This window comes from Rhodococcus sp. NPDC056506 (assembly GCF_042794945.1).
Lineage (GTDB): Bacteria > Actinomycetota > Actinomycetes > Mycobacteriales > Mycobacteriaceae > Rhodococcus_F.
In genome coordinates this window covers 111,814-169,484 of sequence record NZ_JBHTSW010000008.1, presented here as the reverse complement: position 1 = coordinate 169,484, position 57,671 = coordinate 111,814, and the positions used below count along the sequence as shown (strand labels likewise).

Here is a 57,671-nt window from a genome sequence, read left to right as displayed (position 1 = left end):
GAAGCAGGGCATGGGTCAGGCGCACGACGTGATCGAAATTGATGTTGCCCGCCTCGGACCAGAAACCCGGATCGGTTCCGGTGAACGCTGTCGGCGGATTCAGGAAATGCCCCACATTGTTCACCAGGACATCTGGCGCGAATTCGGTCAACGCGACGGGGACTTCCCGCGCCCGCACGTCGTACTCGAGATGGTTGATCGAACCACCTGCAGCGGAGTCGAATTCGCTCTCGTTCAGCGGAGCCACGTCGACAACCAGAACTGACGCGCCATGCGATGCGAATGACCGAGCTATCGCTGCTCCGATTCCCTGGGAGCCACCTGTGACCACTGCCTTCTTACCCACCAACATCGGCCCTGGGGAGTACGCCGATCCGACCTCCACGAAGACACCCTTCTGCAGTTCGATGTGAATCACTTCGGCGTACCGTCACACATCGATTCGCAAAACGGGCACTACGTTCTCACTCAGTGGTAGCCGCTGCACCCCGCCTGCTGGAACCGCCGAGTCGCCGATTCAAGTAGTCCGGAATTTCGGCTGCCCGTATCGGCACTCCCTCCAGGTACCCCTGGATCACTTCGCATCCACACTCGATCACTATCGCGCGCTGCCGCTCCGTCTCGACACCCTCGGCGACGGTGTCGAGCCCGAGAGATTTGGCAATCGCGATGACGGCTCGCAGGACAGCGAACCTCGAATTCGAGGGATCCGCGTCCAGTGGTGCGACGAACGCCCGGTCAATCTTCAACCGATCGAGTGGCAGGCGGGCCAAGCTGGCAACCGAGGAGAACCCTGTGCCGAAGTCGTCCATCGCAATGGCGATTCCGAGCGCCGACAGCTGTACCAATACGTCTCGGTCCGCGTCGTCGATGACCAGCGATTCGGTCACCTCGATCTCGAGTCGGCTGGGATCGAGGTTCACCTCGTTCAGTGTCCGGCGTACCGATTCGACGTATCGACTCGAACGCAGTTGAACCTGAGAGACATTGACGGCAACCCGAATGTCCTCCGGCCACGTTGTCGCCGCCGTGCAGGCAGCCCGCAAAACGCCCGCACCAATTGGCACGATCAAGCCAGTTTCCTCGGCGACCGAAATGAAGTCTCCCGGCGAGACGAGACCTGAAGTCGGATGGTTCCACCGCAGCAGAGCCTCGAACCCGACGACAACTCCCGTCGCGGCTGAAACCTGCGGTTGATAGACCAACTCGAACTCTTCGTCGATCAGCGCACGACGAAGATCCAGCAGTGCCCTGGCCCTACCGGTCGCACGATCGCGCAAACTCGCATCGAAGGCGCGGATCTGGTTCCGACCGCTCTCCTTTGCGTGGTACAGCGCGAGGTCGGCAACAATCACCAGGTCTTCGAGGCTGTCGGCGTCGTCGGGCGTAGAGCCGTAGCCCAGGCTCGCGCGAATGCGAATCTGATTGCCGACCAGTGAAAATGGTCGTTCGAATGCGTCGAGAATTGTTTGGAATCGCTCCTGCACCTCGTCTGCATTCCCGATGTCGTCGAAGGCGATGTCGTCGAAGGCGATGGCAAACTCGTCACCCCCCAGTCGTCCACAGATCTCGTTCGATCGCAGAACGCTGCGCAGTCTGCTCGCTACATCACGAAGCACGTCGTCTCCGACGTGATGGCCCAACCGGTCGTTGATCGACTTGAAGTTGTCCAGATCCAAGATCGCCAACCACACTCTGCGCCCGTCCCGAAGCCGCGACGACAGTTGAGCGTTGAAGCTGTACCGATTTCTGAGCCCGGTCAGCGAATCGACCTCCGCCAGTCGCAAGATGTTCTGACGCTGGTGATAGGAGTGAGTGATATCGGATCCGATTCCGCGCCATCCGTAGTCCAACCGCTCGCCGCTGCCGGGGTGCCCTGACATCGACCACCAGCGAGTGTCGCCCCGTACGACGACCTGCAGTGTGAGGTCCCGAAATGCCGTCCCCGCTTCGAAATTCGCAGCGAGGAGAGCTAGGGACTCCCTGCCCGCGCCTGTTCGGGATGCGCCGATCCCGATCAGAATCTCGTGCATGGTGCGGCCCCGGATCTGCGCTGCCGGTAAACCGACCTGCTCGGCGAATCGATACGACACGGTACTGGCGACGCCGCGCGAATCGGTCTCCCAAAGCCAATCCTGCGCGCCGTCCTCGAGGTCGTTGAGCAGCAACTCGACGAGATCTCGTTCGTCCTCCGCCACGAGCTCGGCGTATAGCCGTTTATCGAAAAGATTAGCCAATAGCAATGTTCCGCTGTAAAGCGAAACGAGATAGATCGCCAGCACCCCAATCAGCACGTAGCGCGAGGGGGCCGGTTCGGTCCACAATCCCCCCGCCAACCCGAGACCGACAAGTCCGATCCAAATCAGGGTAAATCCACGGAACATCAACGTCGGAAAAACACCGACTGCGATGCCTCCCATCAGTGTCGAGATCAACACTAATTCGCTGCCGGGATCGAGGATAGGAAACAGCACCAGCGCTAGGCACGCAAGCAAACCTCCCCACACGATGACCTGAATTGTGAGTACCACCAATTCAGTGGTCTGCGACTCCGAAACCCCGAACTGCGAACGCCACAGCCAATAGAGGCTGAACGCGACGCTCGACACGGCCACGACACTCGGCCACACCCAGCGAAACACCCCGGTATCCGCCGGCAGAAGCACCACGATCGTCGACAATGCGAGAGCGGCAATCAAGAACGCCCATGGCAGTATTCGCGCCGTGAACCACAGACGTCGGTTGAGAAGGCGGTGGCGATCGTAGTCTGACAAGTGTTCGTCAGAACCGCGTCGACCGAGTCGGCGCACCGAGGTCTCGAACCGACGTCGACGTACCACCGCCGGGTCATCCACGTCGGCCTGCTACCGCCTGCGTCACGGCGTGCACAGACATGACTCCGCCGGCAACGTGCCCCTGCACAGTCCGCACACCCGCGGTCGCGACGACCTTCAGCTGCTCCTCACTGTCCACTCCCGAGACGACGACCTCCATTCCCAGCGCGTCGACCAGATCCACGACAGCTTCGAGAATTGGCCGCCCGCTGGGCGCCGCACTGGAGATGGAGCGTTCGATCCGAACTCGGGTGAACGGAAGGCCGGACAATGATGCCAGGGAGGAGAATCCGGCGCCGAACTCGTCCACCGTCAGCGATACCCCCATTTCCGCGATGGCGTGCAACGCTGCTCGAGACTCGTCGGTAATGGCAGAGGACTCGTCGAGTTGGAGTTCGAGCTGATGTGCACTGGCGTCCGATCGGCGAAGCGAGTCACCGATCGCTTCGACAAAAAAATCCGATTCGAGCTGACGCGTCGACACGGCGACGGCCACCCGCACATGATCGGGAAGGTGCGACGCCGCCGCGCAGGCCAGCTCGAAAACCGTTGTCCCGAGTGAATACGCCAAACCGGTGTCGTCGGCGACGCTCATGAATTCGGCGGACGTCACAGCCCCGAGCCGGGCGTTGTGCCAGATCACACGAACCTCCACAGCTACGATCTCGCGGGAGACGACGTCGATCCGGGGAAGCAACTCGAGTTCGAGGTCCTTGTCGGACACGGTGTTCCCCAGATCCTCGAGAAGGCGGGCACGCCGATCTGCCACTGACTTCATCGAATCTCGATATTCGCGTACAGCGCCACGCCCTGATTCCTTCGCGGCGAACAACGCCAAGTCCGCTGCGCCCATCAACTCGTCGGCGGAGGCCGGGAGAGCCTCGGGGCGGTAGTACCCGATGCTGCACCCGATCTCCAACCGCGTGCCTGCCACTGTAATCGGCTCATGGAGTGCTTCGATGTAGCGGCCGAGCAGAGTTCGCACGTGCGAACTGTCACCCACATCGGTGAAGAGAATCGCGAACTCGTCTCCGCCCAATCGTGCGAACAGCTGTGACGCGGCGCCGGCTTCGGAAAGGCGATCTGCGACCTCGCGCAGAACCGCGTCGCCAACGGTGTGTCCCAGTGTGTCGTTCACCGATTTGAAGTTGTCGAGGTCGAGCATGGCCAGCGCGAGACGACCTTCAATTGTGTTCGGCTCGCGCAGCAATCGCTCGAGCTCAGTCCAGAAACTGTGCCGGTTCGGCATTCCCGTCAGTGCGTCCACCCGGCCCATCCGCACGATTTCGTCGCTCTGCAGTTTCACTTCGGTGACGTCGGAACCGACTCCTCGCCAGACGAACTCGTCGGGTGTGCGGCCAGGGCGCGGCCGCCCGGACACCTGCCACCATCGAATTTCGGCGTGAACTCGGACAGGAATGAGGACATCTACGAATGCGGACTTCGTGTGACGGGCTTGCTGCAACTCCATGAGCGCGTCGATTCCGCCAGGGATCCGTAGAGTGCCCAACTCCATGAACAGGTCCTGCCAAGCAATTCCTTGCAACTCGGTGGAGTCCAGCCCCGCTTCGGACGCGAGCCGCGTCGGAATTCGGTTGAATTTCCCCTTCTGATCGGTCTCCCAGACGAAGTCCCCGGCATTGCCTTCGAAGTCTTCGAGAAGCATCTGCACGACCGATCGTTCCGACGCTGCGCTCAGCTCAGCTCGATAACGCGATTCCAGATTTGCCGAAACCACTATCGTTCCGCCGATCAGCGCCGCTCCGTACACGATCAATCCGATGAGAATACGTTCGAACTCGGGTCCTGGTTGGAGCCAGAACGCCACGCCCAAGATTACGAGATTCGACAGCACCCAGGTCAGTCCGACGATGCGCAACATGGCGGTAGCCACGGCTCCTGCGCCGGTGATGGATGCAGTCGCTGCCGTGAGGATCAGGTCGCCGGAATCGTCCAGAATCGGGTAGAGGACCAGTGCAAGCGAGGAATACAGGATCCCGACGACGGCGAATTCGACGATGAGAAACACGTACGACATCCGGTACGTCGGTGCGATCAGATCGAAGCGGATAGCGAGTCCGACGCACATACCCACCAACCCGATCACCGCGGAAAGGATCGGCCACAGGCGCGGCAACAGCCCGCTATCCGGTGGAATCACAAACAGCGCCAACCCGAGTGTGACGACGAGGTGGACAGCTGCGGCCCATGGCAGCACGCCGAAGGTGACGGCCATCTGTTCACGCGTTACGTCATCGCGTTGCGCAGGTGTCAGTCTTTCTCTCGGGTGCGGTTGCAGACGAGAGAGGACCGACATCACCTACCCTCCCTCTGCCACTCGAAAATTGAGTCGGACGTCCGACTGAGCAATTCTCCCGTAAATGGACACTGTCGTGTCAACCAGTACGTCCGACCTGTTTCGGAGCGAGGTCCGCCCATAGACACAGTAATCAGCAAACTGCTGGTCTGCCCGGTGGTTGGCGCAGCGAGTTGCGTGTCCTCGGGTTGAAATTCGGATATGAGGGACAATGGCTCGAGATCGCCGATCACGTCGGTGGAGATTCCTCGACGGGTAACACGATCGGACTCATTCGAGTTCAGACAAGGACTATCACGATGGCAATCGACTACACCCGACGTTCCGGCGAGTCCACACCGTCGCAGGCACCGGTCAGCCTGAGCAAGATCACGCTGACCAAATCAGCGCCGACGGTCAACCTCGCGAAGGCGGGTGAACGACAAGGCAATATGCGCGTGAACCTCAACTGGTCACAGGGAGCGCCACCGAAGAAGACCGGTTTCCTCGCCAAGCTCGCCGGCGCAGGCTCCGGCGCGGTCGACCTGGATCTCGGATGCCTCTACGAACTCGCCGACGGGTCCAAAGGAGTAGTCCAGGCCTTGGGCAACAGTTTCGGCTCGCTGACTTCCCCGCCGTACATTTCGCTCGACGGTGACGACCGCAGTGGCGCGAACACCGGCGGCGAGAACATGCACGTCAATCTTGGTGACCCCAGCGCTTTCCGGCGAATCCTCATCTTCGCGATGATCTACGACGGGGCCCCCAACTGGGCGGCCGTGGACGGCGTCGTCACCCTGTATCCCACCAACGGACCTGAGGTGGAAGTGCGACTCGACTCCGCCAGTAACCAGGAGCGACTGTGCGCGATCGCGCTCATCCAAAGTTCAGGTCAGGGCGTGACGGTGACCCGCGAGGTGCGGTACATCAACGGTAGTCAGTCCGATCTCGATCGGGCATACAACTGGGGAATGAAATGGGCAGCCGGACGAAAGTAGGTGTCGCGGCCGGGGCGTCCCCCATCCGATGGACAAAGTCCGAATCGTCCCCAATGTCGCAAATTACTGGATAGTGTCGAGAAGTGGGGTCGGACATGAGGGGTCACGCTCGACACCGATAGTGGGTCGGTGACGCTATGTGCTTGGCGACGCCGACGTTCGACCGGAAAGGCCCTCGATTTCCCCCGAGATCGAGGGTCTTTTCGTATCTTGCGTCACTGTTCGCCGCGCTCATACTAGTTGATTGTTAAATTAAACGTTCACCACTGCACTGATGGAGAACGTGAATGTCCACGAATTCAGATCGCCGCCCTCGCCTGCCCGTGAGAATCGCCTACCTCGCCGCGGGGATTCTTTTCGTCGCCGCAATGCTCTTACTGGCGAGCGTCGTCAACCCTGACCGGGACCGCGACTTCTCCATGAACCACGTCCCCGCGGGGACGTCGGCGACGTCCATCGTCGCCGCCGCTGACCTCGGCTAACGAAGGTACTGGTACGTAAGTGGCGCGCATCACGAAGTGTGGGTACCTTCAACGCCAATGGTTTGCCGTAGGTCGGTATTGAGAGGGACGGCCAACCACTGCCCTGCCTGGTTGCCCCACCCAAGCAGGCAGGGCACCCCTTCAACTCCATCGACTTTTCTGCGGATCCACGCCGACACACTCCGGCGTCCGGACAGTTTCACCACATCGCCTGCAGTAATGCGTCCTGTGTCCGCCATTCTCCGTCGAGGCACACCCGCAGACCTCCCAGCCGACAAGGCACGTATTCGCCGTGAGTCGATGTCCATTCGGGCAGCGGTCCGGGGATCGCTCGGTCAACCGCATCTCCACATTTTCGCACACATGTTCGATAACCTGGTACTGCAAACGGCACATTCGACTACACCGGCAGCTTCCGGTCGGCCCGAGCGCAACTATCCCTTCCGTCACTTCGGTCTGCTTTAATACGAAGGCTTTGTCGGGGGTTTACCAATGTCCGAAGTTGTCGAGTTTCTGCGAGTACACGCAGGCGAACACGGGGTATGAACTATGGGTTTCTTCAAGAAAGCGGCTGTGACTGCTCTGGCGGTCGCTGCAGTCGGAGCATCAACAGGGATCGCATCGGCTGATCCGTCTACCGACGTGAACTACGAAGCGAAGGTCGTCGACAAGTCGATCGTCACCACCATCGACGCCGGGCTGTTCAAGGTCTCCGGCGACGGCAAGTCCGTTGTCTTGCAGGACAGCAAGGGAGCCGACCTGGTTTCCCTGCCTCTCGCATACAACCTCGGAGATCTGCAGTTTCCCTTCGATCGTGCGATCAGCGAAGACGGTAAGACCCTCACGCTGACACCGATCACCGATTCGGCGAAGGCCACCCCTCGGCCCGAGAGTGCGCCTGCGGCAAAGGAATGGACGCCCGTCGCCTCGCCCGAGGAAAATGATCGAGCAATCGCACACTTCCAGAGCCAGCTCGGTCTCGGCACTCAGGTTGGCAGTCTGCTTGGCACCATCGTCGGCGCCGGAATCGGGTGCGCTGTCGGCGCTCCGCTGGGCTTGACCATCGTCGGTCTCCCCGTCGCTGCGGCACTGTGCTTGGGTGGTCTCGCGACAGGAGCCGGCATCGGCGGTGTCGCCGGAACGATCCTCGGCGGCGGCGGCGCGGCAGTCGTGGCCGGTATCGATCTCGTCAACACGCTGAATGCTCCTGCAGGGACGACCGTCTGGGCTCAGTAGCCCCGACAACCAGTCGTTGCTCCACGAAAAACCCCGCCCGTCCGCATGAGGACGAGCGGGGTTTTTCGATTCGTTGTGCAGGCGGATTACTTGGTGCCCCCAGTCGGACTCGAACCGACACTTGACGGATTTTAAGTCCGTTGCCTCTGCCAATTGGGCTATGGGGGCCTTGACGCACCCGACTGGTCGGGTGCGGCAGGGATCAGACTATCGGGTCGGTCTGGGCTATCGACATCGCGATGCCGTCGAGGATGTCGTGTTCGCTGACAATCAGTTCGGTGATCCCGGCTTTGGCCTCGAAGGTCTGAGCCAGCACCGTGGTGATGATCGCTCCGCCGCCGATGACGTCCACCCGCCCCGGATGCATCGGACCGAAGGCAGCACGATCAACCCGCGGCATGGCAATGAGACGCTCACACACGTCGAACAGTTGCTTGAACGGAATCCTCGACAGGTGCACCTTCTCGGCGTCGTACTCCGGAAGATCCTGCGCGATTGCGGCCAGAGTCGTCATGGTTCCAGCGACACCCACCCACGTGTGCGCCTTCTCGACGGGTACGGCCTCGAACGCCTCGGACAATTTCGCGGTCGCAAAAGCCGTCGCCTCGGAAACCTGCTCTGCCGTAGGCGGATCCGACGGTAAGCACCGCTCCGTGACGCGCACACAGCCGATGTCGGTGGAGTACGCAGCCTGGACGCCAGAGGCATCACCGAGGACAACTTCAGTGGATCCGCCGCCGAGATCGACCACCACGAACGGCCCCTCGGATGGATCGAGTTCTCCCACAGCACCGCTGAACGAGAGACGTGCCTCTTCGTCGCCGGTGATCACCTCGGCTCCGGATCCGGGAATCACCGCACCGAGCACGTCACGCGTCATCGTGAAGAAGTCTTCTCGATTCGCAGCGTCGCGAGTAGCCGAGGTGGCGACCATACGAACGGCGGTTGCTCCGGCGTCGGCGATCATCGACGCGTACTCGACCAGCGCGACCCTGGTGCGTTCGATAGCTTCGGCCGCGAATGTCCCTGTTGCATCAACGCCTTGACCGAGTCGGACGACGCGCATCTCACGTCGGACATCCACCAGACGACCGTCGGCGCCGACGTCGGCGATCAGCAGTCGAATGGAGTTGGTACCGCAATCAACTGCGGCAACACGGCGAGTCACTGGTCGGTGTTGTCGGCATCGTCGATGCCAGGCCAGTCCGCGGGAATTGCAGTGCCGCGAAGCTTTCCGTGACCAGCCAACGCCACGGACTCGTCACCGAGCGGGTTCACGCCGGGCCCCTTGGCAAGCGAATGCGCCATCAACACGTGCAGGCACTTGACGCGATCCGGCATCCCACCACCTGCAAAGTCGGTTCCGAGAGATTCGATTGCGTCACGCTCGGCGAGGTACGACTCGTACGCCTGGCGGTAAGCCGCGGCAAGTTCGGGATCCTGCGTCAGACGTTCGGTCATCTCACGCATGACGCCGGCGGATTCCTGACGGCTCGCTTCGGCCGTCAGTCGCGGGTCGGTGAGGTAGTACAACGTCGGGAACGGTGTTCCGTCCGGAAGTTTGGGGGCAGTCTTGACGACGCCCGGCTGACCGTCCGGGCTGCGGTACGCGATCTCGATCACTCCGCGTGGCTCACGGCCCAATTGAGCGGCAACGGCGTCGAGGTCCGCCTGTGAAACCTGTGGGGAATTTTCGGACGTGTTGCTCACCCGGTGGGTACTCCTTGTTCTTCTGGCTCTATCGGCGCCAACGGCATCGGGGCCGGTGTCGTCGTCTCGGGAACCACTGGCGGTTCCGAAATCGTTTGCCACAGATCGCGATACCACGGACCTGTCAGCGGTGTTTCCTTTTCCTGCTTCTTCTCCGGCTCCTTGTAGTCACCGGGAAGCTGAACCTGAAACGGGGTCTCGCCCGGTTTGACGTACCGAAGGCGTTCTCGTGCAAGAGCTTCGATGTACGCAGGGTCGTCGAAGCGTGCGTTCTGCCCTTGCAGCTTTCGCAGTTCTTCCTCGAGCACCTGACGTTCGGCCGCCACCTGCGCGGCGTCCGATCGCTGGCTGATGTAAGTACGCAGCGGCACAGCCAGTGTCAGCGCCAACATGAGTACAACCATCGCGAGCACCACGGCCCGGCTGGTGGACAACCCGAAAATGGTGTTGTCCGACTTGGGAAGCCGAGACCAGAACTTGTTGGTTCCGCTCTTCCCTCGAGCCGACTTCGACCCGCGTGCCGACGCCTTCTCTGTCGAGGCACCCGACTGCGCGGGGTCTGTCACAGCGGAATCAACGGCTGCCGGATCTACCGAAGGTTCCGACGCCCGTGGGCGTCGGGCGCTGTCGCGACGCGCACGAGACGGTGTGTCTCCACGACGGGAACCACGACCCCCCGGACTTCCGCCGGGGGATCGTGGCTTACCGCGCTGTGCAGACACTACTGAATCTTAGATTTCCGTCAGGCCTCGAAAGCGAAGCGCGGGAACGCAACCTCGCCGGCGTAACGTGCTGCATCGCCGAGGTTCTCCTCGATACGCAGCAGCTGGTTGTACTTGGCAACGCGCTCGCTGCGGGCCGGAGCACCGGTCTTGATCTGGCCGCTGCCGACGGCAACTGCGAGGTCGGCGATGGTGGTGTCCTCGGTCTCGCCGGACCGGTGGCTCATCATCGTCTTGTAGCCGTTGCGGTGAGCGAGATCGACGGCGTCGAGGGTCTCGGTCAGGGTGCCGATCTGGTTGACCTTCACCAGGAGTGCGTTGGCCGCGCCCTTGACGATGCCTTCTTCGAGACGCTCGGGGTTGGTGACGAAAAGGTCGTCGCCGACGAGCTGGATCTTGTTGCCGATCTGATCGGTGAGCGTAACCCAGCCGTCCCAGTCGTCTTCGTCGAGCGGATCCTCGATGGACACGAGCGGGTATGCGTCGATGAGGTCGGCGTAGAACGCCGCCATCTCGGCCGCCGTGCGGTTCTTGCCCTCGAACTTGTAGCCGGTGCCGTCGGTGTAGAACTCAGTGGCGGCGACGTCGAGAGCGAGCGCGACGTCGGTACCCAGCTTGAGGCCGGTCTTGTTCACGGCGATCGTGATGAGGTCGAGTGCTTCCTTGGTGCCCGCGACGTCCGGCGCGAATCCGCCTTCGTCACCGAGACCGGTGGAGAGGCCCTTCTCCTTGAGAACCGACTTCAGGGAGTGGTATACCTCGGTGCCCCAGCGCAGCGATTCCTTGAAGCTCGGTGCGCCGATGGGAGCAACCATGAATTCCTGGACGTCGACACCGGTGTCGGCGTGTGCGCCACCGTTGAGGATGTTCATCATCGGGACGGGGAGTACGTGAGCGTTGGGGCCACCGACGTAACGGAACAGCTCCAGGCCCGAGGACTCGGCAGCGGCGCGAGCGACGGCAAGCGAGGCACCGAGCAAAGCGTTTGCGCCGAGGCGGGACTTGTCCGGGGTGCCGTCTGCGTCGAGCAGCGCCTGGTCGACCGTGCGCTGCTCGGTCGCGTCGATGCCGATGATGGCAGGAGCGATCTCGCCGAGCACAGCCTCTACGGCCTTCTCGACGCCCTTGCCGCCGTAGCGCGCGCCACCGTCGCGCAGTTCGACGGCTTCGTGCTCACCGGTCGAAGCGCCGGACGGCACCGCAGCCCTGGCGAAACTTCCGTCTTCGAGCAGAACCTCGACCTCAACCGTGGGGTTGCCACGGGAATCAAGGATCTCGCGAGCTCCGACCTGCTCAATACTGGCCACTGTGTGGTTCTCCTTCGAATGGGCTTCGCATTGGGGCACGCACTGCGTGCTTGACACTTGGGCTCCGACCCCTCCGGTCGAAAGAGGACCACGATCGCGGCTGGGCCTCTGCAGTGCCAGCACCTCTGTAGTGCCAGCACACAGCCTAACCGCACCGGCCGAAGGCTTCTTTATCGACGCGCGGTCATGGCCCCGACCTGCGGTCGATCACCGTCAGTCCGGCCGAACCCCGACTGAATATGCCGACGCACGATCACGGACCAGCGCGAGATAGTCGCCCGAGAGGTTGTACGCCATCAGCGCCTGCTGCCAGCCGGCTGCGGTAGTGAGGTCGCCCCCGCGTGCGCACAGGTAGCGGGCAGCGGTGAGGGCGGCGTCGTCGATGTTGTCCGGGTCCACCCGGCCGTCGCCGTTGGCGTCGACGCCCCATTTGAGCCACGTCTCAGGGATGAACTGCATGGGCCCCATGGCACGGTCGTGAATGGGATCGCCGTCCATCGCACCTCCGTCGGTGTCGGGGATCTCGGCAACTCCCGGGCCACCGTCGAGAGGGATTCCCCGAATGATCGGGGCCACCTGGCCCAACGCGTCGACAGACGAACCGTCGTAGGTCCCGTGTCGGCTCTCGACGCTGCCGATGCCGGCCAGAGTTGTCCATCCGATTCCGCAGCCGGGAAGCGTCTCGGTCATGACCGCAGCGGCATACCCGTATGCCTCGAGCGCAGTCGTACCGATCCCGATGTCGTCGGACAATCCCGCCGCCCAATCGGCAAGTTGATCGGCACTGCGACCGGGAGCATTGATGTCGATCGGCGGCGTCGGAGAGCCGCTACCTGGGGGTATGCCCTCGGGAATGGCCACTTTCGGTTCGTTCGATCCACACGCCACGGCGCCAGCGCCCAGCAAAGCTGTTCCGACAGCTACTGCGGCGACGGCTCGCGAGAGGCGCCGGGGACTTCTGCGGGCAGCGGAGGTTCGGTACACCCTTCCATCATCCACATGCGAGCGAACTACTCCCGATTCCATTGGTAAAGAACAGCAAAAGTACAGGTGAGAGCATGGTTCGCCGTCGATGATGGAGTATCTTCTTCTGAGTTAAGGCTGGCCTAGCCTCATGCGTTCGTCAGAAGCTGTTGCACTCACTCAGTCAGGAGTCGCCCGTGCCCGTGTCGGTACTCGCTGCCGCGAGCACACCGTCAGTTGCCACTCAGCTATTCGGCAGTGGCCTGATCGGTCTGCGTGAAGGCCTCGAAGCAGGCATCGTGGTGATGATTCTCGCTGCCTACCTTGTGAAAGCTCAGCGCAAGGACGCACTCAAATGGGTGTGGCTCGGCGTCGCGATCGCCGTCGCGATGGTGGCGATCATCTTCTTCGCGATTCACTACGGAACGTCGACGGTCAACGGCTTGACCGCGGAGATCATCGCAGGCGTTGCCTCCCTGATCGCCGTCGTCATCGTCACGATCATGGTCCTGTGGATGCGCACGGCAGCGAAGAACATTTCCGGGGATCTGAAAGCCGGAATGGAAAAGGCGCTGATCGCCGGCCCCGTCGCCATTTTGTCGCTGTCGTTCTTCGCGGTTGGTCGTGAAGGCGTCGAGACGGCGTTGCTCATGGTCGGATACGCCGAGAACACCGCAGGCAGCTCCTGGCCGCTGGTCGGACTGCTCCTCGGAATTCTGTTGGCCGCAGCCTTGACCGTGGCCATGTACTTCGGCGCCCTCCGCCTCAACTTGACGACGTTCTTCCGGTACACGGCGATCTTCCTCATAGTCGTTGCCGCCGGAATCCTCTCGTACGGTGTTCGTGCTCTACAGACCGGAAACGTCCTGCCGGGCGGATCCTCTCTCGCGTTCAACCTGACGCCCGGCTACGACCCGTCGACCTGGTACGGCACCGTCCTTGCCGGAATCTTCAATTTCCGGCCGGATCCGACTGTCCTGCAAGCCACCGCGTGGGTTGTGTACCTCGTCGTCGTTCTCGCGCTCTTCCTTCGTCCGCTTCCGTCGAAGCCGTCCGAGCCGACGGCCCCGCCTGCGCACGACACACATGTTCCCGAAAAATCCTGAGAGGCATTGCCGACATGCGTAAATCCACCCTCGTACTGGCCACGGCCGCGGTACTTCCCTTCTCCCTCGCCGCATGCACCGAGAAGACGACGGCGAGCGACGGCGACATCGTCGTCACCGCCACCGACGACTCGTGCGAAGTCAGCGCCACGACGGGGACGACCGGCACGTCGACCTTCCAGGTGACGAACAACGGCTCCAAGGTCACCGAGTTCTACGTCTTCGCCGAGGGTGATCGAGCGATGGGCGAGGTCGAGAACATCGGTCCCGGCCTGACCCGTCAGCTGATCGTCTCCCTCCCCGAGGCCGCGACGTATCAGCTCGCGTGCAAGCCGGGCATGGTCGGAACCGGAATTCGTCAGGACTTCGTCGTCACCGGTGATTCGCAGGCGGCTACCGACGAGAGCGGCCAGCTCGCCGAGGCCGCCGACGGTTACCGTCGGTATATCCGCAGCCAGATCGTCGCGTTGCAGGACACCGCAGCGCAGTTCGTCGCCGCCGTCCAGTCCGGCAACGTCGATCAGGCAAAGGCACTCTTCCCGATTGCACGTACCTACTACGAGCGCATCGAGCCCGAGGCCGAGAGCTTCGGCGAACTCGATCCCAAGCTGGACCTTCGCGAAGCGGATCTCGAGCCCGGTCAGGTCTGGACCGGATTCCACCGACTCGAGAAGGATCTGTGGGTCACCGGGCTGCAGCCGGACACCAACGCAGTCGCAGATCAGCTACTCGAAGACATCCAGTACCTTGCCGACCAGGTGAACGCAGACGATTACACGATCGATCCCACCAAGATCGCCGGCGATGCCCAAGGACTGCTCGACGAGATCTCGACTTCCAAGATCAGCGGCGAGGAAGACATCTTCTCGCACACCGACCTGTGGGATTTCCAGGCCAACGTCGACGGCTCACAAGCTGCGATCGCGGCACTGAATCCGATTCTGCAGGAACGTAATCCCGAGCTCGCCCAGCGCATCGCCGACCGATTCGCCGACCTCGACGCCGCGCTGGCACAATTCCGCGTCGGCGACGGATTCGTGTACTACGACACCGTTACCGAGGCGCAGCGTCAGGAACTCTCGCGTAAAATCGATGCCCTGTCCGCCGAGGTCAGCCAGGTCCAGGAAGTAGTTGCGGGACAGTAGATGACAGATTCACCAGAAGGCACACCCGCCGCGGAAAACGCAGCACCGCATGCAGTTTCACGACGCCGACTGTTCGGCGCCGTGGGTGCCGGCGCTGTCTTGGCCGGTGCCGGCGCCGTCATCGGACGGGTAACCGCCGACGACAATTCCGGCGCAAATCACGCAGATGTGGTGGCCTTCCGCGGTGAACATCAGGCAGGCATCACGACGCCGGCCCAGGATCGCATGCACTTCGTCGCTTTCGACGTGACGACGCAATCACGTGACGAACTGATCTCGTTGCTGCAGACGTGGACGGCGATGGCCGAACGAATGACTGCGGGTCAGGAAGCAACCGAGGACGGCGCGACCGGCGACGGTCCGTACGCGCCACCGAGTGATACCGGCGAGGCACTCGATCTGGCGCCGTCGCAACTCACCCTGACCATCGGATTCGGACCGTCCCTTTTCGACGACCGTTTCGGGCTCGCTGACAAGAAACCTGCTGCCCTACTGGATCTCCCCCACTTCCGTGCTGACAACCTCGATGCGAATCGCAGCGGGGGTGACATCGCCATCCAGGCGTGCGCCAACGATCCCCAGGTTGCCGTGCATGCGATCCGCAACCTCGCACGAGTCGCTTTCGGGACCGCGTCGGTCAAGTGGTCACAACTCGGGTTCGGACGAACGTCCTCGACTTCGACCACGCAGGCGACACCACGAAATCTGTTCGGGTTCAAGGACGGAACCGCCAATATCAAGGCAGAGGATCCAGACGCACTCGCCCAGCACGTCTGGGTCGACCCCAACGACGATCAGGCCTGGATGGCAGGCGGATCGTTCCTCGTCGCCAGACGCATTCGGATGCTGATCGAGCAGTGGGATCGCGCAGTTCTCAAGGAGCAGGAAGCCGTCATCGGCCGATCCAAACGCAGCGGAGCGCCGCTCGGTGGCAAGGACGAGTTCGACGAACTCGACCTCGATTCCAAAATGGGGCACGACTTCGTCATCCCGGAGGATTCACACGTGCGCCTGGCCTCGGCCGAGGAACTCGGTGGGATTCAGATCCTGCGCCGCGGATACAACTTCACAGACGGCTCCGACGGCTTCGGCCACCTGGACGCGGGACTGTTCTTCGTCGCATATTGCCGCAATCCAGTCGAGCAGTTTGTTCCGATGCAGCAAAACCTTTCACGACACGATGCGTTGAACGAATACATCCAGCACGTCGGTTCTGCAGTCTTCGCCTGCCCCGGAGGTCTCGCCGACGGACACTATTGGGGCGCAACACTGTTCGACCCCAAATAGTCGATCATTCGGTCCGCTACCACACTTACTACCAAACTTCGAGTTAATTTATATATCGAAGTGATAACAATTCTGGAATCTATGGTCTCAAAGGTGACAACTCGCCCATACGATCTGCGCATGAGAACTTCAGCACTTCTTCGAATTGCCCTTCTTTCAACGACTCTGGCGACGGCGGCGATTACCTTGCCCCCTCTTATATCGCCAGCACGCGCAGCAGATCGTTTCAGTGTCTATGCGTACGACGAGTTCAACGGACCTGCCAATTCAGCCCCCAACCCAGCCATCTGGCGCTACGAAACCGGCGGAGGTTGGGGGAACAACGAAAAGCAGGTGTACACCGACTCACGGTCCAACTCGAGACTGGATGGGCAAGGAAATCTACTCATTCAGGCCCAAAAAGTAGGCAGCACAATCACTTCCGCACGACTTGGAACTTTCGGTAAGGTCGACTTCACCTACGGATTGGTCGAGGCGCGAATAAAACTGCCAGCAGGAAAGGGCATGCATCCGGCATTCTGGACGCTCGGCACGAACCTATATACCGCGGGTTGGCCCGGCTGTGGCGAAATCGACGCAATCGAAACCATCAACGATGCGAAAACATACACGAGTGCCGTGCACGGTCCTACCAAATCCGGAACCCGAGTGACCGGCGTTTGGGACCGCAGTGTCGGCGGCGCCCGACCCGGCACCGATTTCACTGCATTCCACACCTACGGGATACTCAAGCGACCCGGACGAATCGAGACCTACATCGACGGCGTTCGAATGCTATACCTCGATCGGTCACAGGTATCCGGAGCGGAAGCATGGGTGTTCGACGCTCCTGCATACACCTTACTGAATATCGCCGTTGGTGGAACCTGGCCAGGCTTAACCGATTCCACCACACCTTGGCCATCCACGATGACTATCGACTACGTACGTTGGTTCCACGAGAACTGATACGCGGAGTTACCGACATTCATCCAGCAGTGCGATGGGATCGCAAGCGACCGTTCGAAGCACCCTCCTGATCGTTTCGGTATCGAATACGTTGCCGTGGAAGGTGACTGAGAGGTGACGTTGCCCATCGATCTCTGCACCGAGGAACGCGATACCTTCCGCTCCGTATGGATCGGTAGCCGCCACACACAGCTGATCGCCTGTCCATCTGATTTCATCCGAATGGGGAACGCGACCGATGTCTGAGTATGAAACCAAGGCGTGAGGCTTGATACTCACACTCGCCTCGGCGACCGTGGTGTGAGACCTCCCGAGAACCGAAGCGACAGTCGCCTTCACACTGATCGCTGAAAGGGTCAGCAACGGGTGACCCGAGGCGAGTGCCCCCGCGATACCCCGACTGACCTCCGACAGAGTCACGGATTCAGCCACCGGAACATATTGCCCCACAGCAAAATTACCGTTGATCACGGTCGACGGATGCGCATATCTGCGCGCGTCCATCAACACGAGCGCATTGGATGCGGTTTCCACTCCATGACTTCGCAAGGCAGCAAGAAAAACAAACAGTGTTATCGCGCGCAACGACGCCGACGGTGCGTGCTCGTCGCGCCAGCAAACTAGTCGATGCGCAACGTGCGGATCCATCGGGAGCGAAAGACTGACCGGATTGGGCCGCCACAGCATTCGGCGAGTCGCCGGAACTGGCTCGATCTCTGTTCCACGCACGTGCGAATGCCATCGAACGGCCGCTCCGAGCCGCCGAGGATCGCTTCCAAACGCACGAATAATTGTGCGCGACAAAGGAAATCTCGACTCCGCCGAATGCAGAGCTGCGGGTAGTTGCCCTGATTGAGCGGTGCTGACAAGGGCGGCCCACAATCGCGAACCACCGATCCCGTCGGAGATGCCGTGCGAACCCAAACATGCAACATACTCCCCCGACACAACGATCCGAATCGACGAGTGAGTCAAATCCGAATTGAATACGGTGGTCGCAAATCTCGAAATGTCAGCCGCGTCGGTGGGCGGAACTTCTTCGACTGCCGCGCCAACGGCATCCGGATCGAACAGCCAACGACGGCGAGAGGAATCCGCGCGCAATCCGAACCTCGCCTGCGGGCCGATCCGAGCAATCTCGATCAGCGCACTACGCAGGTCACTCGGCGAGATGACACCAACGGGTCCGCCGATGACGAGCGCACGATCACGAACCCGCATCTGATCAACTGCAGAAACCTTGTAACTAGACATTGATCACTCTCAAGGCGTGAATCGAATCCAGTCGACGGTCAAGGTCGACACATCCGGGGTGGTTGCATCCGTTGGCCCGGGCCATTCCCCGCCCACTGCTATGTTCATCACGACATAGAACGGCTTGTCGAAAACCCATTTCGAGCCGTCCGGCGCCTCGCTGCGCAAGTACTCGCCCACCATTACACCGTCGATGAAGATCGAGATGGAGTCAGACCTTCTCGTCACCTCGTAAACATGGAAGGTAGTCGAGGCATCACCGCCGAGATAACCATCCGACGACATCTTCCACTTGCCGTCCGTGTGTGCAGAAGGATCGGACCACGGACCGTGTATTGCGTTGTGATACTCGGTGGCGTTGTGCACCAACTCCATTACATCGATCTCGCCGCTCTCCGGATAGCCCACCGTTGCCAGATCCTCGCCTAGTAACCAAAATGCCGGATGGATTCCCTGCGCCATCGGGAACTTTATCCGGGCAGAAATCGTGCCCTCGGTGAACGAAAACTTGTCCCTCGTCACGATCCTCGCCGACGTGAATCCTCCCGGGATGCGACGAGCCTCGAGCACGAGGTTACCGTTTCCATCCAAACGCGCGTTCTCGGCGTTGTCTGTGTAGATCTGCTTCTCCTGATTTCCCCAACCGCCGCCCCCGACATCGAATCCCCACATAGCCGGGTCAGGAGAATCCCCTGCAACACCATCGAATTCGTCTGTGCCGAAATCGCTCGAGACCATTCGCATCACTGGACTCCGGGGTTCACCGGTGGTGCACGAAGTAGCCAATAGTAGTGAGGCCATCGAAAAAATCATCCCGGCCCGAACCACGGCACGCGTACTCCCACTCATTTCACAACCCTTCGATAGACGTCAATCAGTCGATCAGCTCGCACCGACACCTCGTGGTTCTCCATTACCGACCTGCGTGCACGGGCCACCAACCGAGTACGAAGCTGGCTGCCATCCAGGAGAGACAGAATTCTCCCGGCCACGTCTGCCGGATCGCCCGGGACGGACAGCAGTCCGTTCTCCCCATCGACGACGTAATCGAGGAAACCGTCGGTCCGACTGGCCACCACCGGGGTACCAACTGACATCGCTTCGATCGCTATGAGCCCGAATGGTTCCCGCACGGAGGGAACGCACAGGATGTCAACCGATCGCAGAACCGACGCAACATCAGACCTGTGCCCGACAAACCTGATTGCGCCCGGAGCCAGCTCGGCAGCTTTTCTGCGAAGGTTCTCGCCATATTGTTCGTTCCCCGGACTCGGCCTACCAACGATCACCAGATGTAAATCTCGACCGCGCGCACGTATTTGGGACACTGCTTCGATCAAGGTGTCGATTCCTTTGACAGGGTCGACGCGTCCGATGACTGCGACCAAAGCCGAGTCAGGAGCGTCCGTCAGCTCAGCTCGCACAGTTGCTGGTCCGGGCGCAAAGGCCACCGCATCGACGGCCTGAGGCACTACGGTCGTCTTGCCCTGAGCAGAATTCGAAAGTTGCTGCAGTGCAGCATTACTCACTGCGATCGAGGCCGAAGCTCCACGAACAGCTGCACTCAGCAGACTACGACCTCGCCCCGGGTCGAGTATGTCGTGAATTTCGAGTACGACAGGCGTTCGTGCCAGCCTGCCAGCCACAACGCAATCCAGATGCGACAACAGCGAATTCGAATGAACGACATCGGCACGCCGAGCATGTCCGAGCAACCTCGAAATCCACGTGACGGACCGCGGGATCTGAGACAACAACGCCGACGGAGACTGGGAAACACCCGAGGCATCGCGCAGACCCACACGCAGTCCATCTGGCATCGGTATGAATTCGAGTCCCATCTCGTTCCACACCTGTTCAAGCTCACCACCAGAGGGCGCGGCCATGACCATATTCACGCCCTGCTCGCGAAGACGAGGGAGCAACCTGATAACGCTGTGCTCGATGCCCGTGACATCACGAGTCAGCGTCGATGCAAGAACTCGCAACCTGCGATCAGCCATCGTTCCCACCCTCATCCTGACCGGCCGCACGTTCAAAGACTACGAATCCATTACCTTCGAGGAAGACTTTCCACATCGGGTCCAACCTCATTCGGGCCTCCAGATTCGGCAGCGCGTCCCGTGGGGAAAGCCCGAAGTACCAGTTGTAGAAGATCATCTGATCGGAGATTGCGAAGTACGTCGTCCGGCGATCAGCAACAAAGTATTCATTGAACGTCTCATACTCATCGTCAGATGCGAAGTCTGCACCGTAGAAGAGAGTCGCAGCCTCCGGCTGCACGTCAAATTTAGGATCGAGACCGGCCAATCGCAGATACGCCTGGGTGGGTCGATCGGGCCATGCGGGCGACGGAAGCCTCAGTACGCCATAAGGATCGGCCGACTCCAGCACCTCGGAAGCGGCCTTGACCACTGCGGGTTTGGTCAAGTAAGCGAACCACGCGCCGAAGTACGCTTCCGATGAAGACAGCGTGACACCGACAAGCACGATACTCGCGATGAATAGCTTTACCCTCGCGGCATTGGACGCACGGAGCACTGCGGTGACCGGAAATGCAAGAAGCAAGGAACAACCTACCAAGGAGTAAAGATACACACGAAAGATCGCTTCACCGCCGTAGCCTTGCCCTGCCAGAATGGCAAGCGGCGCAAATGCGACGATCACGAGAGCGAAGACGGGCATCTTCCTGCGCCACATAACAAATGCCGTGACTGCGGAGGAAACCAACAGCCCGACAGTTAGGAAACGCATCGTCTTACTTGCAAATGCCTGCCCCGCAGTCGGCGTGAGATTCGCCCCGGCGAGGTTGGACTTCGCGTTCGACGTAACGTCGAACGAAAATTTCGCAAAATCGCCTGCGCTATCCCAGTTGTAGACTAGAAAACCTATCGCGATCGCGGCGAATACGAATGTCAACCACCACGGCCGGAACATTCGGAAGACCATGAGGGTCACCACTATTAATCCCATCCAGTACGGAGTGAGTTGGTGCGTGACTACTATCGCGCTGAAGACAACGATCATGACGATGACAAGGTTGGGTCGATCTCGCGAGGATCCAACGAGAGTTAAGAACGCCAGAACAAGGATCAGAGCCAACGCCTGAGGTGCGTAGTAATCCTGCGCCACCCAATTGAGCACTTCGAAGAGAAACGTCGCGGAAATCGCGGTCGGGACATCCAGACGCCAAGCTCTGGCCATGCAGTAGAACAGAATCACCATGAGTAGATGCGCAGCTGTCGCGAACCAGTTCGCAACCGTCACGTCTGGCACCCCCGTAACGCGAGAGAACCAAGCCGTTGCCGTGAATAGGCCAGGCCACCCGTTATACACGTCGACACCTCGCGCCAGGAAATGGCTTCGTTGGATCAGATCCGTGACCCCAAGATGCTTGTATGTCCAGGTATAGAGCGGCACATCCGACGCAATCAGTGTTGCAGTCCTCTGCACGAGCGCAACTGATATCACCGCAAAGAACGCTGCACGGTTGTTTCGTCGCGACATTGCCACTGCGAAGCCAATCACTGACAAAATGATTGCACCGGCAAAGAAGGGCGATGCCGCGAACAACAGCCCGAAATCCGACGCCTCCGCAGTGGACAGCGAGGGCACAGCGATCCACCAACTCGCAAGAGCTGCAACGAGAATCCCCCACGAAACCCAATCTCGCCTCGTCTTCTCGGCTACCGCAACAATCGTCAGCCGGTCCGTCGGAGCATCAGAGGGCTTCGCCGCCGAACGGTCGATACGCTCTTTCAGACTCGTCATGATCGCCGGAACCCCGACAGGACAGATCCGATACGACGTACGACGTTTCCACGGCCGAAACCATCCGGGCGATGTTCGAGGGTGAAGAGTCGAACTAGAGATGCTCCAACCGTAGCGATACTGGGTATCACGAGCTGCGAAAACGGATAGTACTCCTCGACGGTGGTCATCAGAAATGTCATCAGCACGACGGTCGAAATCCCCAAAGCCGGAACAGCTGCAACCCGTACGTACCCTGGCTGATCTGGCATGTACGACATGATTGCCGCACCCGGGCCTATCGCAACGAAAATTGCCACGGCGATGCCAGTGAGAGTGCCGATCGCGCCCAGGCCGGCACCAATAAGTCCACAGACTCCGCCGACCAAACCCAAGACTGCGAGCCTGTGCTCGCCGGTCGGCCATCGCGCATCAACCGTCGCGATCGCCCGACGAATCGGCCTCGCACCGGGAAATTCAACTGCCACCTGACGGCGCGCCGGGCGCGTTCCCCTCGGGAGCAGTGGTCGCCCTCTCAACCCCCCCATACGCGAGCGCAACAACGCTGCGGGACCCCACAACAAAGCTCGACGCTCTATCCAAGGCAATTTGTCAAGATCGGATGGAAGTCGGACTTGACCTTCTTCAGGTTGCGAGACGCTCCCGAAGTGCGAAAGTCCTTTGACCACACGGGTACCCAGCATGATCGCTATTCGTGGATCCATAGCGAGTTTCGTCAACCAGGCTCCCAAGCCAAGGCCGTAGTCGGCCATCTGTTTGTTCAATCCGGCCGGATCGATGCGATGGCGGTGCCAGACTCGCGCAGCAGGTGCGTAGACCAGTGCACCCCCGTCGAGAATGACCCTAACGAACATGTCGATGTCTTCACCGCCACCTGATGGCGATCCGACCCCAAGCCCTTCATCGAATCCACCGAGTTCGAGCATCTTGGATCGTCTTACCGCGAAGTTGGCGCCCGTCCCGAAATCGCCCACACGGAAAGGAAACAGAGCGTCGTGCTCAGGGGGATCTGACAAGCGGTACGTTGTTCTTTTCAGATTCTTCGACCAACTCACGCGACGATCGAAAAACGCTTGAGCAGGAGTCGATACCTCACCTGTCGGTACGAGGCCTGTGACGAGGTGGACGTCGTCCGCGACTGCGAATCCACCGACCAGCTCACGGAGCCAGTTCTTGTCAATCACGACATCGTCGTCGGTAAATGCCACGAATTCATTTGTAGCCGTTAGTAATCCGACATTTCGCGCCTTGGACAATCCAGGCTCTGGAGCGTCGACGATCCCAACTCCGGCGAAAGCGCCCACTATCGGCGGTGTCAAACCAGACGAAGGATCATTGTCCACCACGAGCACATCGTAGTTTCGGTAGTCGAGAGCGGAGAGCGAGGTCAAGACTTCACGGAGCATGTCAGGGCGATTCTTCGTGCAAATGATCAATGTGACAGACACTTCGGGAATCGACAAGGGAAGCACCGGATCGGAATCCGGCAAGTAGGCGAGCAATTCTTTGGATCTGATCATTCCATTCGCGACTTGAGCTTCCACGAAGGCAAAGGATCCGTTGAGTCGGGAGACTAGCAGGCGAGCCTGTGAGTAGGCAGTTCCGCCGGCCAATTCGATGACACTCGCCGAAAGTAGCTCCCACTCGTCGACCTGACCGATCCAAATGGCCCCTGCCCACAGTTCGATTCCGGCAGTCGGCGTCATCACCGGATCGAGACTGGGAAGTCCATCGCGCCGGATATTCTGTGTGGCCGGCCGATCGGAGCCTTGATTCTCATCATGTTCTTCAAACCTCATACTGAAACACCCGCCTTCTTATTGCATCTCGACGCCGAGCTATCCCGAAGACTGCGGCGATGCTTGCCGCCGTCTGCGCCACACCGACAGCAATCGCCGCACCCACTGCTCCCCAGAGAGAGCATGCGAAGGGCAAGACCACCATGAGAAGTCCAGCGAACAGACCGTTGATGACCACCAACGGTCCGATTTCGCGCCTCGCTCGCTGCAACGCAGACCAAACCACGAACATCGTTCTCATCAAAGACCCGATCGCGAGGATGATCACGACAAGCTCAGCATTCAAATCCAGGTACTCCGGATCGAGTATTCCGAAAACAATCGGTGCGCCCAACGAGATCAGCACACCGCCCACAGCGACCAGAAGAGAAACGCGCACAAACAGCACCAATGCCATCTTCGAACCCTCCCTGGGGTTCTTCGACGCGTGAACCACAAGGGAAGTCCCCATGGCGGAGCCGACGAATTCGAGAGTTTGTGCGATGCTCATCGAAAGCGAGAAAACCGCGCCCTGAACTGGACCGGAATAGGCGGTAACGAGAAAAGGCATCAGAAGGATCACTCCGACGCCCATGGCTTGAGTCGGGACAGCCTGCCTGCACATTCTCACGACCTCTGCCGACGCACTGTCTTCAGTCCACAGGCCACGCGGAGACGTGGACGAACGCCGTTCGACGATGCGGCTGATCATCAACCGCATGAACACAACCGAAACTCCGCCTACTACGACCGTCGACATGACCACCGGTTGCCAATTTGCCAACCACACCAACGCGAGAAGAACTCCAATACGGCCAGCACTGACGAGCCCGTTGATCAAAGGCAGTTTCCGCGACTCGTCCAGGCTGGTCAAGGTGCTGTTCTGCAGGATGAACATGCCCCAGACGACAACGCCCGCAAACACCAGGCAGGCAACCGGAGTCGAGCCTCGTACTCCCGGAATGAATGAAACCGCAGAGACTGCTGCAATGACGCCCACAGGAATTGACAATATGTAGAACACACGAAGACCTCGCCGGTATACGGCGCCGAGGCTTGCACCTGCTGCGGGCATCATCGAATTGAAAACATCACCGACACCCGTACCGATTACCATCGCCGGCGCAGTGACGAGCGCAAGCAGCGCCGTCATGACGCCTAGCTCGGCCGGCGGCAGAACTACAGCCGCAACTGCCCAAAAACCCATGCCGAGTGCGGCATTGATGACCTGAGACGAAGCCATTGATGCTGCATCTGCGTAGATCCGCGCCCCTTTGTTCGTCATCGCGACCCTACAAATTGCCCACGCTTGCACACAATGGCGGACAGGGCGCCCATACCTGCCGAGACGATGCCGGCCACTACAGTCGCGGCCTTGGACAGGGAGACGCTGTCACCGAACACATATCTCCGAAGCCCACTGGTGAGAACACTACGCACGTACTCGCGCTCGTCGTCGAGTTCCTCGGAGCCGTTCCGGTCGTTCCGTAGTTCGATCTTTCCTTTTCCTTCGGAATAGCAGCGCGCTAGAAAGAATTGAAATGTGCTGCGTTCGAATGGAATATCGTGATCGATCACCGAGGCCGGCACATACACCCAATGAAAGTCGTCACCGAGTTCCGCCATTCGAATACACAGGTCAGTGTCCTCGGGTTGCGACCTCTCCCCGCTCTTGCCGAACCCGACTCGAAATCCTCCGACTGCGCGGAACGCCGCCGTTCGAACGGCCATGTTGCCGCTCCAGACGTTGCGAACACGGGAGGTCTCGATCGGCATGCCTTGAAACGATTCTCCGACAACCCAACCGAATTCTTCTGGAAACCAACTGGGCTTTGGCGATCGCCATACTGCCCTGTACCGTCCGCCAGTTCCGACGACCCGATCGTCCGCGAAAGGATGGATGAGCTCGGACAACCAATAACTGTCCGCAATCTCGTCGTCATCGATGAAGGCAGTGTAGGGCGTCGAGACGACCGCAACTCCGGCGTTGCGAGCGCCGGACGCGCCCCGTGGCCCGTCCTCGTAGGAGATCACACAGATGCCCGGCATTTCGCGGCGCAAGGTGTTCGCGAGCGCACGATTGTGGTCGACCGCAACGATGATCTCCGCAGGCTGCAAGGTTTGCGCGGCAATCGAATCAACAGCAGCAACGATCCCCTGCAGCCTCTCCATCGAATAGCAAGCCATCACGACGCTTACCGCATCGCTCTTCGAATTGAGGCCATGTCGTGTGAGCATGATCACGTCTCCAATCATTGCGCTGGCCGGATTCCTGTCCCGCCCGCCTCCAGACCACCCCCTAGACACACGGCACCCAAGCTACTTGGTCGCCATAAAAGCCCAGATCGACAGACTTTCAGTCTGTTTATCGGCCAGTTAACTGACGGTTCACCCGCCAACTGTCGTGAGCCAATGTACCCCAGTAACGTCTCAGCGATCATTTCGCCGATACGGTACAACCGAGGTTGTGACGTTTCTGAAATGGGCATGTTGGGCCACGCTCGTCGTGAGCGCAGGGCTTCTCATCCTTCGATACTTGCCGCTACGCAGTCCTGCGTTGCTCTCACTGGTGATCGCGGTGCCATACCTACCGCTCGTAATGGTGCCTGCAACAGTGACATTGCTCGCCACTCGCGAGTGGGTTGGGTCGACCACCGGACTGGCGATGATCATGCTGGCGATCAGCACACAGATTGCGCTCCCTGCCACACCGTCTCGAACGGGCGAGGCCATGCGAATTATGTCGATCAACGTCGCAAAGGGGGCGGCCGACGTAGATGCGGTCGTCGAAGCAGCGAGACTACACAAAGTCGACGCTGTCGCAGTGCAGGAATTGACCCCCGCATTCGCCGCCGCACTGGAAGCCGCGGGGATGCCCGATATTTTCCCGTTCAACGTCATCCGGCCGGACCACGACGCACGAGGAACCGGACTATGGAGCCGGCTCCCGATCAGCGAACCCCGACAATTGAACGGGTTCGGGTTCGCCTGTGTCGCCGGCACCATCGAATTCAAAAATGCCAAATACGACGTGGTTGCGACACATATCACTGCTCCGATCCAAGACCACGACTCTACAAGCTGGATCACCGACCTCGCACGGGTACGTGCACTTCTCGATACGAATCCCAACCCAGTCATTGTCGCCGGCGACTTCAATGCAACCATCGATCACAGACAATTTCGAGATTTGCTACACGATGGAACACAGGACGCCGCGAGGCAGGCTGGCCGGTCCTACAAAGGCACATTCCCCGCGAACTGGTCATGGCCGCCATTCGCCGCTCTCGACCATATCCTCGTCCCGCCTGAACTGACGACAACGGCGTTCGAAACCGTCGAAATCACTCACTCCGACCACCTCGCTATCGTGAGCACACTAGTAGAGCGCTGACAGGATTCGACTTCTCGCAACTATGTGGCAATTCTCAAAACAGACCTGTATCTTGTTTTTGGGCAGATTAAGTGTCCCGAGGTATGTTCTCGTTTGAGAGCATCCCTTCAGTCCACTCGGATGCATAAGGATTCAGATGCAGTTAGCACGCGGCCACACCGAGCTGGCGAGTTCGACATGCCATATCGGGTCGTCACCGAACGCTGCTGGAAACATGACCAACACCGACATCAGCGCACTCACTTCACATGCTGTCAGCGATGGTGGAAAGTTCACAACTTGGTTCGGTAAAGAGTCGTCGCCATTGTTCGGCACACTGCACGTACCGTCCGGGGGCACAGCACGCGGAGGGGTCGTGCTGTGCCCGCCGATCGGAAAGGAACACGTCGACTCCTATCGCGGCCTCATGCTCCTGGCCCAAAAGCTTTGCTCAGAGGGCATGTTGGTCCTTCGGTTCGACTACCGAGGCACAGGCGACTCGTCGGGAGAACAGACCCGAGAAGACGCTGTAGAAATGTGGGAGTCGTCGGTCTCGGAAGCTGCTGAGTTTCTCCGCTCTTGCGGAGTCAACGAGATCATTTTGATCGGTCTCCGGGTGGGCGCATTGGTCGCAACTTCCGCGGCGTCGCGGATACAAGCGGTAACCACGCTGGTTCTTTGGGACCCGGTCATCCGTGGGCGCGCTTTCGTACAGCAGCAGAAGGCTTTGAATCGGCTCACGGCCATCGCTGATCCAGACGATCCACTCGTCCCGCTCGTCGGCATGTCGATTCACCCATCGGCTGCACAACGTCTTTCAGGCATGAATCTCGCTGGGCTACCAATCGACCCTTCAATAAGGGTCCTGGTTGCTTCCCGGCCAGAGCACGCCGAAACCGCGCAAGTAGTAGAACTCGTGGAATCGCTGTCAGCCGAACACGTGGTCGTCGACGGCCAAATCCCCTTCATCGAGCCAGTCGACTTCGCAATCCAAATACCATGGCGTACAGTGTCTTCCCTGGCGAAATGGGTTGACAATTCGACACACTCGCGAAGGACAAGTGTCACTGCAAATTTCCGTCATTCCGCGACGATGTTGGACAGCCGGTTCAAGATCCCGATCACCGAATACATCTCCCATGTCGGCTCGAACAATATGCTGACTGTCCACACAGCACCCATCACAGGTGCCCCAGGCGGCCCGACATTGGTTCTGTACGGCACCGCATCCGAGCACCGGATCGGTCCCAGTCGCCTATGGGTCGAGTTGGCACGGGAGTTGGCTGTCTACGGGATCACGACCATCCGCTTCGACCGAACTTCAACTGGTGAGACGACCGTGGCGCAGGATCAGGAAATAAGCACCATCTACACACCCGAGCAGCGCGCCGATGCAGTAGACGTAGCCAGAAACGTCTGCGTACGCCCAGAAAATCTGGTTGTTGCGGGTCTGTGCTCCGGATCATGGAGCGCTGCGATCGCTGCCGCAGATCTCGGAGCAAATCGAGCAATACTCATCAATCCGCTTCGGTGGACTACCCGACAACTCGAGTTCACGCGAAGCCAGTCCCTCGAGCATGCAGAAAGCGCAAAGGCAAACGTCGCGCTCCGAGTACACAACTGGGCTGTCAAGTCCAAGGACAAGATTCGTGACCGATTGCCATATCGGGTCTGGCTCGCCTTGGGACAAATCGGTCTCGTGCAAGTACCAGAGGTGCTCCTCGCGCCGTTGGCTGAAGCAGGCGTCGCAACTACAGTGCTTGTGTCACCGACCGACGAAGAATGGTTTAACGAGAATCGCGGTCCCAGCGGGGTCCAACGCCTACGGAATGCGTCCGGCAGTATTGAGATTGGACAGCTCGCGCAGGGCGATCACGCTCTTATCGGTCCGAGGATTCGCGCCTCTGTACGCGAGGAAATGACGCATTCGATTTTGTCCACATTTGGAATACCTCATTCGCGAGCTTACGACTACCTCAACGCCGCAGCAAGCGGTGAGTGACTCGACTCAGGAGACTACTGCTGCGCCGATATCGCCTGCATTCGCACAACCCGCAATCGCTCCCCGGACGCAGGTGATGGTGGGCGTCATTTGCGTGTCCGCAGCGACACTGCAGATCGGAACCGGTGGGACGAGATGTAGACATTCAACAATGTTGACACATCCGGATCGTCTCGTAGGACGATTGGACGTGTGAAGGCCCTCCCGCCTCGCAGACGGAAGGGCCTTCGTAGGTGCCGACTACTTTGCGCGAGCTGTCTCTCTCAGCGGGACCCGACGCTCGCTCCGGATGGTCCTCAGTACTCGAAATCCGTCACGTACTGCATTGAGATTGCTCTCGCCAAAGATGCGGTCACGCTCGTAGCTCGGTACTTCGGATATTTTCAATCCCGCGTTGGCTACCCGAACATTGATCAGAGTTTCGATCTCGAACCCGTCTCCCCACTGCGCCTCGGCAGTACCCGTCTCTGGCAGGTTCATTACGGGGATGTGGCGGCGCCAGAATGCGTTGTAGCCGTAGCAAAGGTCGCTGAATGACGCACGGAACTTGATGTTTACGATTCCATTCAACGCTTTGTTTCCGAGTTTGCGAGAGAAAGTGATGTCATCGCTTCCCCCTCCTTGCGCAAACCGTGTCCCCTTGGCGAAGTCGGCTCCCCGCACCAGCGCCTCGACGAACAATGGAATTTCCGCAGGATCCGTCGAACCGTCGGCATCGATCATGACGACAATGTCACTCGTTGCCGCCCGAAATCCGCATGCAAGTGCGTTTCCCTTGCCTCGTCTCGTCTGGGTTACGATCGTCGCCTGCGGCCACAATCGCCTGGCAACATCTACCGAATCGTCGACCGAATGACCGTCGACGAAAACGATCTCATCGATTCCGTCAGGCATCCGTTCTGCGACGTATGGCAGGTTTTTCGCCTCATTCATCGCTGGCACGACAACCGTCACAGAGGGTCGCTCTGAAGCCGGTGCGTGCTCCTGCTCGGATATCTGGATGCGGTCAGTTGTGTCCACGCTCATTGGTCCTCTGTCTCCCCGGTTGCGTCCCCCGCCAGATCTCAACAACGGCGAACGATAGCTTCAAGCAAATAGTTGGCGAATCGCCGAACGCCCCGTCGTCCGACAGTGACTGGCTCGCCACTCGCTCGACTTGTACCGAACCAACGGTTGGTACTCCTAACCGCACCCTCAGAGCAGTACGGTTCGCTTGTCTGGAGATAAACATACCTTGAGTTTGTTTATTTCGCAGCCTCAAGAGCAGGTGATGTTCCCCTCAGCTACAAAATGGCAATCGGCTCAATTGAATCGTCGAGATCGCCATGCGTCAGCCCACCCTGCAGTCGAGCGAGCCGAAGACTCCTCGCCCCGCACTTTCACCGGTTCACTCGCCGCCGCCCGCAACATCGACTCAGCAGCGCGGAAGTGTTCAGCGAAGCGCTGAGCCTCGCGGCGAAGAGCCTCGTCAGCCTCGAGTGACCGAGCAACCGCTTCCGACAACTCAACTGGAACCAAGTCCTCAGGAAACCCGCCACGAACAGCCCTCTTCACATACTGTTCAGCCAACATCACTGCGGGCTGACTCTGCGCGATGCCGTCGAGTTCGGAGGCACGCAACTTTTCCTCTGCCTTTCGCTGATCCCAGGCGCGCTCCTGCGCTGCAATGTCGACCGACTCCGAAGGTTCGCCGGACAGGTGTGGACTCCGGTGGCAAAGTTTGGCCACCAGTGCTCTGGCAATTGTGTCAATGTCAACTGTCCCTGCAGTTGGCCCGCACTCCGCTATCCGAGCATGGAACAACACCTGCAGCAGGAGATCCCCAAGCTCTTCGTTCAATGCCTCACTGTCGCCGGCCAGAATCGCATCGAGCACCTCGTACGTCTCTTCCAGAAGATATCTGGACAAGCTCTCATGAGTCTGAGCAACCTCCCAGCCTCCAAAGCTCCACATCCGATCCATCAACGCAGTCGCTGCGACAAGTGCGTCGCCCTTGACTGGTTCGCTGGTAATCAAACGGGCACCAAGTTGGAGCCTGGTGCGCGCCGCCTCACATTCGAGGTCGGTCGTCACCAACACCCGCGCACCCGAGAACGAGTCGGTAAATCGGATCCGAATGTGCGCCGGCACATCTTCGGCAATCTCGACCGGACCGCTGAGAGCAGTCAAAGCCTCGATTGGAACGGACATAGGACGGAACGGATCGAGCACGACCACGATCGCACGTTCGTCGTCATCTGATGTTGCCTTCATCATGCCCTCACGCCTCGACAAGGACTGCACCCGCGGCTCGGCCGTCTATCGCAAGGATGAAGTCCGCGATGTACTGCAGCAGTTCGACGTCGCGGAGGCGATCAGAGCCGACTCCGCCGGTACGTGGCAGCGGGAGTTGCACGAGCCCGGTCGTTGCCCGGTACTGCGCGCTCGGATAGATCCGCTTGAGCCTGATCTGTTTGGAATCAGGCAGTGCCATGGGCGAGATCTTGAGCTGAGTTCCGGTGACGGCGACTTCCTCCAGCTGGTACTCGCGACAGAGCAGTCGAAGTTTGGCCACCGAGATCAGCCGTCGAACCTCTTCCGGCAGTGGGCCGTAACGATCGACCAGTTCTTCGACGACGGCAGCGATACCGTCGGAATCCGTCGCGGCCGCGAGCTTGCGGTACCCCTCCAACCTGAGTCTGTCGCTGGTGACGTAATCGGGCGGGATGTGTGCGTCCACAGGCAGGTCGATCCGGACCTCCTTCGTGCCCTCGTCCATCGTGATCGGTTTGCCGTCGGCTGCCGCCCGGAAGGCTTCGACTGCCTCTCCCACGAGCCTGACGTACAGATCGAACCCGACGCCCGCCACGTGGCCGGACTGCTCGGCGCCGAGGACATTTCCGGCTCCACGAATTTCGAGGTCCTTCATCGCGACTGCCATACCTGCGCCGAGGTCGGAGTTCTGCGAGATCGTTGCCAGTCGGTCGTACGCCGTTTCCGTCAAAGGCTTTTCGGCCGGGTACAGGAAATAGGCATATCCACGTTCGCGACTACGCCCGACTCGGCCGCGCAGCTGATGCAACTGCGAAAGCCCCAGTGAATCCGCACGTTCGACGATCAGCGTGTTCGCGTTCGAGATGTCGAGGCCGGTTTCGATGATCGTGGTACAGACCAACACGTCGAAGTCGCGTTCCCAGAATCCCTGCACGGTCTTTTCGAGAGTGTCCTCGTTCATCTGACCGTGTGCGACGACGACGCGAGCCTCCGGAACGAGTTCGCGGATCTTCTTGGCTGCCTTGTCGATCGAGCTGACGCGATTGTGCACGTAGAAGACTTGGCCGTCGCGCAGAAGTTCACGCCGAATGGCCGCGGCTACCTGCTTGTCCGCATACGCACCGACGTAGGTGAGGATCGGGTGACGCTCTTCCGGCGGCGTGAGGATCGTGGACATCTCGCGGATCCCGGCCATGCTCATCTCGAGAGTACGAGGAATCGGGGTAGCCGACATCGTCAGGACGTCGACGTGGGTGCGTAGCGCCTTGATGTGTTCCTTGTGCTCGACTCCGAATCGCTGTTCCTCGTCGACGATCACAAGCCCGAGGTCCTTCCAACGGATTCCGGTCTGCAGCAACCGGTGAGTGCCGACGACGATGTCGATCTCACCTTCCGCCATGCCGGCGATGATTTCCTTCGAGTCCTTGGCATCGGTGAAACGCGACAGCCCTCGCACCTTCACCGGGAAGGACGCCATTCGCTCCGTGAAGGTCTGAAGATGTTGCTGTGCAAGCAGAGTCGTGGGCACCAGCACCGCCACCTGCTTGCCGTCCTGCACTGCCTTGAACGCGGCGCGAACGGCGATCTCTGTCTTGCCGTAACCGACGTCACCGATCACCACCCGGTCCATCGGAACCGGCTTCTCCATGTCGGCTTTGACCTCACTGATAACGGTCAACTGGTCGATGGTCTCGGTGAATGCGAATGCGTCTTCGAGTTCCTTCTGCCACGGCGTGTCCGGGCCGAACGCATGCCCGGGGGCTGCCTGACGCGCGGCGTAGAGCTGAACCAACTCACCCGCGATCTCGCGAACGGCCTTGCGGGCCTTGCGCTTGGTGTTTGCCCAGTCGGATCCACCGAGCTTGCTCAGCGCCGGCAACTCTCCGCCGACGTACCGGGAGAGTTGATCGAGCGATTCCATCGGGACGAACAGACGATCACCCGGGTGACCACGCTTGCTCGGCGCGTACTCGATGACCAGGTATTCACGACGCGCCCCACCGATGGTTCGTTCGACCATCTCGACGAACCGGCCGATACCGTGCTGATCGTGCACGACCATGTCCCCCGCTGACAGCGCGAGGGGGTCGACCTGATTGCGGCGCTTGGCCGGCAAGCGCTTACCGTCGCCGACCGCGGCAACACGGTTGCCCGTCAGATCTGACTCGGTGACGATCACCATCCCGGGCGTCGAGTCGTCGCCGGCGAGTACCAAGCCGTCATGCAGTGATCCGCGGAGCACCGCGACCTGTCCGCGGGCGGGGGTAGCGCCGGCGTCGAGCATCTTGGCGGGCACTTCGGCTTCACCGAGTCGCTCCACTACGCGGCTTGCCGTTCCGGCACCTGCCACCACGATCGCCGCGCGACCGCCCGTGCTCACGTGTGCCCGGAGGCTGACGAACAGTTCGGCCAACAGGTCGTCGGAACCACGCACCTGCGGTGCCGCCTGAACCGGGAGTTCGAGTTCTTCACCGTTTCCCGACGCCAGCGGGCTGACCGTCCACCAGGGTCGGCCGGCAGCTTCGGCAGATTCGCGAACATGGCGAAGCGACCGGTACGCGGAGGCGCCGAGATCGACTCCTCCGCCGTTGAGGATCGACGTGTCGAGCGGTGCGGCGCCGCCGATCGACGCCGCCGTCCACGACGCTTCCAAGAACTCCTGGCCGGTGCGCACCAGGTCGGTGGCGCGGGTGCGCACCTTCTCCGGATCGCACAGAAGGATGTGCGCCCCTTCGGGAATAACATCGGAAAGTAATTGCAGTTCACCGGGTTTGAGAACCGGGAGCAGAGCTTCCATGCCTTCGACGGGGATGCCTGCCGAGATCTTGTCCAGCATCTCGACCAACGACGCGTCAGCCTGGTTCTCAGCAGCGAGTGCCGCAGCTCGATCGCGAACATCAGCTGTCAGAATCAGCTCACGACACGGCGGCGCAATCACGGAATCGACGTCGACGTCCGGTAGCGAACGCTGATCGGCAACCGAGAAGTAGCGAAGCTCCGATACCTCGTCACCCCAGAATTCGATTCGCACCGGATGATCCGCCGTCGGCGAGAACAGGTCGAGAATGCCGCCGCGGACCGCGAACTCACCACGCTTTCCCACCATGTCGACGCGGCTGTACGCCATCTCCACCAGACGTACGAGAACGGAATCGAAATCGATCTCGGTGCCGATGCGCAACGTTATCGGCTCGATCTCGCCCAGACCTGGTGCCATCGGCTGAACGAGAGAGCGCACCGTGGTGACGATCACCCGAAGAGGCGAACCGTACGAGGCATCGTCTGGTCTGGCGAGTCTGCGCAGTACCTCCACCCGTCGCCCGACGGTGTCCGCGCTCGGCGACAGTCGCTCGTGCGGCAATGTTTCCCACGACGGGAACTGCGCGACACCTCCGCCGAGCATCTCGGTGAGTTCTGACGTCAGGTCGTCGGCTTCGCGACCGGTGGCGGTCACCAGCAGCACTGGCGTCCGAGCGGCAAGAGCAGCAGCGATGAATGGCCGAGCCGGCTGCGGCGCCACGATGTCCAAAGCGGCCGCGCCGATGGCGTCGATCACCGAAGTGAATGCGGCGTCTGCGAGGGCGACCTCGGCGAGTCCAGCGAGCGCAGTCTGGGCAGAGGACAAGGAAGTCAACGAACGCGCTCCTGAACAGTGATGACGGGTTGCGGACGCACAGCCCGAGCGCAAGATCCCCACCGAGGCAGAGTTGTGCGCCGGTTCGATTCTATCGGTGCGCGATCTCGAAGCGCAGTCCGATCCGTTCAGTTTCCCCTAGCACTCGTCTTCTTCGACGTCCGCTTAGCCGGAGAGGATTGCGTGGCCGGTGCACTCGGCGGCGTCACGGCCACGCTGGTGTGAGAGTTGAGCGCCCGAACCCGGCCGATCACCTTCGTTGCCTTGCCGGTTCTCCGTAGACGTACGGTCCTGCGACCGTTCGGCGCGAGGTGAAACCAGGAGTCTTCGGGCTCGAAGCCCTGCAGTTCGAGGGCTACGTATTGGGCGGCAGCATCCGTCGTGACGTCGACGACCCACTCTTCGTCCCCGAGGCCTCGAGGCCGGCCGACGCTACGAGCAGTAGCGACAAGCCCGACCGACCGCTCGAGGGGCCGCGCCGGACCCCCCAGGAGATGCACCACTTCGTCCACCAAACCGCCGTCCTCGTCTTCGAGTGTGACGGTGACGGCGTCGTACGTCCGCGCCCCGAACCGAAAGACGTGGGTGAGGTCGGTGAAACGGCCGACAAGACTGTCCACGGACCAGGTCAGACTTGAATGCGCTTCCACCTTGACCGGTAACGCGACGTCGACCGGGACGACACCTGACCGACTGTGTGCTCGAAACCTGATCTCGCCGACGACAGGATTGGCGGTCTCGTTGATCGCGTCGAGCCTCAATCCATCCATACCGTCGTCCGTGACAAGAAGCGCGATCGGTTTGGCGCTCCGACGGAGCACGAACCACGGAGCCTTGGGACTGCCGCTCCAATCGAGGACCCCCCATCCCGGTCCGGGCTCCAGGTCTCGCAGTGCGAGTGTCAAGGCGCCGTCGCACCGAGAGTCCGGGCGACGCCAGTAGCCGAGCGTCGATGCGAAGGCCTCACATACAGCTGCGCGTCCCAGGTCGAGATAGCGTTCCGGGTCTGACCACCTGAGTTCACGAGGGTCTTCGCCGAAAAGGGTGTGGACGTAGTGGTCCCGAACATCCTCGAAATCCCACGACGATCCGTTGTCCCGCGGCACCGCGGCTTTCCATGCCGGGTGGTGCCCTGCGACGGCGATCGAACCGAATTCGTTCTCGATCACCGCATTCGACGGTGGAATCGAAAATGCCAGTGATTCGGTCGCAAAACGAACTCGCGCGCTGAGCACGTCGGCCAGTGGACGACGATAGGCACCCACCCCGAAGTAGTGAGCGACCCCGCTTCCGACGTGCGTAGCCAATTGCTCCCCCCCGGGAGGCGCCGAGGGCGACGACGTCACGTACTCGAGTTCAGGTGCCAGCGTCGAGATCAGCTCCGGCAGTCTCGAATGAATAAGCGGAATGTGTTGATCGACCAAGCCCAACATGGTGGGCTGTTGTTCGGTCTCGCTGCCCCCGCAGAAGACTGCCAATGCTGGATTTCCACGCACCCTGCGCAGGAACGCAGTGACCTCGGCGGCAACAAGTTCGAAGAATTCGTCGGTGTCAGGCGGGTCAAGCGTCGCCAACATCATGTCCTGCCACACGAGAATGCCCAGACGCGCGCATTCGTCCCAGAAGTGGTCGCTCTCGTAGACCATCGTTCCCGGAATTCGAATCATGTTCAGACCGGCCTCGGCCAGCCGTTCCAATACAAGTGTGGTGTCGCCGTCGCCTTGAAGCGAGATCGGGTCGGTCGGCACCCACACCGAACCACGGCAGTACGCCCGGATGCCGTTGACATACAAACGGAATCCACCATCGGATCTGTCGACTTCCACCGTCCTGAAGCCAACCGAACCGAGGTGCTCGGCGACTCCGTCCGTTTCTATCGTGACCGGATAAGTACGCGGGGGGCCATGAGTGTGCGGCCACCACAACTGCGCGTCCGGCACTTCGACGATGCCGGACACCTCGAGGTATCCGTCCGGCCCGGTAGCCGTAGCGAATTGTTGCGAGTGTTCGCCGACACGCACGGTGACGTACTCCAGCGAGACCGGCAAGCCGGCGAGCCGAGCACTGACGGCAACGCGACCGGTTGTGCCGTGGACACTCGCCTGCTTGACGGCAGAGACGACGGTGGCGACTCCCCTGTCCAACAGCCGGATACCTCGCCACGGACCCACTGGTACCGGCGCACCACTGAATACGGGAGCCATACCTAGCATCGTGGTTCGGATCCACCGAAGACCCTGTTCGCGGACCATCGACGAGCGCCAACGACCTCGTGGGCGCCTCGATCTCAAAGTCGCGGAGAGAGAATGAAAATGAACAGCCACCTGGACACGTTTGCCTACGCCGTCTCCGCCCGGAATGCTCACTTCCCCAGGCGTGAACATGGATTCGGTGGACGCGACGAGGACACCGTCGATCCAGAAGTCGGCAAACGCCGTCACACCGTCGAACTGGAGCAGCCACGGCCCCTCACCGGTCGTAACCACGGTAGTCACGAACCACCAGTCGGACGACGCTGTAACAGACTTTGCCTGTCTGGCATCGGATTGCGCCTCACGCAACGCGCCGGCGACTGTTCCCGGCACGGGCGCTGTCATCCACTCGGTCACGGTTTCGAGGGCAGCCGGATCGGTCACGGAACCGGGTTCGGTTGCAGCGCATCGCCATATCGCGCCGGCCAGCAGGTCTGCTGACGAGCGAGTCACTGCTAGACCAACCTCAGGTGTCGATGCGAGTCGACGCCGACTGTGTCGGCAACGACTTCCATCGCCCTCTTCCACGACACGGCCATCTCGTCGAGTTGCTCACGTGGGTCGACCGCGCGGCCCCTGGCGGCACGCGCCATCTGGAACTGCACGCTCTTGGCCCCGGACGCCACTTTGCGGAAATCCGGCGCAGCCTCGACCATCCCGGAGAAACCTGCAGTGTCCAGGAACTCACTGGCGTCCGCCGCCAGCTCCGCGCTGGCACCGCATTGACGAAGAAGCCCGAAGGACCAGAGGTGAAAGGCATCCATGCCAGCCCCCTGCACCCACTCCAGGTCGTCGATCACCCTGCGGCCCAGCTCTCGCACGGGATTACCTGCCGCTCGAACCGCCACGTTCCGTCGAGCCACTTCAGCGATGTTTCCGGCATTGGTCGCGTGAACCGGATTGAGCCGGATCTGCTCGACGTAGGGTACGAACGAAGGAAGTGAGGAACGATCGAGATCGAAAACGCCGGAAAAGTCTTCACCACGCAACATGTAGTACCCGCTGTTGTGGAAGTACTCGAGTTCGCCGGCAACGCGATCGATCCGATTGGGCACGATCGTGGTCTTGGTGTGCCCCTCGTGATAGCTCGTTCCGAGAGTGTCGGGAAGCCAGTATCCGTCCACCTCGACCGTCGACAGCATCCCGACCGCGAGGTTGTCCTCGACATGGATCAGCGGTGCCCGCCAAACGTTCATCTCGGCGACTTCGATTCCGTACAACGCGTAGATGTCCTCCGCCTTGAGCTTGAGGAACGTCCACTGAGTCCCGTCGAACCGCGACGAGAAGGCACATGCCAATGCCGGGACGGGGTCCAATCCCAGCGAATGCAACACTTCGATCCACAGATCCGTGTAGCAGTTGGTCTGCGCCCACACCCGGTCGTCCTGATGCAACGCGTGTGGCCGGTAGCGATCAGGTGAAATATCGACGAGACGTGACATCAGATGCCCATTCGTTCACGAACGGAAGTTGGCCACGCAGCCACATCAAGACCATGAGTCCGCAACAGGGACAACGCGATTCGCTCCATCCCGAACCCGACGCACGAGCTGTGCGCCACCTCCCCCTCGGCCGTTCGGATGTCAAAGTTGACCCCGAAATGGTCGAGATGGTTGTTCGAGGACACGATGGCCGTGCCCTCGTCGAGATCTCCGTAGAGCCGAACTGTCAGTTCTGTCTTGAGATTCTCTTCACGCTGGTTGGCTGCAAGCATCTTTCCGGCGCGCCCGAAGAAAGGATCATTGGCGATCACTGGGGTGGCATCCAGCTCGAGTAGGCCGAGCACCTCGAGTCCCCGCTCGATCCAGTGCTCTCGATGCGCTCGCGCTGCTGCGGCGTCACCGATCGTCACGAACTCGTGCATCCGAAACGCTTGCATACGAGCCGGATCGATCGCCGGTTCGTGCCGGAAGCAAAAACCGTAGATGTCCAGCAATACCCCACCTTCGGGGAGAACTCCGGTGTACCGCGCATAGGCGGGATGGCACGCTGCGGACACGAGCATGGTCTCGGTCGGTTCGAGATGGCGATCCCACGATTGCCCATCGGCGCGATCGGCCAGCAGTCGCGCGTGATCGCGATTGGAACCGGCGAAGGTGTTGATGGCGCCGGTGAGGTTGGGAAACGAAGCGATGTAGTCGGTGCGCTCGAAACTGCTCCGCGGGAACACCGGCGGGAACCGCAGGCGGGTCGCAGCTGCGCCTGGCCCCGCTGCAACCACCACTCGATCGATGCCGTCGACGATGTCCTCGAACACCCCGGAACGCCCGTACAGTCCCGGTACTTCCGTCTCTACGAGAAGTCCTTCGACAAGCAGTTCGCGTTGAAATGCAGCTCGGGCCCGATCCAAATCGGTTTCGGTTGTCGCGGTTTCGGTTGTCACAATCTCGGTTGTCATAGCGTTCCCCGGTATCCAATAGCCATGTGAGCTGAACCTGCCATGATTCGATCGTTGTTCACCATCACCGCTGCGCCGTGCGCATCACGAAGGTGGCGGCCGAGCGAGAATTCGGTGTCCTCGCGATATCCGGAGATTCCGCAGATCAACATTGTCTGCCCCACGATTTCCACCACCGCAGTGGAGGCTGTGACTTTCAGGTTGTTCATCGCGAGCGAAAAGCCCACCGCGCCCGTCGCCTCGAAATCGGCAGCGCCTTCCTCAGCGCGGACTGCGCGGTCGTACCTACGCGCAGAAGCGTCGACGAGATCGGCGAATTGTTGTGCCGAAGCAGCAACTTCGGCGAGACGCAGCGCTCCGGGGGACGTGACTCCGGGCTGCTTGCGGGCGGCGGCACGCACGTACTTCCGCGCCTTCTCGACTGCCGCGTCGGCGATTCCCAACCACACCGAACTCCACACGACGTGCGAGACCGGGAGCATCGTGTGGGTGGAGATATCGGAATACGGTACGTCGGCGACCATCTCGGGCGTCGAGGTGGCCCGAAGGATGTAACCGAGACTGCAAGTTCCCCTCAGCCCCAGCGTGTTCCACTCGGTGGTGCGTTCGAGCGTCAGGTCTGGGGTACGGCACACCACGAGAACCTGATCGTTGGGCTGACTCTCGGGTGTTCGCCGAGCCGTCACGACTATCGCGTCGGAATGCTCACCGTACGAAATGACGGGCGCATTCTTGATCAGTAGTAGATGGCCGCCCAAATCTTCTACAGCGCAGTAACTCCGGCTGACATCGCCACCGATTCCCAGCTCGGTAGTCGCCGATGCCAACAGCAGTTGCTTGTCGACAGTTTCTTCGACGAACTCGCGGAGCGCTTCGGTATTGCCATGCTTGACCAGCGAGTAGATCTGCGTCTGATGCATCGCAAAAATCATTCCACTTGCGGCACAGCGCGTTCCGATCACGCGGGCGATCTGCGACACCTCCTGCAGCGAGAGACCTTCGCCGCCGAGTTCCCTCGGTACCGCGACGGACAGCAGCCTTTCGCTTCGCATAGCGTCGACGGCTTCACGCGGAAACCTCGCCTCTGTATCAACTTCGTCGGCCCACACCGCTGCAACTTCGTCGGCTAACCGTACGGCCCGCTCGAGAGCCGTCCCGGTGGAGCACTGCGCTTGCGGAGCGTTCATGCAGCACCCAACTCTGCCAACGCGCCCTCTATCGCCTTGACACTCGCGAAGGTGCTCTTCCGCAACAACTCGTCCGGAAACTCGATGTCGAACGAGTCCTCCAGCGCCAACATGACATTCACGCTCGCGTGCGATGTCAAACCCAACTCGTAAAGATCGGCCTCGCCGTCGATCGTGCTCACGTCGACTGCTAGCCGACCGTGCTCGACGAGCACTTTCCGAATTGCCTGATCAATCATCAGCGATGTCGTCCTTCTTTTCGATGCGAGCGCCCGAGCGTGTTGCGATCACCATTGCGATGGCCACGTCTGCTTCGTGCGAGATAGATACTTGAAAGTCGTTCAGATCCTGAGCCCACGCGAGTTCCGCGGCATTGCCGGACAGAGTCACCCCACAACCACCCCACTCGGCCCGAGTGATTTCTATGGAGTTCCACGGAACGGGAACGTCACCCGGCCTGAGCACCTTCACAACGGCCTCTTTGGCAGCAAAACGCGCAGCCAGTCGTTGATCCCGGGCCGGCCCGGCGCACGTCTGCAATTCATGAGGAGTGAAGGTCCGATCGAGATACCTTCGCCCGAAGAGGTCGATACTTCGAGTGACATCCACGACGTTCACGACGTCACAGCCGATCCGCGGACCGATGTCGAGCATCGGCGTCGGTGCAGTGTCACCCATTTTCTGACTCCCCCTTTTGGGGTCGTACACGCCGGGCAGCCCCCTATGCTGCCCGGTGCGTCGACGCCGTCACCCTGCCCTGACAAACCTGCAAACTCAGCAATTCTTCAGCTACCGGTAGAACATACCGCAATCCGAAGATTGTCGGCAAGATCGGACCTCCAGATTCCCATCAACACTATAAACATACTCTCAGTTTGTTTCGAATGCAGAACAAAGAGAACAATCTCCCTACCAGGACATTTGCAACAAATTCACCAATGAGCTGCGCGGAGATCCAGGGCTTTCAGTGATCGCTGGCGAGACGCCTAGCTGCGAATTGTCTGAAATACTCCACTTTGGATTCCGGGACCACGATCGGAAGTATCAGGTTCCACGATGCCTTCATGGAGTCCGAAAGCTCACGAACAGTCCCGGTCGCCGCTGCCATCAGCCGAACTCCGGACGCCACTTCCAACAGGAAGCGCGCGATATCGGCAGAATCCGCGTCCGAACGCAGATCACCTTCGTCGGCCGCACGGCTGGCAAGTTCGCGGTAAATGTCGAGCCAGACATCCAGCGTTGCCGGCCCGGATCCCCGATAGTCCCCGATCTCGACCAACAAGCGGAAAGTCGCACGAACCATGGCGTCGTGCGCACCGATGTCGACGATGACGGACGAAATACCGATCAACGACTCGAGTGCGGGAGTGCGACGGTCCAACCAGAGTTCGCATTTCGCGTCGAAACGTGCCGAACCCTCGTCGATCACCGCCCGCGCGAGTTCTTCCTTGGACCCGAAATGGAAGTACAGGGCGCCTTTGGTCACCTGTGATTCGGCGATGATCTCGCTCAAGCTGGCATTGGCATAGCCCAGGCGCAAGAACACCCCCGCTGCTCCGCGCAGCACCGAATCACGGGTGGCTTCTGCCCGCTCTTGCCTCACCATCGATCCGGCCTCCAATCACCACACATCGAACGAATCCTTGGTCTTACCCGTTCACAGCGTCAAAATGGAAGGCACGGTTCGGCATTCAACCCACCCTGCAAACAAATGAGACATTTGCCCATCAAACGATCGTGATACAGCGAACACAGCTTAGACCGCGATCCATCTCTGCGTGGCAGGCGCGCCTGGTTAACCCTCCAATTGTGGGTCGGCTTCCAGATTCGTGAGGCCATTCCAACACAAATTCACGAGGTGAGCGGCGACAACTTCTTTGGACGGAGTCCGTTCGTCGAGCCACCACGTAGCCGTCGTGGACACCATGCCGACAAGCGCCTGGGCGTACATCGTTGCTAGTCCGGGGTCGAAACCGCGTCTGGAGAAGTCGCCAGCGAGCAGGTAGCCCACCTGACTGATCGCGTCGTTGAGCAAGCTCGAATACGTCCCACTCGGAGCGACAACGGACGAATCACGCACGAGGATCCGAAATCCGTCAGTATGCTCTTCCACGTAAGTGAGCAAAGCCAACGCAACCCGCTCGACTCGAACTCTCGAGCGATTCTGTGAGAGCGAAGACGTGATCATTTCGAGAAGCCGCGACATCTCCCGGTCCACTACGACGGCGTAGAGCCCCTCCTTGCCGCCGAAGTGCTCGTACACGACCGGCTTGGACACGTTCGCTCGCTGAGCGATCTCCTCGATCGAGGTCGCCTCGTATCCCCGTTCGGCGAACAGTGCCCGCCCTATCTCGATCAGTTGTTGCCGACGTTGGGTACCGGTCATCCGGATCCGTGTCGCTCGTTCGGGAACTGGATCCCCGCCACCCGAACCGGACACCGTCGCCATTGTCTTCCTCTCGCCGACACACAAATTACTGCTGTGGACGCTCAGCCTATCGGGACTTCGGGGGCCGAATCGGAGGAGCGGTTCGACCTACGGCGGGTCGGCATGCGATTATTCTTTCGCGCGTTCGGCCGCAAGGCTCGGCAATGCGTGGCAATCCGCCGTGGTGTAATGGCAGCACCTCTGATTTTGGTTCAGATAGTTCAGGTTCGAGTCCTGGCGGCGGAGCCGGTGAACAGCATGGGTTTTCCGAGCGGAAATGCATGTCGTGATCGACAGCTTGATCGACAGCTTGATCGACAGAGGGAGCTCAAACCAGTGCAGACCGCCGTGATCGTTCTCGCAGCGGGTGCCGGTACACGAATGAAGTCGAAGACTCCCAAGGTCCTCCACACTCTCGCCGGACGCAGCATGCTGGCACATTCGCTTCACGCGGCAACCTCACTGAACCCCACGCACCTGGTGACCGTCGTCGGTCACGATCGTGAGCGTGTCACCGAAGCGGTCAGCGCAGTCGCGGGTGAACTGGGCCGCCCCGTCACCGTCGCCGTTCAGGACGAGCAGAAGGGCACCGGGCACGCCGTCAGCTGCGGACTCGAGGGACTGCCTGCCGACTTCGCCGGAACCGTACTCGTCACAGCCGCCGACGTACCGCTGCTCGACGGCAAGACAATCGCAGACCTCCTCGCTCAGCACACTGCCGCTCCCGCGGCTGCAGTAACGGTGCTGACGTCGACGGCGCTCGACCCCACCGGCTACGGACGGATCCTTCGTACGACGGACGGCGAAGTCAACGCCATCGTCGAGGAGAAGGAAGCCACCGATTCGCAGCGCTCGATCACCGAGGTCAATTCAGGTGTCTACGCCTTCGACTTCGAGACTCTGCGCGACGCTCTGGCGTCTCTCGACTCCAACAATGCACAGCACGAGTTCTATCTCACCGATGTGATCATGATCGCCCGCCGCGCAGGCAAGCGTGTTCGTGCGCAGCACATCGCGGATTCGGTTCTCGTCGCGGGCGCCAACGACCGCGTGCAGCTCTCGACACTTGCCCGCGAGATGAACCGTCGGATCCTCGAGACGTGGATGCGTGCCGGCGTCACCGTCGTCGATCCCGCGAGCACGTGGATCGATTGCGGCGTGCGAATCGCACAGGACGTGACGCTCCTGCCCGGAGTTCAGTTGACCGGCACGACGTCTGTGGGCGAAGACGCCGTGATCGGCCCTGACACCACCTTGGACAACGTCAGCGTCGGGGAGCGTGCGACTGTCGTCCGCTCGCACGGGACCGACTCCGTGATCGGCGCGGACGCAACCGTCGGTCCGTTCGCCTACCTCCGGCCGAATACTCGCCTCGGCGAACACGGCAAGATCGGCGCCTACGTGGAAACCAAGAACGCCGACATCGGCGAGCATTCGAAGATTCCGCATCTTACCTACGTCGGCGACGCCACCATCGGCCATCACAGCAATATCGGAGCTTCGAGCGTCTTCGTCAATTACGACGGGGTGAACAAGAGCCGTACTGTGGTGGGGTCGCACGTCCGAACAGGCTCCGACACCATGTTCGTCGCCCCTCTCGTCGTGGGAGACGGCGCTTACACGGGTGCGGGCACGGTCTTGAAGAACGACGTACCGCCTGGGGCGCTTGCCGTCTCGGGTGGAGCGCAGCGCAACATCGAGGGTTGGGTCCAGAAAAATCGACCCGGAACTCCTGCAGCCGACGCCGCTGCAGCGGCTGCACAACCTGACAGCACAGATCACCACCAGATCGACCGGCAAGTACAAAAGGATGGCATGAACCAGTGACTGCGAATTGGATCGACAACCAGAAGAACCTGATGTTGTTCTCGGGTCGCGCACATCCCGAGTTGGCGGAGCAGGTGGCGAAGGAACTCGACATCCGCGTCACCCCGCAGACCGCGCGCGACTTCGCGAACGGTGAGATCTTCGTTCGATTCGAAGAGTCGGTTCGCGGCTCCGACGCGTTTGTCCTGCAGAGTCATCCGGCGCCGCTGAACACGTGGGTGATGGAGCAGCTCATCATGATCGACGCGCTCAAGCGTGGATCGGCGAAGCGCATCACTGCCGTTCTTCCGTTCTACCCGTACGCCCGCCAGGACAAGAAGCACCGCGGACGCGAGCCGATCTCCGCTCGCCTGATCGCGGACCTGCTCAAGACCGCCGGCGCCGATCGCATCATCACGGTCGACCTGCATACCGACCAGATCCAGGGCTTTTTCGACGGTCCCGTCGATCACATGCACGCACACAGCCAGTTGGCCAACCACATTCGCGCGGGATACAACCTCGAGAACATCACGGTGGTCTCCCCCGACTCGGGCCGCGTTCGTGTCGCCGAGAAGTGGGCCGACTCGCTCGGCGGAGCACCGCTGGCGTTCATTCACAAGACGCGCGATCCGTTGGTGCCCAACCAGGTCAAGTCCAACCGCGTCGTGGGTGAGGTCGAAGGTCGCACCTGCATCCTGATCGACGACATGATCGACACCGGCGGAACCATCGCCGGCGCGGTCAAGGTGCTCAAGGAGGCCGGTGCGGGTGACGTCGTCATCGCCGCAACCCACGGCGTCCTCTCCGACCCTGCGGCCGAGCGTTTGTCGACGTGTGGCGCGAAGGAAGTTGTTGTCACCAATACACTTCCGATCGACGAGTCGAAGAAGTTCCCGACGCTGACGGTGCTGTCCATCGCACCGCTGCTGGCTCGCACCATCAAGGAAGTTTTCGAGAACGGTTCTGTGACTTCGCTGTTCAACGGCAGCGCCTAGTCTTCCGCTGCACTACGGGCGCGTACCTGTGACTTCACGGTCACCGGTACGCGCCCGTAGTCGTCTTCGCGAACCCACGAAAACAGACCACCCGGTCATCATGAAACCACCTGTGCGACACACGAATACCAGCAAATGCGGTGAACAGCATGATCTTGATCACGCCCGCGTCGAGAAACCCAGGTCGATGTTGGGGTGGTGTTCACCGCGCCGCAATCTTCGCCTAGTGTGGCTCGTCGTGATCGACGCGCAAACCCTGGAATCCCGGCCCGAATCTCATTCCCTGAATTCATCAGTTCCGACGATCCGGCGGTGGCGCCCAGGATCTTGTGTCTGGTGCGGAGACGACAACTCCGTGGACATGTTCCGCAACGAACCTCGCTGTGGAAAATGCCGTGAAAACGAAGGCATCATCGACGACGCCAAGCGCTTCCTCGGGATGTACGGTCTGCGCCCGCTCGGCGGCACGCTGCAGTCCGACGACGACGAAGAGCGCGAGTACCGCGTCAACGCACGCGAGGCACGCCGAGTCCTGAACGAGATCCGCATGGACGTCCTTCCCGATGCGGCCGCTGTTCGCAAGGCAATTCGGCCCCGCGCCGCAACGGTTGTCGCCGACACGTCACCCGTGCGGGCTTCTCGCCCCTCCAGCACGGGCACAGCGACGCGCGTTGCCGCTCCGGTCAAGACAGACACCGTGGACATCGACACGCTCCAGACGCGCGTTCTGGGGCTTCTTGATCAGCTCGGTTCGATCGACGAGCAGATCAAGGTCGCCGAACTCGCACAAGGGTTGCCGGCTCGCGCACGACTGAGCGATCTGAACAAGCAGAAGGCCACTGTTCTTCGCACGCTGGCCGCTCTCGAGAAGGCCCGCATCGCCGCCTCCAACTAATTCTCCTCGCGTCCATCCCACGGCCCCGTCTCGCTTGCGAGACGGGGCCGTTCTGTCTGAGCAGGTACCTTTACGAATCGTGAATGACATCACCATCACTTTTGTCGTGCTTGCACTGGTCGTGGCGCTGTTCGTGATCGGCCGAATCCCGGTCGGCATCATCGCGATCGGCACTGCCCTGGCGCTGTACGCCACCGGTGTGATCACGATGGAGCAGGCGCTCGCCGGATTCGGCGATCCCACGGTGGTGTTCATCGCCGCGCTTTTTGTCGTCAGCGAAGCCCTCGACGCCACCGGTGTCACCACGTGGGCGGGCGAGAAACTGCTGGCGAAAGTCGGCGAATCCCGAGTCCGTCTCGTGAGTGCGATCATGTTGCTGGTTGCCGCGTTGACCGCATTGATCAGCGTCAACGGGGCCGTAGCAGCGTTGGTACCGATGGTGGTCGTCTTGGCGGTTCGTCTCGGCAAATCGACGTCACAACTGCTTCTCCCGTTGGCATTTGCCGCCCATGCCGGATCGATGCTCACCTTGACCGGAACACCGGTCAACATCATCGTTTCCGAAGCCGCCGAGGAATCCGGGGCCGGTGCTTTCGGGTTCTTCAGTTTCACCTTGGTCGGTGCGCCGCTCGTATTGGGAACGATTGCGATCGCCGTACTCCTCGGTCCTCACGTTCTCCCCCATCGTGCGGGGACGTCGATGTCGCCTGACCTGAGCCGGCATGCCAAGACCCTCGCGAAGCAGTATCAGCTCATGGGAAAGGATGCGCCGTCCGCAGAGCCCTTGATCACCAAGCACGACGGCGTGGTCGAAGTGATCATCCCGCCACGCTCGGAAATGATCGGCGACAGGGCTTTTCCTGGCATGGTGACCGACAGTGGAGATCTGGTGATACTCGCAGTCCAGCGCGCCGGTGAGGACTGCGGCCCCAAGGGCGTCAAGTTGGCGGCCGGTGACACGCTTCTCCTGCAAGGAAGCTGGGACGATCTCGACACCCACACCGCGGTCGATCCGAACGTCCTCGTGGTCGACGCGCCTGCCCAGATCCGTAAGCAGGCAGCCCCGTTGGGAACCCGCGCGGTCATCGCCCTCGTCGTCGTCGCGGCGATGGTCGTGTTGCTGACCTTCGGACTGGTGCCGTCGGCGATAGCCGGACTCCTCGCTGCGTGTGCGATGGTGCTGCTACGAGTCATCAGCGTGGAGCAGGCGCATCGGTCCATCTCGTGGACCACGTTGATTCTCGTCGGCGGAATGATCCCGCTCTCGACCGCGATCCAGCAGACCGGTGCAGCCGAAAAACTCGCTCATGCCTTCGTCGACGTCGTCGGCGGTGCAAGCCCCTATGTCGTTGTCGCCGGACTTTTCGTCGTGACGGCGACTCTGGGTCAGCTGATCAGCAACACCGCGACCGCGCTGATCATCACGCCGATCGCCATCTCGGTCGCCATCGAACTCGACATCTCGGTGCTGCCTCTTCTGATGACGGTCACCGTCGCTGCCGCGGCCTCCTTCCTGACGCCCGTGGCCACTCCCGCGAACATGATGGTGATGGGCCCTGGCGGGTACAAGTTCGGCGACTACTGGAAGCTCGGGCTCCCGATGTTGTTGTGGTTCCTGGTAGTTGCCACAGTGTTGATCCCAGTGATCTGGAGTTTCTGATGTGCTCACCGAAGGCGTTGTCGGAGGTCTACGAATCGATCGAACGAGAAGGCAGGAAGGTCAGCCGACGATCGATGTTCGCGGCACTTGGCACTACGGCGCTAGGCGCAACCGTCGTGGCCGGCGCGGTGCAGCCCACTGCGTCGGCAGCGCCGGCGGGTCAGACCATCGTCGATCTGACGCACGTGCTGACGCCCGAATTCCCGATGTGGCCGGGCGCGCGATCGTTCGAGATGAGGAACCTGGCGAAGATCGCCGACGCCGGCGGGTCTCTGGGCTCGCTCGGGTCCGCTGGTTTCGGCGGAAACTTCTACCTCAACGAACTCCGCCTCGAGGAACACACCGGCACTCACATCGACGCGCCCGCACACGCCAGTGCGGACGGAATCACCGTCGAGAAGATCCCGGTCGCCGACCTCGTCGTGCCGATTGCGGTCATCGATATCAGCACCCGAGCCTCCGTCGACCCCGACACACTGCTCACCCGCCAGGACGTCCTCGACTGGGAGACCCTCCACGGGACCATCGCTCCCCGCAGCCTGGTGGCGATGAACTCGGGCTGGGACACCCGGGCAGGCGCCGGCGGGGCCTTCACGAATCGAGATGCACTGGGCGTGCAACACACACCGGGGTTCGATCCCGAGGCGATCGACTTCTTGGTGTCCGAGCGCGACATAGTCGCCGTGGGATCGGACACCCTCAGCATCGACGCAGGCCGAAGCACGACCCACGGGGCTCACCGAAGCGCTTTGGGCTCAGGAAAGTACGCGGTCGAAGCCCTTGCAAACTTGTCCGCACTTCCAGCCGTCGGCGCTACCGTGATGGTGGGAGCGCCGACGCATGCCGGCGGATCCGGTGGTCCGTGCCGGGTTATCGCCTGGTACTGAAGATCAGGGCGTGGGTGTCACCCGCAGCACCTTGTCGCCTGTTCCGTTGTCCGTGGTCACCAGGAGCGAGCCGTCCGCCGTCGGAGTCACCGAGCGCAAGCGCCCGAACTGGTTCACCAATCCGAAGGTCTGAGCGTCGACCGAACGGCCGTCGGCACTGAGGCGGAGAAAGATCAGTTCCTTGCTCTTGAGACCACCCATCACGAGTGCACCGTCCCAGGCACCCCACGCGGCTCCACCGGTGAAGGCAGCGCTGGCGGTAGCCAACGTGGAGCTACCCGAACGCCACACCGCCCCAATTGCTCCCGGCACGCGCACGGGATCGGTCATCGGCACGGATTCGTCGTACGTTCCGGGAAGACGATCCGGACGGTAGCCGTAGTTTCCGCCAGGGGTAAGCAGGTTGACTTCGTCGTCGACGCTCGTGCCCTGCTCAACCGAGTACACCCGGCCGGTTCCGGGTTGCACGGCCAAACCTTGGACGTTGCGGTGCCCGAGCGTGTAGACGGGGCTGCCTGCATTCGGATTTCCCGCCGCCGGAGTTCCGTCGGTGTTGATGTGCAAGACCTTGCCGCCCAGCGAATTCGGATCCTGCGGAACGCTCGGCGTCGCGGTGTCGCCTGTCCCGACGAACAGCGTTCCGTCCTGGGCCGCAAGAATTCGGCAACCCCCGTGGCGCCCGGACGAGACCGGGATTCCTGGCAACACAGTTCCGGTTCTAGTGAGCGCGATCCATCCGGCGTCGACGGTCCACGAGATCACTCGAACGTCCGTGACTCCCCCAGCGCTGAACCCCTGGCAGGTGTACAAGGTGCGCGATTGAGCGAAGTCGCGGGCAAGCGCGATGCCCATGAGGCCGGTTTCGGACTGCGCGTAGAGATCCGAAAGGTCAGCAGCGACTGGACCTGTCGTGTTGTCGCCTCGGCGAACGAAGAATCCGCCGGATCGTTGTCCCGTCAGGATTGCACCGTCCGGGGCCACCGCGACGTCCCAGGGGTGATCGAGTCCGTCGACGAGTGTGGTGACCGACAACTGCGGGAGAGTGTTCTCGATGGGGATGTCCGGGTCTTCACCGCCCAGCGACCCTGTACTTCCGTTGCCGAAACTGCCGGGGTCGAAGGGGAATGGTTGAGCCACGCTCTGCGTTACCGGCATCACCAGTACTGCAGTCAGGGCCACGGTCAATGCGGCGAACTTCGGATGACGCACGCGTTCTCCTCGGGTCGGAAACCGTTCTGCGCCTCACTATAAACAGACAAACACCATTTTTCGGGCCGTCGCGGCATACCTGCAGGCCACAGGGCAATGAAACCCCTTCAGAAGTCTGCAATCTCCGGCAAAACGTTCGCCAATGTGGACGCGGTCCGCCTCGAGGCAGATCGCGTCTTCCGCCAGCCGGGCACATTCCAGTCCAGGAGGTACTCGAGATCCGCTTCCACTCCCCTGTCCCGCAATCCGAAACGTCGTTCCAGCGCAGACTCATCCACGAAATTCAGTCTCGCCGCATCGGTGGCACTCAGTTCGGGCTCGCAGAACGGGCCGACGGGCGCGGTAGCCGCTCGACGCCCTGACGGGTCTTCCCACTCCAAATGACCACCTCCGATTTGCTTCACCGACCACCCGCCAATCGTCTTGAGTCGGTGATGTTTTCGACACAGACAGGCCAAGTTCCGCTCCGCAGTAGGTCCTCCCTGGGCGGGGCTGCCGTGATCGAACGGCACCGTGCGATCGATGTCGCAACTATCAGAACGCACAACACAATTCGGAAAGCGGCACGTGCCGTCTCGCGTCCTTACAATCTTCGCCAACGCTGCGGATGGCCGGTAAGTGCACTCGGTGCGCCGAGAACCATTGTCCCGCGTCGAGCGATGGCCCCTTGCCACGTCGGGCAAGACCGCCGGCGAGGGCATCGACCGACCCACGTCAATTACGGGCCCAACCGTCCCGGCATTCGAACACCGTTGCACCTCGGACGGTGCGCGGGTGAGGACTCTCTGCCATGTACTGTCCGCGGCGATCGCGCGCGCAAGGTCAGCATCGATGTGGCCGTACCCCTGCAAATAGCCTGGCAGGTCGTCGAATCCGAGCAGGGTGGAAGCATTGACACCCACAAGAATTGTCGCAATCGGGAGCGCGGAGGTCTTCGAGTCATCCCGACGGGTGCAATCGCCGTCGCACTGACAATCCAACGACGTCTTTCCTTCCGCCAATGCGATCAGCGCATCGGCACGACGTTGCCCGAAAGTTCTCGGATCGAAACCACACACCTGCATCGACATCGCACGGAGTCTGGTGGCCAAAGTCTGAGCGCCGACCGCTGGAAGCATTCCGTCCAGAGTCGACATACCGTCGTGCGACGCGCACGTCCGAACGTCCCGATCGGCCTCCGCACGAACTCGCCTGGCACGCACCCCATCAGGGTCGTGCCGAGCAATGAGACCTCGTGCGCGCGCCTTCAACTTGTTACCGGTTGCGCGGCAGGCACCGTCCACTAGGAGTCGCTCGATCTCATCGAGCACGTGCTCGGAAACATTGGCGAGAGCTTCGGACAGTGCCGTCGCTTTGGCCAGATCTATGTCACCGCAAGCAAAAGCGGCCGCCACATGCGGAAGTCGCCAGCGCAGGTCGCATCCCAGTGCAATCATTTTCTGCGCGGCGTACTCCGTAATGCTCAGTATCGACGCGATCTCCACGTGCGCGAATCGACCCTGAAAAGCCTCATTGACTCCAACCGCGGCATCCTCCTCACAACGGTCCAGGTACAGCGCAGTGACCGCGTCGATCTCGAGGAAGTGGGCGCGCGCGATTTCCGCATGCTGCCGAAACAGCGCGTCCGCGGAAGTCTTCGATTCGAACATATGAGCGATTCTACGGGCACCCGCCGACAAGTTTTGCGGAATCCCGGGGTATTCACCGATACCCTTTGCGCTCCGATGTCACTACGTTCAATCGCATGACTCAGCATCCGACACGAGATCAACCGTACTTCGGCATAGCGATATTCGAGTTGGGGAAGAATGACGGGGACGGGTGCTTCTACCGGGAGGACTGTTATCTCATCTGGGCTGGCGACCCCGCTGAGGCGCAGTCGAAATTCGAACGCAAGGCCGGCGAGCAGGAGTATCCGGTCGGCGCGAGCGATGACCAGTCCTATGTAAAACTCGCGCATCTCGTGGATCTTGCCCCGGTGTCCGACAAGGTCCAGACCGGCACAGCAGATCTCTACTCCCGACACTTCTCAAATATTGCCGCCTACAGAACTTTTGAGGCACATTTGGGAGGAGACAGCATCCTCTGACGTGCGCCCACCTCACGCCCGCTGCGCGCACAACAGCGCGAAGCGCTGATCCTCATCCGCCCACACCTTCCGTACCCCGAAGCCCGCGGACGCCAGCTCCGCGGCAATCCTGTCCTCGGTGAACTTCGCCGAGATCTCGGTGCGCAGCTGCTCGCCCGCTGCGAAGGTGATCTCCAGATCGAGGTCGTCGATCCGGACCGAGAGTTCACGAAGTGCTTCCAGCCGCATCTCGATCCACTCGTTCTCGGCATCCCAGAGCGCGACGTGACGGAAGTCCTCCAAGGGAAAGTTCGCTCCCAGTTGCTTGTTCAGGACCGAGAGAACATTGAGATTGAACTGCGCGGTCACACCGGCAGCGTCGTCGTATGCGGGCACGAGGACTGCGGGATCGATCACCAATCCCACGCCCAGGATCAGGTTCTCACCGGGATCGAGCACGGCTGCAATGCCCGAGAGGAACTCGGCTCGCTCTGCCGGAACGAGATTGCCGAGAGTTCCACCGAGAAACGCGAGCGCCCGCCGTCCACCACCGGGCAGATGATGCAGCGAGCCGGTGAAGTCACTGACCACCCCGACCACATCGATGCCGGGGAACTCGGCACCGACCTGCCGCGCCGCGCCTTCCAGTGCCGTCACCGAAACATCCTGCGGTACATACGTTCGCAGAGTTCCGCGCGCGGTCATCGCATCGAGCAGCAACCGAGTCTTCTCCGAGGAACCGGAACCCAGTTCGATCAGGATCTCGGGTTCGGTCAACGCAGCGATCTCGTCGGCGTACCGAGTAAGCAGGCCGCGCTCGGTACGGGTGGGGTAATACTCGGGCAAGGCCGTGATCTCCTCGAACAATTCACTTCCACGCGCGTCGTAAAACCATTTGGGCGAGAGCCACTTCGGCGTAGCGGTCAGACCCTCCCTGGCCTCGGCTCGCAATGCGTCGACCGATTCGGCCGGTGTCAGATAAACCTCGAGCGTAGGGGTTTTCATTGTTCTCCCATCGGTATCGGGGTGATGATCAAGTGGCCGGGACGCGCGCAGACGATGTGCCGGTCCGGCACCTGCTCCCAGTCCGGCGATCGATCGAACGGTTCGGAGACGATCAGGGCCCGCGACTCGTCGACCCGCGTGTACAACGTGTGGCCCCAGGCCGTGGCCCACAGTTCCTGCCCGTCGCCGAACAGGAGGTTCAGTCGTGAATCCGGTGCCGCCGCAGCCACATCGTGAACGAGGCTCGTCACGGCGGCCTCCGCGGGCTTCGAGATCAACCGATGCCGAAGCACTGTCCACAACAAGGCAGCATCCGTCGGGGCGGGCATCTTCAGCAGTTCGACGGCCGGAAGTTCTGCCGCCAATTCGGCAAGTGAACCAGGCCAACCGGATACCGCTCCGTTGTGGCTGAAAGCGTAGGTTCCGTCGACGAACGGTGCGCAGGCACCGATCTCGACGGCCATCCCCTCCGTCGCGGAACGGACGGCGGCGAGAACGGATCCGGAAACGATGTGGGACAACGTCTCGTCGACGGTCGGGTCCGACCAGATCGGCGAGATGCTGCGATACCGCCCCTGCCTTCCGTCGTTCCACCACACCGTGCCGAATCCGTCGGCATTGATGGTCCCGCCGCCACGCATCTCGCGAGGTGCCCACGACTGTCGCATCAGCGAGTTCTCGCCGTCGTGGATGAGTTCACGAACCGAACGTGGCGGCCCGAGATACCCGAGGTGCCGACACATGTCAGGATCTACCCGAAATCGTTCTGGCGCAGCGAAAGCCCGAGAAGATCTGGCGCCTGATCGGATGGTCCCAGTTGCGGAACGTCCCCCGGCAGGCAACGCTGTCGGTCCCGAACGATCCCCCTCGCAACACTTTGTAGTCGCCGCCGAAGAACACCTCCGAATACTCCCGGTACGGGAAGGCCCGGAAACCTGGATACGGATGGAAACCCGAGGATGTCCACTCCCACACGTCGCCGATCAACTGCTCGACGCCTGCTGCCGACGCACCCGCCGGGTACGAGCCGACGCCCGCTGGACCAAGATGGCGCTGACCGAGATTGGCAAGATTCTCGTCTGCGGACGCGTCCCCCCACGGGAACCGTCGTGATCTCCCGGATTCCGGATCCCACCGTGCGGCCTTTTCCCATTCCGCCTCGGTGGGAAGCCGTTTGCCTGCCCAGCACGCGTAGGCCTCGGCTTCGTAGAAGCTCACGTGCACAACCGGCTTGTCGGGTGGTACCGGAGCCTCGACGCCGAAAGTCTCGTGCCACCAACCCGAACTGTCATGCTCCCAGAACAGAGGCGCACGAAGTTTCGCGTCGACGCGATGCCGCCAACCGTCACGGGACCACAGTTCCGGTCGGGAATAGCCGCCGTCCTCGATGAATTCGATGAACTGCCCATTGGTGACCGGGAATCTGTCGATTGCGAAATCGGTAAGATAGACCTGGTGTGCAGTGCGCTCGTTGTCGAGTGCCCACGGCTCGTCGTCGGTCCCCATGACGAAGGCGCCTGCCGCGATGGTGACCTCGTCGAGTTCCGGCATGCGGGCAGCTTGCGGAGCGGGTGTCGCAACGAGTGCCGTGGGCCCCGAACGTAATTGGTGTGTCGCGAGCATGGTCTCGGCGTGTTGCTGTTCGTGCTGCGCGATCATCCCGAACGCAAAGCCGTCCACGTCGAGTTCTGTGCGCCCGAACGTGCTGGCTTCGAGCACATCCCAGACCTTCCCACGAACCGTACGTACGTATTCGCGCGCCTCGGCCGGGTTGAGCAGGGGAAGTGTCGGTCTCGACGATCTCGAATGCTTGAAAGCGTCGTACAGCTCGTCTATGTCGCTACGCACCGGATCGCGGCCACCGACATCGCGCACCAGCCAGAGTTCCTCTTGATTGCCGATGTGCGCCAGGTCCCACACCAGCGGACTCATCAACGGGGAATGCTGAGCGATCAATTCGGTATCGTCGACGCAGTCGGTGAGCAGCGTCGACCGCTCACGCGCTCGCAGAAGTACGGCCTCGACCGCTTCCTTGGTGATCTCCCCCGTCATGTGTCGCTCTCACCGGGCACAATTGCGCGACAACACCGTTCGGCTGCGGCATCGAGAAGACGGACAAACTGTGGCTCCGGCGCGTAGGACGCGGCAAGCGACATCAGAGATGTTGCAGCCGAACGCAGTTCGACGTCGTCCAAACCGTACTCTGCCGCATCCCGCCACCTCCCGGCCGTCGACGCTGCAGCATCACTCGCCTCGCGCATCACGGCTGGCCCGGACAGCAACGCGTCGATCGCTGCTATCGGCACTCGCCACAATTCTCCCGGTTGTGCGTCGATGTAGCGAACCTCCAGATGGCCGACAGCGCGAACCGGCGGGAACAGCGTGGACAGGTGATAGTCCAAGTCCGCCCAGACGGGGCGACGTCCGATCTCGGCATCCAAGGCGCCGGCGATCCAGTCCGCGAAAGTCGCGCCCCGCGGAGCCGTCCAATCATCGCCTTCGTTTCGCACACACATGAGCGGAACGTCGAGCGCCCAGGCTGCGTAGTCCTGCGCTTCCGGGATTGCTGCGGTGCGCCAGGAATCGAGTTCGAGCCACGTCCGCATGCGTTGAGAAGCCCAATCTCCCCTCGGAACCCCTTGCAAGCGTGGAGAACACGCAAACGCCGCGGTCAGAGCCGGACCCATGTCCCCGAGGAGCCGCCAACGCTGGGCGATCGACTCCGGACTCCCGCCGGCATCGACACTGACCTGCACTGCTGCGGTATTGCACATCATCAAGGTGCCGTACGGGCCTATCCCGGCGAAGCGGGATTCCATTGCGCAGTAACGCGGCAACCGGAGAATGCGGGAAGGGGGGCGGGCGACGTCGGCGGCAGCCGAACTGATTTCGATCGAGTACGACGCGAGGCGAGATTCGAGAGTGCGACGGTCTTCGTCGAGACAGTCACACAGTTCGCGGGCGGACGTGCGCGGAGCGGACGAGAGTTCGATCTGTCCGCCGGGTTCTACGGTGACCAGGCTGCCACGAGGAAGCGGAACCGCCGGTGAATCCGGGTCGATACTGGTGGGTGCGTGTCGCCCGAGTGCTCTTGCCAGCGTCGCGGCGGATGGCCGCTCCCCACCGGGATCTTGCCTGGTCAGCCACTCGATCTCGGCTCCGACCAAGCGGGGTGGCCCCTGTTTGAAGCACACACCACCGACGTAGGCCTCGGCCGCAGGACGCGAATCCACCTGCGTGGTCTGTGCTGCTGTCAACGCTGCTGTCACCATTCGACTTCCCCTTCGGGCGGTCTTCGCGGTCGTTACCGACGATAGAACGCCTACGTCCGAGATGCACCCATTGTGGTGTTACGTGTCGTTGAATTTCTTCAGTCGTATCCACCGGTACCCACAACCGGCCAGAACCACACCTACCCCGGAAACAACCGCGATCCACGGAAGTGTGACCACCAGAACGACACAACCGGCCGCCCCGACTGCCTGCAGCCACTTCGGATTCATCCGGTCCACTCCGCGCTGGCTGTACGCGCTCACGTTCGCCACGAAGTAGTAGAGCAGCACTCCGAACGACGAAAAGCCGATCACGCCACGAAGATCGGTTGTCGAGACCAAAGCGATCACAACGGCCCCGACCACAAGTTCGGCATGGTGAGGGACTGCGAACCGTGGATGGACGGCAGCGAGGGCAACGGGCAGATCACTCTCGCGGGCCATTGCCATCGCCGTACGACTCACCCCGGCGATCAGAGCCAGCAGCGCCCCCGCCGACGCCGCCGC

At 61.1% G+C, this 57,671-nt stretch carries 48 protein-coding genes, 2 tRNA genes and 1 pseudogene (2 of these 51 only partly in view); 17 read left to right on the top strand and 34 right to left on the bottom strand.

Features of this window, described 5'->3' with window-relative positions; translation table 11 throughout:
• The 3 genes from ACFQ6H_RS10630 to ACFQ6H_RS10620 form a co-directional block, all read right to left on the bottom strand.
• A protein-coding gene (locus ACFQ6H_RS10630; RefSeq protein ID WP_378539514.1) for an SDR family NAD(P)-dependent oxidoreductase crosses the window boundary here: on the bottom strand, nt 1-418 show its 5' end (the start). The gene continues 434 nt to the left of window position 1, outside the view; 418 of the gene's 852 nt are visible here — the first part of the coding sequence; the start codon lies at nt 416-418; its stop codon lies off the left edge, out of view.
• 46 nt (nt 419-464) lie between these two features.
• Nucleotides 465-2,774 (bottom strand): putative bifunctional diguanylate cyclase/phosphodiesterase, encoded by a 2,310-nt coding sequence (locus ACFQ6H_RS10625; protein WP_378645967.1) that lies wholly within the window; start codon nt 2,772-2,774, stop codon nt 465-467.
• Nucleotides 2,775-2,847: 73 nt separating this feature from the next.
• A complete protein-coding gene (locus ACFQ6H_RS10620) occupies nt 2,848-5,070 on the bottom strand; it encodes a putative bifunctional diguanylate cyclase/phosphodiesterase (RefSeq protein ID WP_378645965.1) in 2,223 nt (740 codons plus the stop codon).
• 380 nt (nt 5,071-5,450) lie between these two features.
• On the opposite strand from ACFQ6H_RS10620, the gene ACFQ6H_RS10615 reads away from it, so the two are divergent.
• From ACFQ6H_RS10615 to ACFQ6H_RS10605, 3 genes are all read left to right on the top strand, one after another.
• Entirely contained in the window at nt 5,451-6,128 is a 678-nt protein-coding gene (locus ACFQ6H_RS10615) for a tellurium resistance protein (protein WP_378632353.1), read from the top strand.
• A 287-nt stretch (nt 6,129-6,415) separates the two neighbouring features.
• The gene (locus ACFQ6H_RS10610) at nt 6,416-6,610 is read left to right on the top strand and encodes a hypothetical protein (protein WP_378645963.1); all 195 of its coding nucleotides are present in this window, start codon (nt 6,416-6,418) and stop codon (nt 6,608-6,610) included.
• A gap of 549 nt (nt 6,611-7,159) precedes the next feature.
• Nucleotides 7,160-7,846, top strand: a complete 687-nt coding sequence (locus tag ACFQ6H_RS10605; RefSeq protein ID WP_214885212.1) for an ammonium transporter — start codon at nt 7,160-7,162, stop codon at nt 7,844-7,846.
• A gap of 91 nt (nt 7,847-7,937) precedes the next feature.
• Here the strand turns inward: ACFQ6H_RS10605 and ACFQ6H_RS10600 are convergent.
• From ACFQ6H_RS10600 to ACFQ6H_RS10575, 6 genes are all read right to left on the bottom strand, one after another.
• Nucleotides 7,938-8,014: transfer RNA gene (locus ACFQ6H_RS10600), tRNA-Leu, on the bottom strand.
• 34 nt (nt 8,015-8,048) lie between these two features.
• Nucleotides 8,049-9,014 (bottom strand): exopolyphosphatase, encoded by a 966-nt coding sequence (locus ACFQ6H_RS10595; RefSeq protein WP_378539509.1) that lies wholly within the window; start codon nt 9,012-9,014, stop codon nt 8,049-8,051.
• Nucleotides 9,011-9,556, bottom strand: a complete 546-nt coding sequence (locus tag ACFQ6H_RS10590; protein WP_378539508.1) for a DUF501 domain-containing protein — start codon at nt 9,554-9,556, stop codon at nt 9,011-9,013. The genes ACFQ6H_RS10595 and ACFQ6H_RS10590 overlap by 4 nt, the downstream gene beginning before the upstream one ends.
• Nucleotides 9,553-10,122 carry a septum formation initiator family protein gene (locus ACFQ6H_RS10585; RefSeq protein WP_378543793.1) on the bottom strand — a complete coding sequence of 190 codons (570 nt, stop codon included), beginning with the start codon at nt 10,120-10,122 and terminating at the stop codon, nt 9,553-9,555. The genes ACFQ6H_RS10590 and ACFQ6H_RS10585 overlap by 4 nt, the downstream gene beginning before the upstream one ends.
• Before the next feature lie 176 nt (nt 10,123-10,298).
• Nucleotides 10,299-11,585: a phosphopyruvate hydratase gene (gene eno, locus ACFQ6H_RS10580; protein WP_378645961.1), complete on the bottom strand. Its 1,287-nt coding sequence runs from the start codon at nt 11,583-11,585 to the stop codon at nt 10,299-10,301.
• A 213-nt stretch (nt 11,586-11,798) separates the two neighbouring features.
• Complete coding sequence (locus ACFQ6H_RS10575; protein WP_378539506.1) at nt 11,799-12,611, bottom strand: lytic transglycosylase domain-containing protein; 813 nt, start codon at nt 12,609-12,611, stop codon at nt 11,799-11,801.
• 140 nt (nt 12,612-12,751) lie between these two features.
• Here ACFQ6H_RS10575 and efeU point away from each other — a divergent pair, with 140 nt between their 5' ends.
• The 4 genes from efeU (at nt 12,752) to ACFQ6H_RS10555 (ending at nt 17,034) form a co-directional block, all read left to right on the top strand.
• A complete protein-coding gene (efeU, locus tag ACFQ6H_RS10570; RefSeq protein WP_378539567.1) occupies nt 12,752-13,654 on the top strand; it encodes an iron uptake transporter permease EfeU in 903 nt (300 codons plus the stop codon).
• A gap of 14 nt (nt 13,655-13,668) precedes the next feature.
• Nucleotides 13,669-14,799, top strand: a complete 1,131-nt coding sequence (gene efeO, locus ACFQ6H_RS10565) for an iron uptake system protein EfeO (protein ID WP_378539505.1) — start codon at nt 13,669-13,671, stop codon at nt 14,797-14,799.
• Nucleotides 14,800-16,086, top strand: coding sequence for an iron uptake transporter deferrochelatase/peroxidase subunit (gene efeB / locus ACFQ6H_RS10560; RefSeq protein ID WP_378539504.1), 1,287 nt, complete (start codon nt 14,800-14,802; stop codon nt 16,084-16,086).
• A gap of 120 nt (nt 16,087-16,206) precedes the next feature.
• A complete protein-coding gene (locus ACFQ6H_RS10555) occupies nt 16,207-17,034 on the top strand; it encodes a glycoside hydrolase family 16 protein (RefSeq protein ID WP_378539503.1) in 828 nt (275 codons plus the stop codon).
• Nucleotides 17,035-17,043: 9 nt separating this feature from the next.
• On the opposite strand, the gene ACFQ6H_RS10550 is transcribed toward ACFQ6H_RS10555, so the two are convergent.
• From ACFQ6H_RS10550 to ACFQ6H_RS10520, 7 genes are all read right to left on the bottom strand, one after another.
• Nucleotides 17,044-18,288: a hypothetical protein gene (locus ACFQ6H_RS10550; protein WP_378645959.1), complete on the bottom strand. Its 1,245-nt coding sequence runs from the start codon at nt 18,286-18,288 to the stop codon at nt 17,044-17,046.
• A gap of 9 nt (nt 18,289-18,297) precedes the next feature.
• Complete coding sequence (locus tag ACFQ6H_RS10545) at nt 18,298-19,026, bottom strand: glycoside hydrolase family 16 protein (RefSeq protein ID WP_378539501.1); 729 nt, start codon at nt 19,024-19,026, stop codon at nt 18,298-18,300.
• A gap of 107 nt (nt 19,027-19,133) precedes the next feature.
• A complete protein-coding gene (locus ACFQ6H_RS10540) occupies nt 19,134-20,291 on the bottom strand; it encodes a glycosyltransferase family 4 protein (RefSeq protein WP_378539500.1) in 1,158 nt (385 codons plus the stop codon).
• The gene (locus tag ACFQ6H_RS10535) at nt 20,284-22,059 is read right to left on the bottom strand and encodes a hypothetical protein (RefSeq protein ID WP_378645957.1); all 1,776 of its coding nucleotides are present in this window, start codon (nt 22,057-22,059) and stop codon (nt 20,284-20,286) included. Before ACFQ6H_RS10535 ends, ACFQ6H_RS10540 begins: the two co-directional genes overlap by 8 nt.
• Entirely contained in the window at nt 22,056-23,765 is a 1,710-nt protein-coding gene (locus ACFQ6H_RS10530; RefSeq protein WP_378539566.1) for a glycosyltransferase family 2 protein, read from the bottom strand. The genes ACFQ6H_RS10535 and ACFQ6H_RS10530 overlap by 4 nt, the downstream gene beginning before the upstream one ends.
• Nucleotides 23,766-23,847: 82 nt before the next feature.
• Nucleotides 23,848-25,122 carry a lipopolysaccharide biosynthesis protein gene (locus tag ACFQ6H_RS10525; RefSeq protein WP_378539498.1) on the bottom strand — a complete coding sequence of 425 codons (1,275 nt, stop codon included), beginning with the start codon at nt 25,120-25,122 and terminating at the stop codon, nt 23,848-23,850.
• Nucleotides 25,119-26,075: a glycosyltransferase gene (locus ACFQ6H_RS10520; protein ID WP_378632333.1), complete on the bottom strand. Its 957-nt coding sequence runs from the start codon at nt 26,073-26,075 to the stop codon at nt 25,119-25,121. The genes ACFQ6H_RS10525 and ACFQ6H_RS10520 overlap by 4 nt, the downstream gene beginning before the upstream one ends.
• 427 nt (nt 26,076-26,502) lie before the next feature.
• Here ACFQ6H_RS10520 and ACFQ6H_RS10515 point away from each other — a divergent pair, with 427 nt between their 5' ends.
• From ACFQ6H_RS10515 to ACFQ6H_RS10505, 3 genes and pseudogenes are all read left to right on the top strand, one after another.
• Nucleotides 26,503-27,231, top strand: coding sequence for an endonuclease/exonuclease/phosphatase family protein (locus ACFQ6H_RS10515; protein ID WP_378632330.1), 729 nt, complete (start codon nt 26,503-26,505; stop codon nt 27,229-27,231).
• Nucleotides 27,232-27,367: 136 nt separating this feature from the next.
• A pseudogene (locus tag ACFQ6H_RS10510) lies at nt 27,368-27,928 on the top strand (serine aminopeptidase domain-containing protein); the annotation flags it as partial.
• Nucleotides 27,929-28,303: 375 nt separating this feature from the next.
• On the top strand, nt 28,304-29,212 hold the full coding sequence (locus ACFQ6H_RS10505; RefSeq protein WP_378632893.1) for a hypothetical protein: 909 nt from the start codon (nt 28,304-28,306) through the stop codon (nt 29,210-29,212).
• 240 nt (nt 29,213-29,452) lie between these two features.
• Here the strand turns inward: ACFQ6H_RS10505 and ACFQ6H_RS10500 are convergent, their stop codons facing one another.
• The 11 genes from ACFQ6H_RS10500 to ACFQ6H_RS10450 all read right to left on the bottom strand — a co-directional run bounded on the left by ACFQ6H_RS10500 (nt 29,453) and on the right by ACFQ6H_RS10450 (nt 43,385).
• Nucleotides 29,453-30,238, bottom strand: a complete 786-nt coding sequence (locus ACFQ6H_RS10500) for a glycosyltransferase family 2 protein (protein WP_378539495.1) — start codon at nt 30,236-30,238, stop codon at nt 29,453-29,455.
• A 276-nt stretch (nt 30,239-30,514) separates the two neighbouring features.
• On the bottom strand, nt 30,515-31,468 hold the full coding sequence (locus ACFQ6H_RS10495) for a MazG family protein (protein WP_378632327.1): 954 nt from the start codon (nt 31,466-31,468) through the stop codon (nt 30,515-30,517).
• A gap of 4 nt (nt 31,469-31,472) precedes the next feature.
• Complete coding sequence (gene mfd, locus ACFQ6H_RS10490) at nt 31,473-35,099, bottom strand: transcription-repair coupling factor (RefSeq protein WP_378645955.1); 3,627 nt, start codon at nt 35,097-35,099, stop codon at nt 31,473-31,475.
• A 128-nt stretch (nt 35,100-35,227) separates the two neighbouring features.
• Nucleotides 35,228-37,804 (bottom strand): glycosyl hydrolase, encoded by a 2,577-nt coding sequence (locus tag ACFQ6H_RS10485; RefSeq protein ID WP_378645953.1) that lies wholly within the window; start codon nt 37,802-37,804, stop codon nt 35,228-35,230.
• Between the two features lie 2 nt (nt 37,805-37,806).
• Complete coding sequence (locus ACFQ6H_RS10480; protein WP_378543724.1) at nt 37,807-38,793, bottom strand: DUF1839 family protein; 987 nt, start codon at nt 38,791-38,793, stop codon at nt 37,807-37,809.
• Complete coding sequence (locus tag ACFQ6H_RS10475) at nt 38,793-39,749, bottom strand: amino acid--[acyl-carrier-protein] ligase (protein WP_378645951.1); 957 nt, start codon at nt 39,747-39,749, stop codon at nt 38,793-38,795. Before ACFQ6H_RS10475 ends, ACFQ6H_RS10480 begins: the two co-directional genes overlap by 1 nt.
• Complete coding sequence (locus tag ACFQ6H_RS10470; RefSeq protein WP_378645949.1) at nt 39,746-40,936, bottom strand: acyl-CoA dehydrogenase family protein; 1,191 nt, start codon at nt 40,934-40,936, stop codon at nt 39,746-39,748. The genes ACFQ6H_RS10475 and ACFQ6H_RS10470 overlap by 4 nt, the downstream gene beginning before the upstream one ends.
• A complete protein-coding gene (locus ACFQ6H_RS10465; protein WP_283301892.1) occupies nt 40,933-41,175 on the bottom strand; it encodes an acyl carrier protein in 243 nt (80 codons plus the stop codon). The genes ACFQ6H_RS10470 and ACFQ6H_RS10465 overlap by 4 nt, the downstream gene beginning before the upstream one ends.
• Nucleotides 41,168-41,614, bottom strand: a complete 447-nt coding sequence (locus ACFQ6H_RS10460) for a holo-ACP synthase (RefSeq protein ID WP_378539488.1) — start codon at nt 41,612-41,614, stop codon at nt 41,168-41,170. Before ACFQ6H_RS10460 ends, ACFQ6H_RS10465 begins: the two co-directional genes overlap by 8 nt.
• Before the next feature lie 286 nt (nt 41,615-41,900).
• Nucleotides 41,901-42,542, bottom strand: coding sequence for a ScbR family autoregulator-binding transcription factor (locus ACFQ6H_RS10455; RefSeq protein WP_003946317.1), 642 nt, complete (start codon nt 42,540-42,542; stop codon nt 41,901-41,903).
• A gap of 189 nt (nt 42,543-42,731) precedes the next feature.
• A complete protein-coding gene (locus tag ACFQ6H_RS10450) occupies nt 42,732-43,385 on the bottom strand; it encodes a TetR/AcrR family transcriptional regulator (RefSeq protein ID WP_095972137.1) in 654 nt (217 codons plus the stop codon).
• A gap of 154 nt (nt 43,386-43,539) precedes the next feature.
• Between ACFQ6H_RS10450 and ACFQ6H_RS10445 the strand changes: the two genes are divergently transcribed.
• The 6 genes from ACFQ6H_RS10445 (at nt 43,540) to ACFQ6H_RS10420 (ending at nt 49,610) form a co-directional block, all read left to right on the top strand.
• Nucleotides 43,540-43,610: transfer RNA gene (locus ACFQ6H_RS10445), tRNA-Gln, on the top strand.
• A 90-nt stretch (nt 43,611-43,700) separates the two neighbouring features.
• A complete protein-coding gene (gene glmU, locus ACFQ6H_RS10440; RefSeq protein WP_378543715.1) occupies nt 43,701-45,191 on the top strand; it encodes a bifunctional UDP-N-acetylglucosamine diphosphorylase/glucosamine-1-phosphate N-acetyltransferase GlmU in 1,491 nt (496 codons plus the stop codon).
• Nucleotides 45,188-46,168, top strand: a complete 981-nt coding sequence (locus ACFQ6H_RS10435) for a ribose-phosphate diphosphokinase (RefSeq protein ID WP_003946284.1) — start codon at nt 45,188-45,190, stop codon at nt 46,166-46,168. Before glmU ends, ACFQ6H_RS10435 begins: the two co-directional genes overlap by 4 nt.
• Before the next feature lie 238 nt (nt 46,169-46,406).
• Nucleotides 46,407-47,063 carry a hypothetical protein gene (locus tag ACFQ6H_RS10430; RefSeq protein ID WP_378645947.1) on the top strand — a complete coding sequence of 219 codons (657 nt, stop codon included), beginning with the start codon at nt 46,407-46,409 and terminating at the stop codon, nt 47,061-47,063.
• Between the two features lie 79 nt (nt 47,064-47,142).
• A complete protein-coding gene (locus ACFQ6H_RS10425; RefSeq protein WP_378645945.1) occupies nt 47,143-48,723 on the top strand; it encodes an SLC13 family permease in 1,581 nt (526 codons plus the stop codon).
• The gene (locus tag ACFQ6H_RS10420; RefSeq protein ID WP_378645943.1) at nt 48,723-49,610 is read left to right on the top strand and encodes a cyclase family protein; all 888 of its coding nucleotides are present in this window, start codon (nt 48,723-48,725) and stop codon (nt 49,608-49,610) included. Before ACFQ6H_RS10425 ends, ACFQ6H_RS10420 begins: the two co-directional genes overlap by 1 nt.
• A 3-nt stretch (nt 49,611-49,613) precedes the next feature.
• On the opposite strand, the gene ACFQ6H_RS10415 is transcribed toward ACFQ6H_RS10420, so the two are convergent.
• A complete protein-coding gene (locus ACFQ6H_RS10415) occupies nt 49,614-50,819 on the bottom strand; it encodes a PQQ-dependent sugar dehydrogenase (protein WP_378645941.1) in 1,206 nt (401 codons plus the stop codon).
• Nucleotides 50,820-50,926: 107 nt separating this feature from the next.
• Nucleotides 50,927-52,468 carry a DUF222 domain-containing protein gene (locus ACFQ6H_RS10410; protein WP_378645939.1) on the bottom strand — a complete coding sequence of 514 codons (1,542 nt, stop codon included), beginning with the start codon at nt 52,466-52,468 and terminating at the stop codon, nt 50,927-50,929.
• Nucleotides 52,469-52,563: 95 nt separating this feature from the next.
• On the opposite strand from ACFQ6H_RS10410, the gene ACFQ6H_RS10405 reads away from it, so the two are divergent.
• On the top strand, nt 52,564-52,908 hold the full coding sequence (locus tag ACFQ6H_RS10405; protein WP_378543700.1) for a DUF4288 domain-containing protein: 345 nt from the start codon (nt 52,564-52,566) through the stop codon (nt 52,906-52,908).
• A 12-nt stretch (nt 52,909-52,920) separates the two neighbouring features.
• On the opposite strand, the gene egtD is transcribed toward ACFQ6H_RS10405, so the two are convergent.
• The 5 genes from egtD to ACFQ6H_RS10380 all read right to left on the bottom strand — a co-directional run.
• The gene (egtD, locus tag ACFQ6H_RS10400) at nt 52,921-53,892 is read right to left on the bottom strand and encodes an L-histidine N(alpha)-methyltransferase (RefSeq protein ID WP_378645937.1); all 972 of its coding nucleotides are present in this window, start codon (nt 53,890-53,892) and stop codon (nt 52,921-52,923) included.
• Complete coding sequence (egtC, locus tag ACFQ6H_RS10395; RefSeq protein WP_378645935.1) at nt 53,889-54,635, bottom strand: ergothioneine biosynthesis protein EgtC; 747 nt, start codon at nt 54,633-54,635, stop codon at nt 53,889-53,891. Before egtC ends, egtD begins: the two co-directional genes overlap by 4 nt.
• Before the next feature lies 1 nt (nt 54,636).
• On the bottom strand, nt 54,637-55,944 hold the full coding sequence (egtB, locus tag ACFQ6H_RS10390; RefSeq protein ID WP_378645933.1) for an ergothioneine biosynthesis protein EgtB: 1,308 nt from the start codon (nt 55,942-55,944) through the stop codon (nt 54,637-54,639).
• Nucleotides 55,941-57,164 (bottom strand): ergothioneine biosynthesis glutamate--cysteine ligase EgtA, encoded by a 1,224-nt coding sequence (gene egtA / locus ACFQ6H_RS10385; protein ID WP_378645931.1) that lies wholly within the window; start codon nt 57,162-57,164, stop codon nt 55,941-55,943. The genes egtB and egtA overlap by 4 nt, the downstream gene beginning before the upstream one ends.
• Nucleotides 57,165-57,242: 78 nt before the next feature.
• A protein-coding gene (locus ACFQ6H_RS10380) for an APC family permease (RefSeq protein ID WP_378645929.1) crosses the window boundary here: on the bottom strand, nt 57,243-57,671 show its 3' end. Its footprint extends 846 nt past the window's final position; the window shows 429 of its 1,275 coding nt (coding positions 847-1,275); its start codon lies off the right edge, out of view — the gene reads right to left on this strand; it ends in the stop codon at nt 57,243-57,245.

Coding starts and splice junctions, on each gene's coding strand:
- ACFQ6H_RS10605 (WP_214885212.1), top strand. CDS start 7,160: ATGGGTTTCTTCAAGAAAGCGGCTGTGACTGCTCTGGCGGTCGCTGCA.
- ACFQ6H_RS10475 (WP_378645951.1), bottom strand. CDS start 39,749: ATGACAACCGAGATTGTGACAACCGAAACCGCGACAACCGAAACCGAT.
- ACFQ6H_RS10555 (WP_378539503.1), top strand. CDS start 16,207: ATGAGAACTTCAGCACTTCTTCGAATTGCCCTTCTTTCAACGACTCTG.
- ACFQ6H_RS10465 (WP_283301892.1), bottom strand. CDS start 41,175: ATGATTGATCAGGCAATTCGGAAAGTGCTCGTCGAGCACGGTCGGCTA.
- ACFQ6H_RS10525 (WP_378539498.1), bottom strand. CDS start 25,122: ATGACGAACAAAGGGGCGCGGATCTACGCAGATGCAGCATCAATGGCT.
- egtB (WP_378645933.1), bottom strand. CDS start 55,944: ATGACGGGGGAGATCACCAAGGAAGCGGTCGAGGCCGTACTTCTGCGA.
- ACFQ6H_RS10460 (WP_378539488.1), bottom strand. CDS start 41,614: ATGGGTGACACTGCACCGACGCCGATGCTCGACATCGGTCCGCGGATC.
- ACFQ6H_RS10495 (WP_378632327.1), bottom strand. CDS start 31,468: ATGATGAAGGCAACATCAGATGACGACGAACGTGCGATCGTGGTCGTG.
- ACFQ6H_RS10610 (WP_378645963.1), top strand. CDS start 6,416: ATGTCCACGAATTCAGATCGCCGCCCTCGCCTGCCCGTGAGAATCGCC.
- egtD (WP_378645937.1), bottom strand. CDS start 53,892: ATGAAAACCCCTACGCTCGAGGTTTATCTGACACCGGCCGAATCGGTC.
- ACFQ6H_RS10455 (WP_003946317.1), bottom strand. CDS start 42,542: ATGGTGAGGCAAGAGCGGGCAGAAGCCACCCGTGATTCGGTGCTGCGC.
- ACFQ6H_RS10575 (WP_378539506.1), bottom strand. CDS start 12,611: ATGGAATCGGGAGTAGTTCGCTCGCATGTGGATGATGGAAGGGTGTAC.
- ACFQ6H_RS10515 (WP_378632330.1), top strand. CDS start 26,503: ATGATCATGCTGGCGATCAGCACACAGATTGCGCTCCCTGCCACACCG.
- ACFQ6H_RS10540 (WP_378539500.1), bottom strand. CDS start 20,291: ATGGCTGATCGCAGGTTGCGAGTTCTTGCATCGACGCTGACTCGTGAT.
- ACFQ6H_RS10535 (WP_378645957.1), bottom strand. CDS start 22,059: ATGACGAGTCTGAAAGAGCGTATCGACCGTTCGGCGGCGAAGCCCTCT.
- ACFQ6H_RS10530 (WP_378539566.1), bottom strand. CDS start 23,765: ATGACGCCGACTGCCGGAATCGAACTGTGGGCAGGGGCCATTTGGATC.
- efeO (WP_378539505.1), top strand. CDS start 13,669: ATGCGTAAATCCACCCTCGTACTGGCCACGGCCGCGGTACTTCCCTTC.
- ACFQ6H_RS10450 (WP_095972137.1), bottom strand. CDS start 43,385: ATGGCGACGGTGTCCGGTTCGGGTGGCGGGGATCCAGTTCCCGAACGA.
- efeB (WP_378539504.1), top strand. CDS start 14,800: ATGACAGATTCACCAGAAGGCACACCCGCCGCGGAAAACGCAGCACCG.
- ACFQ6H_RS10420 (WP_378645943.1), top strand. CDS start 48,723: ATGTGCTCACCGAAGGCGTTGTCGGAGGTCTACGAATCGATCGAACGA.
- ACFQ6H_RS10505 (WP_378632893.1), top strand. CDS start 28,304: ATGTTGGACAGCCGGTTCAAGATCCCGATCACCGAATACATCTCCCAT.
- ACFQ6H_RS10410 (WP_378645939.1), bottom strand. CDS start 52,468: ATGTTCGAATCGAAGACTTCCGCGGACGCGCTGTTTCGGCAGCATGCG.
- ACFQ6H_RS10620 (WP_378645965.1), bottom strand. CDS start 5,070: ATGGCCGTCACCTTCGGCGTGCTGCCATGGGCCGCAGCTGTCCACCTC.
- ACFQ6H_RS10500 (WP_378539495.1), bottom strand. CDS start 30,238: ATGAGCGTGGACACAACTGACCGCATCCAGATATCCGAGCAGGAGCAC.
- ACFQ6H_RS10545 (WP_378539501.1), bottom strand. CDS start 19,026: ATGGTCTCGAGCGATTTCGGCACAGACGAATTCGATGGTGTTGCAGGG.
- egtA (WP_378645931.1), bottom strand. CDS start 57,164: ATGGTGACAGCAGCGTTGACAGCAGCACAGACCACGCAGGTGGATTCG.
- ACFQ6H_RS10615 (WP_378632353.1), top strand. CDS start 5,451: ATGGCAATCGACTACACCCGACGTTCCGGCGAGTCCACACCGTCGCAG.
- ACFQ6H_RS10405 (WP_378543700.1), top strand. CDS start 52,564: ATGACTCAGCATCCGACACGAGATCAACCGTACTTCGGCATAGCGATA.
- ACFQ6H_RS10520 (WP_378632333.1), bottom strand. CDS start 26,075: ATGCTCACACGACATGGCCTCAATTCGAAGAGCGATGCGGTAAGCGTC.
- egtC (WP_378645935.1), bottom strand. CDS start 54,635: ATGTGTCGGCACCTCGGGTATCTCGGGCCGCCACGTTCGGTTCGTGAA.
- ACFQ6H_RS10480 (WP_378543724.1), bottom strand. CDS start 38,793: ATGTCACGTCTCGTCGATATTTCACCTGATCGCTACCGGCCACACGCG.
- ACFQ6H_RS10550 (WP_378645959.1), bottom strand. CDS start 18,288: ATGTCTAGTTACAAGGTTTCTGCAGTTGATCAGATGCGGGTTCGTGAT.
- ACFQ6H_RS10470 (WP_378645949.1), bottom strand. CDS start 40,936: ATGAACGCTCCGCAAGCGCAGTGCTCCACCGGGACGGCTCTCGAGCGG.